General features: G+C 71.4%; 52 protein-coding genes and 1 tRNA gene (1 of these 53 only partly in view). 20 read left to right on the top strand and 33 right to left on the bottom strand.

Going from position 1 to position 57516, the window contains the following annotated elements:
* The first annotated feature begins 192 nt into the window (after nt 1-192).
* Nucleotides 193-867, top strand: coding sequence for a hypothetical protein (locus ASF23_RS05320; protein ID WP_055950253.1), 675 nt, complete (start codon nt 193-195; stop codon nt 865-867).
* A gap of 279 nt (nt 868-1146) precedes the next feature.
* Nucleotides 1147-1479: a hypothetical protein gene (locus ASF23_RS05325; RefSeq protein ID WP_055950256.1), complete on the top strand. Its 333-nt coding sequence runs from the start codon at nt 1147-1149 to the stop codon at nt 1477-1479.
* Nucleotides 1480-1586: 107 nt separating this feature from the next.
* Here the strand turns inward: ASF23_RS05325 and ASF23_RS05330 are convergent.
* The 4 genes from ASF23_RS05330 to galU form a co-directional block, all read right to left on the bottom strand.
* A tRNA-Ala gene (locus ASF23_RS05330) sits at nt 1587-1659 on the bottom strand.
* A 74-nt stretch (nt 1660-1733) separates the two neighbouring features.
* Entirely contained in the window at nt 1734-2954 is a 1221-nt protein-coding gene (locus ASF23_RS05335) for a hypothetical protein (RefSeq protein ID WP_055950259.1), read from the bottom strand.
* Nucleotides 2955-3183: 229 nt separating this feature from the next.
* Nucleotides 3184-3855, bottom strand: a complete 672-nt coding sequence (locus ASF23_RS05340; RefSeq protein ID WP_055950262.1) for a GNAT family N-acetyltransferase — start codon at nt 3853-3855, stop codon at nt 3184-3186.
* 56 nt (nt 3856-3911) lie between these two features.
* A complete protein-coding gene (gene galU / locus ASF23_RS05345) occupies nt 3912-4802 on the bottom strand; it encodes a UTP--glucose-1-phosphate uridylyltransferase GalU (RefSeq protein WP_055950267.1) in 891 nt (296 codons plus the stop codon).
* A 121-nt stretch (nt 4803-4923) separates the two neighbouring features.
* Between galU and ASF23_RS05350 the strand changes: the two genes are divergently transcribed.
* From ASF23_RS05350 to mscL, 3 genes are all read left to right on the top strand, one after another.
* Complete coding sequence (locus ASF23_RS05350) at nt 4924-5508, top strand: 5-formyltetrahydrofolate cyclo-ligase (RefSeq protein ID WP_055950270.1); 585 nt, start codon at nt 4924-4926, stop codon at nt 5506-5508.
* Nucleotides 5509-5510: 2 nt separating this feature from the next.
* The gene (locus tag ASF23_RS17770; RefSeq protein WP_082473863.1) at nt 5511-5927 is read left to right on the top strand and encodes an FmdB family zinc ribbon protein; all 417 of its coding nucleotides are present in this window, start codon (nt 5511-5513) and stop codon (nt 5925-5927) included.
* Between the two features lie 71 nt (nt 5928-5998).
* Nucleotides 5999-6499 carry a large conductance mechanosensitive channel protein MscL gene (gene mscL / locus ASF23_RS05360; protein WP_055950277.1) on the top strand — a complete coding sequence of 167 codons (501 nt, stop codon included), beginning with the start codon at nt 5999-6001 and terminating at the stop codon, nt 6497-6499.
* A gap of 97 nt (nt 6500-6596) precedes the next feature.
* Here the strand turns inward: mscL and ASF23_RS05365 are convergent, their stop codons facing one another.
* Both ASF23_RS05365 and ASF23_RS05370 read right to left on the bottom strand, forming a co-directional pair.
* Nucleotides 6597-7208 (bottom strand): CDP-alcohol phosphatidyltransferase family protein, encoded by a 612-nt coding sequence (locus ASF23_RS05365; protein WP_055950281.1) that lies wholly within the window; start codon nt 7206-7208, stop codon nt 6597-6599.
* Nucleotides 7209-7700: 492 nt separating this feature from the next.
* Nucleotides 7701-11417: an ATP-binding protein gene (locus ASF23_RS05370; protein WP_055951480.1), complete on the bottom strand. Its 3717-nt coding sequence runs from the start codon at nt 11415-11417 to the stop codon at nt 7701-7703.
* Between the two features lie 314 nt (nt 11418-11731).
* On the opposite strand from ASF23_RS05370, the gene ASF23_RS05375 reads away from it, so the two are divergent.
* The 5 genes from ASF23_RS05375 (at nt 11732) to ASF23_RS05395 (ending at nt 16780) form a co-directional block, all read left to right on the top strand.
* Nucleotides 11732-12598 (top strand): HpcH/HpaI aldolase/citrate lyase family protein, encoded by an 867-nt coding sequence (locus tag ASF23_RS05375; protein WP_055950284.1) that lies wholly within the window; start codon nt 11732-11734, stop codon nt 12596-12598.
* Nucleotides 12595-13146, top strand: coding sequence for a DUF6264 family protein (locus ASF23_RS05380; protein ID WP_055950286.1), 552 nt, complete (start codon nt 12595-12597; stop codon nt 13144-13146). The genes ASF23_RS05375 and ASF23_RS05380 overlap by 4 nt, the downstream gene beginning before the upstream one ends.
* Before the next feature lie 4 nt (nt 13147-13150).
* Entirely contained in the window at nt 13151-13648 is a 498-nt protein-coding gene (soxR, locus tag ASF23_RS05385; RefSeq protein WP_055950289.1) for a redox-sensitive transcriptional activator SoxR, read from the top strand.
* Nucleotides 13649-13761: 113 nt separating this feature from the next.
* Entirely contained in the window at nt 13762-15678 is a 1917-nt protein-coding gene (locus ASF23_RS05390) for a gamma-glutamyltransferase family protein (protein ID WP_055950290.1), read from the top strand.
* A gap of 223 nt (nt 15679-15901) precedes the next feature.
* Nucleotides 15902-16780, top strand: coding sequence for an aldo/keto reductase (locus tag ASF23_RS05395; RefSeq protein ID WP_055950292.1), 879 nt, complete (start codon nt 15902-15904; stop codon nt 16778-16780).
* A 134-nt stretch (nt 16781-16914) separates the two neighbouring features.
* Here the strand turns inward: ASF23_RS05395 and ASF23_RS05400 are convergent, their stop codons facing one another.
* Complete coding sequence (locus tag ASF23_RS05400; protein ID WP_055950294.1) at nt 16915-17343, bottom strand: hypothetical protein; 429 nt, start codon at nt 17341-17343, stop codon at nt 16915-16917.
* A 121-nt stretch (nt 17344-17464) separates the two neighbouring features.
* Here ASF23_RS05400 and ASF23_RS05405 point away from each other — a divergent pair, with 121 nt between their 5' ends.
* A complete protein-coding gene (locus ASF23_RS05405) occupies nt 17465-18445 on the top strand; it encodes an NAD(P)H-quinone oxidoreductase (RefSeq protein ID WP_055950297.1) in 981 nt (326 codons plus the stop codon).
* A gap of 48 nt (nt 18446-18493) precedes the next feature.
* On the opposite strand, the gene ASF23_RS05410 is transcribed toward ASF23_RS05405, so the two are convergent.
* A complete protein-coding gene (locus tag ASF23_RS05410) occupies nt 18494-19144 on the bottom strand; it encodes a TetR/AcrR family transcriptional regulator (protein ID WP_055950300.1) in 651 nt (216 codons plus the stop codon).
* A gap of 67 nt (nt 19145-19211) precedes the next feature.
* On the opposite strand from ASF23_RS05410, the gene ASF23_RS05415 reads away from it, so the two are divergent.
* Nucleotides 19212-20660 (top strand): MFS transporter, encoded by a 1449-nt coding sequence (locus ASF23_RS05415; protein WP_055950303.1) that lies wholly within the window; start codon nt 19212-19214, stop codon nt 20658-20660.
* Between the two features lie 114 nt (nt 20661-20774).
* Here ASF23_RS05415 and ASF23_RS18215 read toward each other — a convergent pair whose 3' ends face one another.
* The 16 genes from ASF23_RS18215 to ASF23_RS05490 all read right to left on the bottom strand — a co-directional run bounded on the left by ASF23_RS18215 (nt 20775) and on the right by ASF23_RS05490 (nt 37044).
* Nucleotides 20775-21275 (bottom strand): hypothetical protein, encoded by a 501-nt coding sequence (locus ASF23_RS18215; protein ID WP_156364265.1) that lies wholly within the window; start codon nt 21273-21275, stop codon nt 20775-20777.
* Between the two features lie 139 nt (nt 21276-21414).
* The gene (locus ASF23_RS05420) at nt 21415-21885 is read right to left on the bottom strand and encodes a hypothetical protein (RefSeq protein WP_055950306.1); all 471 of its coding nucleotides are present in this window, start codon (nt 21883-21885) and stop codon (nt 21415-21417) included.
* A 185-nt stretch (nt 21886-22070) separates the two neighbouring features.
* Nucleotides 22071-22670 carry a hypothetical protein gene (locus tag ASF23_RS05425; protein ID WP_156364267.1) on the bottom strand — a complete coding sequence of 200 codons (600 nt, stop codon included), beginning with the start codon at nt 22668-22670 and terminating at the stop codon, nt 22071-22073.
* Nucleotides 22671-22829: 159 nt separating this feature from the next.
* Complete coding sequence (locus tag ASF23_RS05430) at nt 22830-23306, bottom strand: hypothetical protein (RefSeq protein ID WP_162236721.1); 477 nt, start codon at nt 23304-23306, stop codon at nt 22830-22832.
* A gap of 173 nt (nt 23307-23479) precedes the next feature.
* Nucleotides 23480-24079 carry a hypothetical protein gene (locus tag ASF23_RS18220; RefSeq protein ID WP_156364269.1) on the bottom strand — a complete coding sequence of 200 codons (600 nt, stop codon included), beginning with the start codon at nt 24077-24079 and terminating at the stop codon, nt 23480-23482.
* Entirely contained in the window at nt 24079-25983 is a 1905-nt protein-coding gene (locus ASF23_RS05440; protein ID WP_055950318.1) for an alpha/beta hydrolase, read from the bottom strand. Before ASF23_RS05440 ends, ASF23_RS18220 begins: the two co-directional genes overlap by 1 nt.
* Nucleotides 25976-26299 carry a DUF6507 family protein gene (locus ASF23_RS05445; RefSeq protein ID WP_055950321.1) on the bottom strand — a complete coding sequence of 108 codons (324 nt, stop codon included), beginning with the start codon at nt 26297-26299 and terminating at the stop codon, nt 25976-25978. Before ASF23_RS05445 ends, ASF23_RS05440 begins: the two co-directional genes overlap by 8 nt.
* A gap of 64 nt (nt 26300-26363) precedes the next feature.
* Nucleotides 26364-27125, bottom strand: a complete 762-nt coding sequence (locus ASF23_RS05450) for an amino acid ABC transporter ATP-binding protein (protein WP_055951483.1) — start codon at nt 27123-27125, stop codon at nt 26364-26366.
* Nucleotides 27126-27220: 95 nt separating this feature from the next.
* Nucleotides 27221-28108, bottom strand: a complete 888-nt coding sequence (locus ASF23_RS05455; RefSeq protein ID WP_055950323.1) for an amino acid ABC transporter permease — start codon at nt 28106-28108, stop codon at nt 27221-27223.
* A 12-nt stretch (nt 28109-28120) separates the two neighbouring features.
* Nucleotides 28121-28945 (bottom strand): ABC transporter substrate-binding protein, encoded by an 825-nt coding sequence (locus ASF23_RS05460; protein WP_055950326.1) that lies wholly within the window; start codon nt 28943-28945, stop codon nt 28121-28123.
* A gap of 255 nt (nt 28946-29200) precedes the next feature.
* A complete protein-coding gene (locus tag ASF23_RS05465) occupies nt 29201-29701 on the bottom strand; it encodes a cupin domain-containing protein (RefSeq protein WP_235510793.1) in 501 nt (166 codons plus the stop codon).
* Nucleotides 29698-31158, bottom strand: a complete 1461-nt coding sequence (locus ASF23_RS05470; protein WP_326998993.1) for an amidohydrolase family protein — start codon at nt 31156-31158, stop codon at nt 29698-29700. Before ASF23_RS05470 ends, ASF23_RS05465 begins: the two co-directional genes overlap by 4 nt.
* Nucleotides 31155-32954 (bottom strand): adenosylhomocysteinase, encoded by a 1800-nt coding sequence (locus ASF23_RS05475; RefSeq protein ID WP_156364271.1) that lies wholly within the window; start codon nt 32952-32954, stop codon nt 31155-31157. The genes ASF23_RS05470 and ASF23_RS05475 overlap by 4 nt, the downstream gene beginning before the upstream one ends.
* A gap of 44 nt (nt 32955-32998) precedes the next feature.
* Nucleotides 32999-34075 carry a PrsW family intramembrane metalloprotease gene (locus tag ASF23_RS05480; protein WP_235510794.1) on the bottom strand — a complete coding sequence of 359 codons (1077 nt, stop codon included), beginning with the start codon at nt 34073-34075 and terminating at the stop codon, nt 32999-33001.
* A gap of 65 nt (nt 34076-34140) precedes the next feature.
* A complete protein-coding gene (locus ASF23_RS05485) occupies nt 34141-35433 on the bottom strand; it encodes a DedA family protein (RefSeq protein WP_055950332.1) in 1293 nt (430 codons plus the stop codon).
* Nucleotides 35434-35460: 27 nt separating this feature from the next.
* Nucleotides 35461-37044, bottom strand: coding sequence for a carboxylesterase/lipase family protein (locus ASF23_RS05490; RefSeq protein ID WP_055950335.1), 1584 nt, complete (start codon nt 37042-37044; stop codon nt 35461-35463).
* Nucleotides 37045-37322: 278 nt separating this feature from the next.
* On the opposite strand from ASF23_RS05490, the gene ASF23_RS05495 reads away from it, so the two are divergent.
* From ASF23_RS05495 to ASF23_RS05505, 3 genes are read left to right on the top strand one after another with little or no spacing between them, the layout of a single operon-like run.
* On the top strand, nt 37323-38294 hold the full coding sequence (locus ASF23_RS05495) for a glycoside hydrolase family 16 protein (protein ID WP_055950338.1): 972 nt from the start codon (nt 37323-37325) through the stop codon (nt 38292-38294).
* A 26-nt stretch (nt 38295-38320) separates the two neighbouring features.
* On the top strand, nt 38321-38596 hold the full coding sequence (locus tag ASF23_RS05500; protein ID WP_055950342.1) for a glutaredoxin family protein: 276 nt from the start codon (nt 38321-38323) through the stop codon (nt 38594-38596).
* A gap of 10 nt (nt 38597-38606) precedes the next feature.
* Nucleotides 38607-39167, top strand: a complete 561-nt coding sequence (locus ASF23_RS05505; protein WP_055950344.1) for a dihydrofolate reductase family protein — start codon at nt 38607-38609, stop codon at nt 39165-39167.
* Between the two features lie 55 nt (nt 39168-39222).
* Here ASF23_RS05505 and ASF23_RS05510 read toward each other — a convergent pair whose 3' ends face one another.
* The 7 genes from ASF23_RS05510 to ASF23_RS05540 all read right to left on the bottom strand — a co-directional run bounded on the left by ASF23_RS05510 (nt 39223) and on the right by ASF23_RS05540 (nt 45927).
* Nucleotides 39223-40113, bottom strand: coding sequence for an anti-sigma factor (locus ASF23_RS05510; RefSeq protein WP_055950347.1), 891 nt, complete (start codon nt 40111-40113; stop codon nt 39223-39225).
* Nucleotides 40110-40661, bottom strand: a complete 552-nt coding sequence (locus tag ASF23_RS05515; protein ID WP_055950349.1) for an RNA polymerase sigma factor — start codon at nt 40659-40661, stop codon at nt 40110-40112. The genes ASF23_RS05510 and ASF23_RS05515 overlap by 4 nt, the downstream gene beginning before the upstream one ends.
* A 95-nt stretch (nt 40662-40756) precedes the next feature.
* Nucleotides 40757-41404 carry a class F sortase gene (locus ASF23_RS05520; protein ID WP_055950354.1) on the bottom strand — a complete coding sequence of 216 codons (648 nt, stop codon included), beginning with the start codon at nt 41402-41404 and terminating at the stop codon, nt 40757-40759.
* Nucleotides 41405-41406: 2 nt separating this feature from the next.
* The gene (locus tag ASF23_RS05525; RefSeq protein ID WP_055950356.1) at nt 41407-42267 is read right to left on the bottom strand and encodes a DUF4397 domain-containing protein; all 861 of its coding nucleotides are present in this window, start codon (nt 42265-42267) and stop codon (nt 41407-41409) included.
* A gap of 191 nt (nt 42268-42458) precedes the next feature.
* The gene (locus ASF23_RS05530; RefSeq protein ID WP_055950358.1) at nt 42459-44348 is read right to left on the bottom strand and encodes a glycoside hydrolase family 35 protein; all 1890 of its coding nucleotides are present in this window, start codon (nt 44346-44348) and stop codon (nt 42459-42461) included.
* 32 nt (nt 44349-44380) lie between these two features.
* Nucleotides 44381-45238 carry a 3-hydroxyacyl-CoA dehydrogenase gene (locus tag ASF23_RS05535; protein WP_055950360.1) on the bottom strand — a complete coding sequence of 286 codons (858 nt, stop codon included), beginning with the start codon at nt 45236-45238 and terminating at the stop codon, nt 44381-44383.
* Between the two features lie 47 nt (nt 45239-45285).
* The gene (locus ASF23_RS05540) at nt 45286-45927 is read right to left on the bottom strand and encodes a TetR/AcrR family transcriptional regulator (protein WP_055950364.1); all 642 of its coding nucleotides are present in this window, start codon (nt 45925-45927) and stop codon (nt 45286-45288) included.
* An 88-nt stretch (nt 45928-46015) separates the two neighbouring features.
* On the opposite strand from ASF23_RS05540, the gene ASF23_RS18940 reads away from it, so the two are divergent.
* The 5 genes from ASF23_RS18940 (at nt 46016) to ASF23_RS05565 (ending at nt 53824) form a co-directional block, all read left to right on the top strand.
* Nucleotides 46016-48409 (top strand): alpha/beta fold hydrolase, encoded by a 2394-nt coding sequence (locus ASF23_RS18940; protein ID WP_162236722.1) that lies wholly within the window; start codon nt 46016-46018, stop codon nt 48407-48409.
* An 85-nt stretch (nt 48410-48494) separates the two neighbouring features.
* Nucleotides 48495-49274 carry an aquaporin Z gene (gene aqpZ, locus ASF23_RS05550; protein ID WP_082473864.1) on the top strand — a complete coding sequence of 260 codons (780 nt, stop codon included), beginning with the start codon at nt 48495-48497 and terminating at the stop codon, nt 49272-49274.
* Between the two features lie 142 nt (nt 49275-49416).
* Nucleotides 49417-50496, top strand: a complete 1080-nt coding sequence (locus ASF23_RS05555; protein WP_055950367.1) for an NADH:flavin oxidoreductase/NADH oxidase — start codon at nt 49417-49419, stop codon at nt 50494-50496.
* A gap of 165 nt (nt 50497-50661) precedes the next feature.
* Nucleotides 50662-52410, top strand: coding sequence for a ParB-like protein (locus ASF23_RS17775; RefSeq protein ID WP_200919311.1), 1749 nt, complete (start codon nt 50662-50664; stop codon nt 52408-52410).
* A gap of 268 nt (nt 52411-52678) precedes the next feature.
* Nucleotides 52679-53824, top strand: coding sequence for an AI-2E family transporter (locus ASF23_RS05565; RefSeq protein ID WP_055950369.1), 1146 nt, complete (start codon nt 52679-52681; stop codon nt 53822-53824).
* Nucleotides 53825-54009: 185 nt separating this feature from the next.
* On the opposite strand, the gene ASF23_RS05570 is transcribed toward ASF23_RS05565, so the two are convergent.
* Nucleotides 54010-57222: a glycoside hydrolase family 38 C-terminal domain-containing protein gene (locus ASF23_RS05570; RefSeq protein ID WP_055950372.1), complete on the bottom strand. Its 3213-nt coding sequence runs from the start codon at nt 57220-57222 to the stop codon at nt 54010-54012.
* A gap of 115 nt (nt 57223-57337) precedes the next feature.
* On the bottom strand, nt 57338-57516 hold the end of the coding sequence (locus ASF23_RS05575) for a carbohydrate ABC transporter permease (protein ID WP_055950376.1). The gene runs 640 nt beyond the window's last position; 179 of the gene's 819 nt are visible here — the last part of the coding sequence; its start codon lies off the right edge, out of view — the gene reads right to left on this strand; it ends in the stop codon at nt 57338-57340.

Here is a 57516-nt window from a genome sequence, read left to right on the forward strand (position 1 = left end):
GTCACGGTCGGGTAACGGGGTGAAGTCCCTCCAAACCATTCCGGAGGGGGTGCCGAATGACTTGTACATCGGGCAAACACCCCGAACACCCACCAGGAACGTCCCGCCCATCAGCAGGCGACACGGAACTGGTTCTCCACCTGACCTCAGGCGGTATTCGGGGTGTCCACAGCAACGGAAAGAGTCCACATCATGCGCAAGCTCACCAAGACCACCGTCAGCATCGCCGCCGCAGCAGCGATCATCGCCGGCGGCGCCGGGTTCGGCCTCACCGCCGCCAACGCCGCYCCCGCCCACAACGTCGCAGCGTCCTCGTCGAAGATCCCCGGCCCCGTCGCCGCGGTCCCCGAGGTCAAGGGCGGCGACACCTCCGTCGCACTCGACTCCGGCTTCACCGACGCCCTCACCAGCCTCGGCCTGACCCCGGGCGTGTCCGGCAACGCCAAGCTCGCCGACGGCGCCGTGTCCTTCCCGATCACCTCCGGCGCGGTCACCTACTGGAACCCCAGCGGCTCCTACCGCCCCTACGTCCAGGGCCTGCTCAACCACGACGACTCCGGCCTGACCCTCACCGCCGGCAGCACCACCGTCACCCTCGAGAACTTCGTCGTCAACCCCGGCTCCTCCAAGCTCTACGGCGACGTCCTCGTCAACGGCCAGGTCGCAGCCCCGAACGCCTACCTGTTCTCCCTCCACGGCGGATCCCTCAAGCCCCTCCAGCTCGAGGGCRACAACGCCATCCTCACCGGCACCACCGTCCACGTCTCCGCCGACGCCGCAGGCCTCCTGAACAAGACCTTCAGCACCGACGCCGTCAAGGCCGGCCTCCTCGTCGGAACCGCCACCATCACCGCCCAGATCAAGTAACNCACCACCGTCCACGTCTCCGCCGACGCCGCAGGCCTCCTGAACAAGACCTTCAGCACCGACGCCGTCAAGGCCGGCCTCCTCGTCGGAACCGCCACCATCACCGCCCAGATCAAGTAACGAAACCCCGTCTCGACACGGATCAGGCACCTCAGGACACGCCGTCTCCCCCTCGGAGGCGGCGTGTTCTGCGTCCCCCGTGGGACAGTGCGTGACCCGGCTACTCACACCGCATCACCTGCCGTACAGGTGTTGCGTGGAAGGCATGGACGTGACCGCATGAAGCACATCGTGTACAGCGAGAACCGCGTACTGACGGGCGACGACGTCGCCGCGGCCGTCATGCGGTACGCAGCGACGCTCGCGCAGCGGAACACCGCGGACATCGTCGACGTCCCGACGACCGGGCAGGACGGGTTCGCCGCGTCGGTCGAGGTCCTCCTCGGGCCGGCCAGCCACATCATGGTCGAGGACGCCGAGGACGACGAACTCGAGACCGCGGCCGTGGACTTCGTGGCCGACCTGGATCGTCGAGCAGCTGCGGTCCGCGGCGGCCACGTCCCCGAGCCTCCACGACCGTCGGCGACGTCCTTCGGCTCGGACATCGGCTGACGCCCACCGCACTGCAGACTTCCGCGCGGCGCTCACACCCGCAGCAGACATCCGCACGGCGGACATGCAAGAGGCCCGGATCCTGATGGATCCGGGCCTCTTCTCGGTGGAGCTAAGGGGATTCGAACCCCTGACCTTCTCATTGCGAACGAGACGCGCTACCAACTGCGCCATAGCCCCGAGTGCCCAGCAAGCCTAGCATCGCTCCGGCCGTGATCCGAAATCGACGCTACCCCGTCAGGCGTGCGACGCCGTCAGACCGCACGACGGCGGCGCAGCACGGCGTCGAGGTCGGTGCGCTCGTACGAGTCCGTGTCGAGCATGCCCATCCCCGCGTACCGGCTCGGAGGCTGCGGAGCCTCCACCGGCGCATCGGCCTGGGAGCGGTCTCCGACATCGACCCCAGAGCGGTGTCCGGCCCGGGCATCGGCCACCGCCTCGGCAGCGAGACTCCTGGCGATCGGTCCGGCCGTCGGCGTCGGCGCGCGGAGCCCCATGCGCTCGGCGAGCGACGCTGCCGGAGCGTCGTCGTGCTCGGCGAGGGCAGCGGCAGCCGCCTCGACGTCCGAGCGCATCCGCGTGACGCGGGCACCGGACGGATCAGCGTTCGCGGACGCGATCCGAGCGGCCTCGGCACGACGTGCCTCGGCCTCCGCATCGGCGTCTGCCGCAGCTGCTGCGACACGCTCGCGGAGCCGGGCCGCCAGGGCACTCGACGACTCCGCCGCGGCGCGACGGGCGTCCTCGCGGGCGCGCTCAACATCCGGTCGCGACACGTAGAGCGGACGGGGGACCTCCACCGGGGTCCAGGTCCGGTCCTCCTCTGCGGCGATGGACTCGGTCGGTACGGCGGGTGGGACGGCAGCGCTGGTGGCACTGCGCTGCGCCGGCCGGGAGGCACGGGTGCGGACCGGCGCGCTCGTCGCGCCGCGCAGACTCCGCGCCCGACCGACCGCCGCGAGCTGGACGAGGACGGCGACGGACCCGACGACCGCGAGGCCGCCGGCGAGGGCGACGAGCCACATCGCGGGGGCGGCGACGAGCGTGACGAGTGCGACGACGATCCCGAGCAGGCCGAACAGCGTCGCGCCGAGCCGTGAACGCCGCATGCGCATGGCGGTCAGCGCCGGGGAGCTCGCGACCCGCTCCAGCTCGGGAGCCTGCTCCGCGAGCCGGCGGGTGATCTCGCGCTGACGGGCGGCCTCGTGGGCGCGGACGATGGCACGGCGACGGGCCTCCTCGCTCGCGGCGACGCGCTGGGCCTCCGCCAGGGACTTCGCGTTCATCTCCACGCGGATCTCCTCCGGGAGTTCGGCAGTCTGGGCCAGGATGCGGAGCGTCTGCTGCAACCGGATGGCGTTCCGCTCGGTCGCGAGGTACTGACGACGGGCGTGCCACGACGGCATGAGGTAGGCGAGCCAGAGCACCGCGGCGACGAGCAGGACGATGCCGCCGCTCCAGTTCGTGATGCTCATGCGAACACGGTAGGGGCGGCGCGGAGCCGAGGAGCCCATTGAGCGGTGCGTGTTGGGCGAATCCCGCGCGAACTCGCTGGCGGGCGCGGGGCACGGTTCTGTCGCAGGGAGCGTCAGACGCGCGAGGGAGTCCCTGGCACAGATGACGCTCTCTGGCACAGGACCTGGGCGACGGACGTGGCGGGGCCGCGCCGAGCCTCCAGACCGGCAGCGTGGGTCCGGACCGGCGTCAGATGACGGTGCCGCCGCGCCGCTTCGTCGGCAGCGGCATCGCCGCGTCCTGCCGGGCCGTGTCCGGGACGGACCCCGAGCCCACCGGGACGTTCCCCTGGACCCAGCGGTCGAGGACGCCCTCACGCACCTCCTCCGCGACGAGCGCGAAGCAGAAGTGGTCGCGCCAGTCGCCGTTGATGTGGATGTACCGGCGTCGGAGCCCCTCGAACCGGAAGCCGAGCTTCTCGACCACGCGGAGCGACGGCGCGTTCTCGGGCCGGATGCAGATCTCGATCCGGTGGACGCCGACCTGCCGGAAGCAGTGGTCCACGGCGAGGGCGACGGAGATCGGCGTGACGTTGTGGCCCGCCGCGGACTCGACGACCCAGTAGCCGATCGACGCGCTCGCGAGCGACCCGTAGGTGATGCCGGACACGTTCAGCTGCCCGACGAAGCGACCGTCGAGCTCCATCGCGAACGGCAGTCCGAGCCCTGCGCGCGCATTCGCCTGCAGGGCCCGGATGCTGCCTCGGACGTCGGTGGACACGTGTCCGGACGGGTTCGTCGCCTCCCACGTCCGCAACCAGTGGCGGTTGCTCGACAGTGCGACGTCGAGATCACGCGTGTCGCGGAGGCGCAACGGACGGATGGACACCCGGCCGTGCGTCAGGGTGGGGATGGTCGTCATCGAGGATCACGTTTCCTGGTTCCGTGTCCCCGGAGGGACGGTCCCCGAGGGGACGGCTACTCGCCCGCGTTGAACTCCTTCAGCCACTCCTTGAGCTCTGGTCCGAGGTCCGCGCGGTCTGAGGCGAGCTGAACGATCGCCTTGATGTAGTCGAGTTTGTCACCGGTGTCGTACCGGCGTCCACGGAACACGACGCCGTACACGCCGCCGGTCCACTCCTCAGCGCTCGCCATCTTCATGAGGGCGTCGGTCAGCTGGATCTCGCCACCCTTGCCGGGCTCCTGCTTCTCGAGGACGTCGAAGACCTCGGGGCGGATGACGTAGCGGCCGATGATCGCCAGGTTGGAGGGTGCCTCGCCCTGCGCCGGCTTCTCGACGAGGCCGGTGATCTTGACGACGTCGTCCTCGTCGGTCGGCTCGACCGTCGCGATGCCGTAGAGGTGCGTCTGCGACTCGGGGACCTCGAGGAGTGCGATGACGCTCGCCTTCTTCTCGCCCTGGACCTCGATCATGCGCTTGAGGAGCGGGTCGCGCGCGTCGATGATGTCGTCACCGAGGAGCACGGCGAACGGCTCGCGGCCGACGTGCATCTTGGCGCGGAGCACCGCGTGGCCGAGGCCGAGCGGGTCGCCCTGGCGGACGTAGTGCATGTCGGCGAGGTCCGTCGACTGGTTCACCTTGGCGAGCTTGTCGTGGTCGCCCTTCTTCCTGAGCGTCTCCTCGAGCTCCGACACGTGGTCGAAGTGGTTCTCGAGTGCGTTCTTGTTGCGCCCGGTGATCATCAGGACGTCGGTGAGGCCGGCCTCGACGGCCTCCTCGACGACGTACTGGATCGCCGGCTTGTCGACGACCGGGAGCATCTCCTTCGGCATCGCCTTGGTTGCGGGGAGGAAGCGCGTGCCCAGCCCTGCCGCTGGGATCACCGCCTTGGAAATCTGGAAGCCCATGCGTGTGAGCGTATCGGGTCACCCTGTCGAGGTGTGGCGCCTTCCGTTTCGGTGCGGTAAACGAACTGCGGACACCGAGGAGGACACGCCGATCCGTCGCTCCCCCGGTTAAGCTCGCGGGATGGAACCCGACACCGGGAACGACAAGCGAGCGCTCCGCGCCGAGCTCCGACAGCGACGCCGAGGCCGGACGGCGACCGAGCGCGACGAGGACACCGTCGCCCTCACCGCCACCCTGCAGCGGTTCGTGGAGGAGCGCGAGATCGCCTCGCTCACCGCCTACCTGTCCTCGGTCGACGAACCGAACGTGCGCCCGTTCCTCAACTGGGCGATCGACTCCGGGATCCGGACCCTGTTCCCGATCACGCGTGAGGACGGCCTGCTCGACTGGGCGGTCGGGGACGGCGAGACCGAGCGCGAGGGGCTCTTCGGCATGCCGGAGGTCGTCGGCGAGGTGCTGTCACCGCTCGCGATCGACGACGTCGATGTGATCCTCACCCCGGCGGCGGCAGTGGATCGCCACGGCATGCGGATGGGCTGGGGCCGCGGCTACTACGACAAGACGCTCGGGTCCATGGCGAAGCGCCCGCCGGTTTATGCTGTTGTCTTCGATGCGGAGTTCCTCGACGAGGTCCCGAGCGAGCGCCACGACCAGCCCGTCGACGGCATCATCACCCCCTCTCGCATCCTCACGTTCCGGAGCTAGCGTTGCCCACCTATTCCTACCGCTGCACCGAGTGCGGCACCGCCTTCGACATCAAGCAGGCGTTCACCGACTCCACCCTGACCGAGTGCCCGACGTGCGGCGGCGTGCTCCGCAAGGTGTTCAGCCCCGTCGGCGTGACGTTCAACGGGTCCGGGTTCTACCGCACGGACTCCCGATCGGGTGGGAGCGGCAAGGGCGACGGCGGTGGGAGCGGCTCGTCGTCGGACTCCGGGTCGAGCACGTCTGGCGGGTCGAGCACGTCCGGCGGGTCGAGCACGTCTGGCGGGTCCGAGTCGAAGTCGGCGTCGGGGTCCGGCTCGAAGCCGTCAGCGCCCACGACGTCAGCCCCCTCGACGTCCGCCCCGGCCTCGAAGCCGTCGTCGGGCAGCTCGTCGTCGGGCAGCTCGTCCGCGGCCTGACGGCGCACCCCGCGGGCGGAGTGCACGTACCCCGGTAGGTTGGAGGCTCCAACCCGACCGGAAGGGGTCCCGTGAAGGGCTTCAAAGAATTCCTCCTGCGCGGCAACGTGATCGACCTCGCGGTCGCCGTGGTCATCGGTGCCGCGTTCACTGCGATCGTCACGGCCATCGTGACGAACATCATCAACCCGCTCATCGGCGCGGCGTTCAACGCCGGCATGCTCGACAAGACGCTCATCGTGTCGATCCCGACCGCGTCGGGTGGCCACGCGAAGCTGCTCTTCGGTGCAGTGATCGGCGCGCTCATCAACTTCCTCATCATCGCCGCGGTGGTCTACTTCGCGCTCGTCCTGCCGGTGAACCACCTGATGAAGGCCACGTTCGCCAAGCTCAAGAACGACGAGGAGAAGCCCCCGGCCGACGTTCCCCCGTCGGACGTCGAGGTGCTCCTGGAGATCCGGGACCTGCTCCGCAGCGCGACCGGCCGGACCGAGCTCGGCGCCGAGGGCGCGCACGCCGCGACGTCCGGTGCCCCCGAGGGCCCGGGCCTCGGCGGCACGACGAAGCTCTAGCCCGCCAGCCCCTCGCTCGGCACCGACGGCCCGTTCTGGCCAGTCGAGAAGTGCCCATCTGTCGAATGGCAACCGCCTGCCGACAGATGGGCACTTCTCATGAGGACCGCGCTGAGGTCGGACGACCGCGCTCCGCCCCGCGTGCCTTCCGGACCATGCCGGATGCGTACTGGATGCCGGCGAGGACGTGCCCGAGGGTGCCGAGGTACACGAACACGAGCGCCACGACGCGGACCCACGGGGCGTTGTCCTCGATCGTCTGGATGGACGAGAAGAGCAGGACCGGGAGCCCGACGAACAGCAGCGCCGAGCGGATCTTGCCCGTCCAGGTGACGTCGAGGTCCGGCGATCCGCGGAACAGCGTGCTCGAGATCACCAGGAGCACGAGGTCGACGAGCACGACGATCGCCACGACCCACCACGGCAGCAGGCCGACGAGCACGAGCGCGAGCACGATCGCGATGATCGACAGCCGGTCGGCGAGCGGATCGAGCGCCTTGCCGAGCTTGGACTCCTGGTGGAACTTCCGGGCGATGAACCCGTCCGCCCAGTCCGTCACGCCCAGAGCGACGAGCGAGACGATCGCCCACGCCGGGTGCTCCTGCACGACGAGGACCACGAACACCGGGATGAGCAGGAACCGGACCAGCGTCAACAGGTTCGGCCAGGTCTGCCAGTCCGGACGCGTCCGAGAGGTGATGTCCGCCATGCCACCATTGTGCCAGGTCGGACCGACGCGACGACCGGCCGTGCCCCTCAGCCCCAGTGCGGCGGGACGTCCCCACGGAGCCTGGCGTCGTTCTCGCCGTCGCCGTGCCGCTCCGGTTCGGGTGCGGGATGCGGGTCGGATCCCGGCACCGGGGCGGTGGTGACGCGCCTGCTGCGGCGGGCGGTCGCGCCAGACCGACGGACGGGAGGCGCGGCACGTGTCGCGTCGTCATCCTGCGTCCGCGACGGGGTCGCGTCCGGCGCCTGGTCCGCCGGAGCCGCCCACGTCCCGAGGAGGTGATCCGTGCCGGGCGTGACGGGTCCTCGGGGGCGTGAGGCGCGCCTCCCGGCCATCAGCGACTCCGCTCCTGCATCAGCACACCACTTCGGGACAACCGGCCCACGAACGAACCCGCCCCGATGTCCCGAACCCGTCTGCGGAGCACGGTGGGCACACGGAGCATGGTGGGCACACGGAGCATCAGCGACCGGCTCAGCGACGGGCTGGGACCGGCGGGATCGCGATCTCCTGCGTCGCACCGCGGTCCACACCGAGCACCTGCGCCACCGTCGTCGCGACCCGGTCGGGGTCGGAGAACAGCTGGAAGGCGTGCACGCGGACGTAGTGCCACCCGAGTCGGCGGAGGACCTCGGGACGGAGCCGGAGCGATTCGCGGAGGGATCCTCGCGCGAGCGTCGCATCGGTCTCGATCGTCACGCAGACCCCGCCGTGCGCAGCGACCAGGCCGAGCTTGCCGCGGTGTCCGAGCGCGACCGGGATGCCGCGCATCTCGAGCCGCCTCGCGAGGTCGACGAGCAGCGGGTCACTGTCGTCGGGCACGTACTCGGCGGTCGTCCTGGCACGGACCTCGGCGAGGATCTCGGCGAGCGCGACGGTGCCGTGGCCCATCCGCTCGGCCTCGATGTCCGACGGCTGGAAGCACGTGACGATGACCATCGACCGGCGCGCACGGGTCATCGCGATCGCCAGGAGACGCTCGCCACCCGGCTTGCCGAGCGGCCCGAAGTCGCGGAGCACCCGGCCGTGCGGCGTCCGCCCGTACCCGATCGAGAACACGACGCGGTCGCGGCTCTGCGCGACGGACTGCTCGAGCGTCGCGACCATGAACGGCTCGGCGCGGTCGCCGATCACGAAGTCGGTGAGGTCCTTGTGGCCCTGGACCGCGGTGAGCACTGCCTGCTCGACGCGGACCGCGTGCTTGGCCGACGCGGTGATGACCATGAGCGACTCGGTGGGCCGGGTCTTCGCGTGGTCGAGGACGAGGCGGACGACGCGGTCGACCTCGGCATCGACGCTCTCGACGGCACCAGACTCCGGGTCGGGGACGGCCTTGCCCTCGGAGACGTAGTCGAGTGCGATCGAGCCGTGACCGAGGAACGAGCCGGCCCACGGCAACGACTCGATGCGGCCGCCGTAGAAGCGACGGTTGACGAGTTCCGCGAGGTCCTCGCCACCGGCGCGGTACGAGCGGGTGAGCGACAGGGTCGGCAGGAGCGTGGACAGCTTCGCGAGCGCCGAGTCGGCGTGCAGCGAGTCGAGGATCTGCTCGTCGACACGGAGTGCCCGGTGGTCCGGGTCGACGGCGATGCGGAACGGCGACGGGGTCTGCGTCACCGGGTCGCCGAACACGACGGTCTGCTTCGCCCGGCGGATCGCACCGACGGTCTCGGCGATCGTCACCGCACCGGCGTCGACGACGATCACCGTGTCGAACGGCATGGTGTCCGCGATCTGCGGGACCTCGTACGGCGACGCGAGCCACACGGGCGCGATCGCACGGGACAGGTGCGGGGCCGAGTCGTGCAGCAGTCGCGAGGTGATCGCGGGCTGGCGGAGCTGGGCCTTGAGCTGCGCCGACTCCTCGGGCCAGTCGACGAGTCCGAGCGTCCAGTTCTCCGCGAGCTGCCAGGCGAGGCCCTGCGAGACACCGGCAGCGTGCGCGTCGTCCACCAGGCGGAAGTCGGCCTCGACCCGGTCGAGCATGTCGGTGTTCGCGCCGAGCAGTGCCCGGTCGCCCTCGAGCATCGACTCGAGCGCGGACTGCCACCAGGCGAGCTCGAGCTCGGCGGGGACCTGTGACTCGGGGACGTGCCGGTTCGACAGGTCGGTGATGAGGGGTTCGAGCTGGAGGTCCCGGAGCGTCGTCATGAGCTCGGTGCGCTCCTGCAGGTTGTGCAGGACGTCGCTCTCCGCCGCGAGCTCCTCGACGTAGGCGCGCAGCGTGTCGATCGGCAGGTTCGCGAGCTGGTCCTCGCGAGTCGTGTTGCCGAGCGGCTCGTCGAGCTTCTGCAGGTCCTCGGCGACATTGGAGTAGAGCACCTGCACGTCGGCGATGCCCGTCGGGATCTCCGGGTTCACACCGGCGGAGACGTACCGCTGCCAGAGCACGCGCTGCTGCTGCACGCGGGTGAGCGCCTCGTGCAGGTCGGACACGTGCACCCCGGGGCGGACGTACTCGCGCGCGAGCTTCTTGAGCCGACGACGGTTCGTCGAGGACATCGGCGAGCCCTCGCCGCGAGGTGCCGTCGCGGCGACGAGTTCGGACACCGACCGGTCGAAGACCACCGGCAGGAACCGGTCGAGCGTGTCGCGGATCTCGGTGAGCAGCCGGAGGTACACGCCGAGCTCGCCGACGGTGGCGAACGGACGCATCCTGGTCGAGCCGATGAGGTCGTTGCCGCGCTGCAGGAGCGCGGGGAGCCCGTTCGCGTGCAGCTCCTTGGCGGTCTGGTGCGCCCGGGTCGCGGCGGCACTGGAGCCGAACTTCGCGCCGTACCAGGGCGAGTCGCCCGGACCGTACTTGAACTCGCCGAGGTTCGCGGCGCTCACCATCGTCTCGGCGACCCGGGCACGGCCGTCGACCATGCTCGACACGGACTGCTGCGAGAGGCGAGCGGTCGTGGCGGGCGGGACGGGGAGCAGCGACAGGCGGGACAGCTCGACGAGGCAGTCGAGGACGGACACCCCGAGGGTCGGGTCCTGGCGGCCGAGTGCGCCCCGGTAGTCGAGGAGCACCTTGCGGAGGCGGACGAGGGCGTCGTCGACCTCGCGGAGGTTCGGCTTGGCGGCCTTCTCGTTCCGCGCGATCGCACGGATGACGTCGCGGCGGAGCGTGGCCGGGGTCACGGCGACACCGGGGAGCTGCACCTCGCCGAACCGGCTCGCGATCCCGCGGAGGGTCGCGCGGCGCGGGCTGACCACGAGGACGCGCTTGTTCGCGGCGACGAGACCGGCGAGCGCGTTGACGATGGTCTGCGTCCCGCCCGTGCCGGGGAGCGTCTTGACGACGATGGAGTTGCCGGCCGCGATCTGCGCGATCACGTTCTCCTGCTCGTCGTCGGCATCGAGCAGCAGCGTGTCGGTCTCCGGGCTGCGCTCGTCCGACGGGGTCTGCTCGACGGGGTGGTAGGACTGCTCCACTTGCCACTTGGCGCTCGGGTTGCCGGCGAGGGCGTCGAGCACCGGATGCGTCAGGTCCCGGGTGTCCTCGACCATGCCCGTCGCGACCTCGGCGAACGTCGAGACGACGAGCCGCGGGTGCACGCTGAAGTGCTCGATGTGCGCCGTCAGCCCACGGAGTCGGTCGATCACCGGGTTCGGCGTGAAGGAACCGTCCTGCTGGGCGAGGGCCACGAACCCCTCGGCGTCGAGGGTGACGCCGAACTGGTCGCGGAGTGCGTCGGCCAGTCCCGGGTTGAGCACGGGCTGACCGAGCAGCCGGACCTCGAAGTCCCGACCGTGTCGCCGGATCGCGAGCGGACGGAGGAGCACGGGGCCGCGGAAGTCGACGTCCTGGTGCTTCCAGTCGACCATGCCGATGCCGAGCTTGACGGCGTCGATGCCCCGGACGGTCGCGAGCTCCATGCCGCGTTCCTCGACGAAGCCCGCGGCGATCCTGGCGGCCCGGAAGGCCACCTCGTCGCGGATGAGGCTCGACAGCAGCGTGGTCTTGCCGGTGATGAACTGGGCGAGGCCGCCGGGGTGGGTGGTGCTCAGCTCGATGCGGGAGCGGGGGTGGTCGGCGAAGTGCACGAGGGGTGAGGTCCCGCCGACACCGGTGAGCTGTTCGCGCCATGCGTCCCACACCGGCTCGGCAGAGTTCCCGGCGGTCAACCGCGGGTCGCCGAGGCTGATCTGCTGCGGGCTCGTCAGCTGCTGTTCGGGGATGGTCGCCTGCTCTTCGGGAATGGTCGCCTGCTCGCGGGGTTCGGTCGACGCCGCGGCACCGGGCTGTGCGGCACCGGGCTGTGCGGCGCCGGGCCGGTCCTCGGGCTGCCGATCGGGTCCCCCGGGCGCGCGCTGGTCGTCGCCGGAAGCGTCGTCGCTCACGTCGTCCTCACGCTCGGTACTCCTGTCGGCACGCCACACACCGCTACTGTAGGCGGCTTCCGGTGCGGGGTCTGGCAATGAACCGAGGTTTCTGCCGATCGGGATGGGTTCGTCGCGGGCACCGCACGGTCGGCCGTGTCGTCCGAGCAGGTCGGGTGTGGTACCAACGGTGCATGGCCATCGACGACCGACCCACCACTCCGACCCCGAGCCGGCACCGCGACGTGCCCGCCGAGATCAGTCGATCGTGGCTCCTGGTGTCCGGCACCGCCGAGGACCGCTTCGATCGTGCAGCGAGGTCGCGGGCAGACCAGGTGATCCTCGACATCGAGGACGCCGTCGACCCGAAGGCCAAGCCCGCGGCGCGCTCGACGGTCGCGGCGTGGCTCTCCGGCGGTGGTGAGGCATGGGTGCGGGTCAACGACGTCACGACACCGTTCTGGACCGACGACCTCGAGGAGCTCCGGGGCCTCCCCGGGCTGAAGGGCGTGATGCTCGCGAAGACCGAGGCCGCCGACCAGGTCACCGACACGTTCCACCGACTGGGCGGCACGACCCCCGTGATCGCCCTCGTGGAGTCCGCGCTCGGCATCGAGGACGCGAGCCTCATCGCCCGCGCGAAGGGCGCGTTCCGCCTGGCGTTCGGCAGCGGCGACTACCGACGGGACACCGGAACGAGCGCCGACACCCTCGCGATGGCCTACCCGCGGTCCCGACTGGTCGTCGCGTCGCGTGTCGGGAACCTCCCCGGCCCGATCGACGGGCCGACCGTCGGCTCCTCGCACCCGATCCTCCGCGAGCAGTCCCAGGTCGCGGTGTCGCTCGGACTCACCGGCAAGCTGTGCCTCGACACGGAGCAGCTCCCGGTCATCAACGAGGTGATCTCGCCCACCCCGACGGACGTCGCGTGGGCGCAGGACTTCCTCGACGACTTCGACGCCCGCGGGCAGGTCATCCGCGACGGCTCCGACCTGCCGCGGCTCGGTCGGGCGCAGAAGATCCAGCGCCTCGCCGAGGCCTTCGGCGTGGTCGCCCGATGACCGGACCGCAGCAGCCCGGGCAGGGACCGCACCAGCCCGGCCAGGGGCCGGACCAGTCCGGGCGGCATCCTGGGAGCGGTCCCCTCCGGCCCGCCAGCTGGGAGACGGCGACCGACCGGGAGGCGCGGGTCGCCTGGGAGCAGGGTGGCACCTCGCTCCTGCCCTCCGGACGCAGGTTCGCCGACCGGGTGATCACCGTCGTCCTGCTCGCCGCCGGTGCACTGCTGACGATCATCGTCGGCATCATCACCGTCATCGCGCTCCTCGTCCAGGTCGCCGCGTGCGACAGCTCGATCGGATGCTCACCCGGCGGCATGCTCGGCGGCGCCGCGATCATCGTCGGCGGCTCGTTCGTGGTCGGCGTCGCGACGATCGTGACGGTCATCGGCGTGTGGATCCGTCGGCGGCCGACGTGGTGGATCGCGACCCTCGGCCTCGTGCTGACGCTCGCATGCATCGTCGGCGGCGGCATCGTGTACTCCGCGGCGTCCGAGACCGCCCGCAGCGGCCAGGTGACGATCCAGCCGTACCCGCTGCCCGGCTCCTGACCCCGTGCCGCACGCGTCGACATCGCTGACCATCGGCGAGCTGTCCCGTCGATCGGGCACGAGCGCGTCGGCGATCCGCTTCTACGAGGAGCGAGGACTCATCGTCTCCGAGCGCACCGCGGGCAACCAGCGGCTCTTCGCCCGGCACACGCTCCGTCGCCTCGCGGTCCTCGCGGCCGGGCGCCGCGTGGGCATGACCCTCGCCGAGATCGGTGCCGCGTTCGCCACCCTGCCCGCGGACCGTGCGCCGTCGCAGACCGAGTGGACGGCGCTGTCGAGCAGCTGGGCCGCGATGGTCGACGCCCGGATCCGTGAGCTCGAGGCACTCCGCGGCGACCTCGACACGTGCATCGGGTGCGGGTGCCTGTCGCTCACGCGCTGCGGGCTCCTCAACCCCGATGACGCGGAGGCGACCGCCGGTCCGGGATCCCGCTGGGTCCGACGGGCGGACGCGGCCCGTGCGGAGGACGGCATCCGCGCGACCGGGACGACCGGGGGCTGACCGTCCGCCCACCGGGCGCGTGCCGTCCCACCTGGCCGGACCGTGCCTCCAGTCCGTATCGTGCCCATCGTCACCATCCGCGCACCCGCAGCATCCATCGTCGAAGAGGACCCATGACCTACACCGCGCCGTCCGCGTTCCAGTCCCGCCCCGACCTCCGCGGCACGTTCGGCATGTCCGCGTCGACGCACTGGCTGGCGACGGCCAGTGCGCAGTCGGTGCTCGAGCGCGGCGGCAACGCGTTCGACGCCGCGACCGCGGGGGCCTTCGTGCTGCACGTCGTCGAGCCGCACCTGAACGGACCGGGCGGCGACATGGTGGGGGTCTTCGCCACCGCCGAGGACCCGACGCCGCGGGTGCTCATGGGGCAGGGACCCGCTCCGGCCGGGGCCACCGTCGAGCACTACCGGGCCGAGGGGCTCGAGCTCGTCCCGGGGTCGGGGGCCCTGGCCGCGGCGGTCCCCGGTGCGGTCGACGCCTGGCTGCTGCTGCTCCGCGACCACGGCACGTGGGAGCTCGCCGACGTCCTGGCGTACGCCATCGGGTACGCGCGTGACGGCCACCCCGTCGTCGGCCGGGTCGCTGCGACGATCGCCGCCGTCGCCGACCTGTTCCGCGACCACTGGCCGTCCTCCGCCGAGCGCTGGATGCCGGACGGTCGGGTCCCCGAGGCCGACGAGGTGATCCGGAACGAGGCGTACGCGGCCGTCCTCGACCGGCTCGTCGCGGCGGGTGCGGGTGCGGGTGACGGCACCGGGGACGACGGCACCGGGGGTGACGGCACCGGGGACGACGTGTCGCGCGAGGAGCGGATCGACGCCGCGCGGGCCGCGTGGAGCACCGGCTTCGTCGCCGAGGCCGTCGACCGCTTCGTCCGGACCCCGCACCGGCACTCCTCCGGCACCGACCACGCGGGCGTCATCACCGCCGACGACATGGCGGCCTTCTCCGCCTCCGTCGAGCCAGCCACGACCATCGAGTTCCGCGGGCACACGATCGCCAAGACCGGCGCGTGGGGGCAGGGTCCGGCGCTGCTGCAGACCCTCGCGATCCTGGAGCCGATGGACGACGACCTGCTCGACCCCTCGACGGTCGCGGGCGCGCACACGATCCTCGAGGCGCAGAAGCTCGCGCTGGCCGACCGTGAGGCGTACTACGGCGACCGGTCGGTGCCGCTCGACCACCTGCTGTCGACGGAGTACGCGGCCGAGCGGCGGGCACTCATCGGTGACCGGGCATCCCGCGACCTCCGCCCCGGCACCGTCGGGAGCCCCGGTGCGATGCCGCCGCTCCGCGAGTCGTACACGCCACCGGCCGCCGACGGGACCGGGGCGACGGCCCCCGCGGGGGTCGGGGAGCCGACGGTCGGGAGCTTCCCGCGTGCGGAGGGCGCGCCCGTCGAGGACGCCGGCGAACCAGCCGTCGAGCCCACCGGCGAGATGCGCGGCGACACGTGCCACATCGACGTCGTGGACCGCTGGGGCAACATCGTCTCGGCGACGCCGTCCGGCGGGTGGCTGCAGTCCTCGCCGACGATCCCCGAGCTCGGGTTCTGCCTCGGGAGCCGGCTGCAGATGACATGGCTCGAGGAGGGCACCGCCTCGACCCTGACCCCCGGCGAGCGCCCGCGGACGACGCTGACCCCGACGCTGGTGCTCCACGACGGACAGCCCGTCGTCGCACTCGGCTCCCCGGGCGGCGACCAGCAGGACCAGTGGCAGCTGCTGTACCTGCTCCGGACGATCGTCGGCGGGTACTCCCCGCAGCAGGCGATCGACGCTCCCGCGCTGCACTCGACGTCGTTCCCGGGGTCGTTCTGGCCGCGGACCTGGGAGCCGGGTGGTGCGGTGGTCGAGGACCGGCTCGGCGCGGACGTCATCGCCGGACTGGAGGCACGGGGCCACGTCGTCACGAGGGCTGGCGACTGGTCGTTGGGTCGCCTCTCGAGCGTCTCCCGTGACCCCGCCACGGGCGTCCTGTCCGCCGCCGCGAACCCGAGGGGCGCCCAGGCGTACGCCGCCGGCCGGTAGCCGCCCGGGCCGGGCTGGGGCCGGGGCCGGGGCCGGGGCGGGCGGGGGCGGGCCGGAGCGCCGGTGAGAAGTGCCGAACTGTCGAGTCGTCGCCGCCACCCGACACTTGGGCACGTCTCGAGGCGCTCCTCCGCGGCGTGTCCACGGGGCTGCTCGTGGTGGACGAGCCGGGCCGGCGTGCTCCCCTGAACGCTCCCGGCGGGTGCAGGGCCATGCTGGGGCGATGAAGCAGCGAATGATCGGTGACATCGACGTCAGTGCCATCGGACTGGGCGGCATGCCCATGTCCATCGAGGGCCGCCCGGACGAGCGGCAGGCCATCGCAACCATCCACGCCGCGCTCGAGGCAGGGGTCACCCTGATCGACACCGCGGACGCCTACCACCTCGCGGCCCACGACGAGGTCGGGCACAACGAGTCGCTCATCGCCAAGGCGATCAAGGACTACGGCAGCGACACCGAGCACGTGCTCGTCGCGACGAAGGGCGGGCATCTCCGTCCCGAGGCCGGATCATGGGCGCAGAACGGGGATCCGAAGTACCTCAAGGAGGCTGCGAAGGCCTCCGCGAAGCGCCTCGGGGTCGACGCGATCGGGCTCTACCAGTTCCACCGCCCCGACCCGGCCGTGCCCTACGCGGACTCGATCGGAGCACTCGTGGAGCTCCTCGACGAGGGCGTCATCCTGATGGCCGGCATCTCGAACGCGGACGTGGACCAGATCCGCCAGGCGAACGAGGTCCTCGACGGTCGTCTGGTGTCCGTGCAGAACCAGTTCTCCCCGGGCTTCCGGTCGAGCGAGGTCGAACTCGCCCTCTGCGACGAGCTCGGGATCGCCTTCCTGCCGTGGAGCCCGCTCGGCGGGATCACCGGTGCGGCCGACCTCGGCAGCAGCTTCGACGCGTTCGCCACCGTCGCCCGTGACCACGGCGTGACCCCGCAGGTCGTCGCGCTCGCATGGGAGCTCGGCAAGAGCGACGTCGTCGTACCGATCCCCGGCGCCTCCCGGGCGCAGTCCATCCTCAACTCGGTCACGGCGCCGACGATCAAGCTCCGCCCGGAAGAGGTCGAGCGACTCGACGCCGCGGAGCCCACGGCCGCCTGACCCACCCGGGGCGCTCCGGGGCCCTCGAGCATGCACAGAACCGCAGTGCGACCGACGTCGCACTGCGGTTCTCGGCATTCTCGGCCCGGATCCGGACCCGGATCCGGCACCCGGCGCGCGGGACGCGGGACGCGTCAGCCGTTGCAGGTCTTGCTGAGCGTTCCCATGCGCTTCTGCAGGGTCGTCAGGTTCGACTGGAGCTTCGACACGTCGGCGGACTCCGGGTCCTTCGCGAACGCGGTGATCTGCGTGGCCATCGTGTGGAAGGACTTCTCGGCGGCCGTGGCCTGCTTCTTGACCGTCGGCTCGGTGACCTTGTCGACGCCGTCGGAGAACTTGTCGTCGAACTTCTGCAGCGCCTTCGCCGCGGCGTCCGGATCGGAGGAGATCTTCGACACCTGGCTCTGCAGCTGGTTGGAGACGCCCTTGACCTCGGACTCGATCTGCTTGCACGCGGCGGCCTTGGACTGGGATCCCCCGCCGCCACCCGAGCACCCGGCGAGCATGGTCAGCGCGAGTGCAGCGGCTGCGACCGCGGTGACGGTCCTGGACGTGGTCTTCATGGTTCCCCCTCGGTGTCGCCGTCGCGGGTCGACAGCGGATCGACCCTACATCGGTGACACACAGGCGGACCGGGTCCCGCGTCCCCAGGCCGACTGCATGCCCAGGCGTACGGTCGGTCACATGCGTGCCATCACCTTCGACCAGCCAGGCGACGAGGACGTCCTCGCCTGGACCGAGATCCCCGACCCGTCCGCCGGCCCCGGCGAGGTCGTCGTCCAGGTCGCCGCCGCCGGCGTCAACAACGCCGATCTCATGCAGCGCAGGGGCGGCTACCCGGTCCCGCCCGGTGCGTCCCCCGTCCTCGGCCTGGAGGCATCGGGCACCGTCATCGAGATCGGTGACGGCGTCACGGACTGGAGCGTCGGCGACCGGGTGGCCGCACTGCTGAGCGGCGGCGGGTACGCCGAGCGCGTCGCGGTGCCCGCTGCCCAACTGTTGGCGGTACCGGCTGGACTCGACCTGGTCGCCGCCGCGGGCCTCCCGGAAGCTGCCTGCACCGTCTTCTCCAACGTGGGCATGATTGCCGGGCTCCGGCCCGGGCAGTCGCTCCTCGTGCACGGCGGCACGAGCGGCATGGGCTCGCACGCGATCCAGTGGGCGCACGCGCTCGGGGCCCGGGTGTTCGCGACCGCGGGGAGCGACGCCAAGCTCGAGGCGGCCCGGGGGTTCGGGGCCGACGTCGCGATCAACCACCGGTCCGAGGACTTCGTCGCCGTGATCCACGACGCCACGGACGGTGTCGGGGTCGACGTCGTGCTCGACATCGTCGGGCCGTCGTACCTCCAGCGGAACATCGAGGTCCTCGCACCGAACGGCCACGTCGTCGTGATCGGCTCCGTCGGCAGCGAGCCCGATGCCCCGCTCGACCTCGGCCTGCTCATGCGGAAGCGCGGCAGCGTGTCCGCCACCACGCTCCGCGCGCGGCCGGCCGAGGAGAAGGCGGCGATCGTGGACCGGGTGCGGCAGGACGTGTGGCCGTTCGTGACGGACGGGAGGATCGTGCCGGTCATCGACACCGTCCTGCCCATGCAGCGGGCCGGGGACGCACACCGCCTGGTCACCGCTGGTGGGACGATCGGCAAGGTGCTGCTGACGCCGTAGCCCCTTCCGGCCTCCAGGTCGGTCCCGCTGGACCGACCTGGAGGCCGCTCAGGCGTGCTCGGCGGCGCGTCGGGCCCGCTCGGCCTCGACGATCGGGGCGCACTTCGAGCCGAACGTCGCCTCCATCAGCGCCGCGGCGTCGGTGTCCGTGTCGAAGAGGGTCGGCATCTCGATGCCGAGCAGGATGCTGAAGAGCATGCCGCCGCCGAGGAACTCACTGACCCGAGGCCCGTCGAACCCGGCCTCGTGGGTGAGGAAGCGGTAGACGTCGAGGAAGCCTGCGCGGGCCGCAGCACCGATCGCGGGCTCGGCTCCGGACACGAACCCCTGTAGGAGGAGCGTGTGGAACCCGCGGTTCTCGGAGAGGTCGAGGTAGGCCGCACCGATCGCCGCACCCCGCGCCTGGTCGTCGTCTCCGCGCTCGACCGAGGCCGCGTGGGCGGAGCGGAAGGCCTCGAGGAGGGTCTCGAGCGTGTCGTGGAGCACCTCGAGGAAGAGCTGTTCCTTCGTGCCGAACATCCGGACGACGTAGGGCTGGCTGATGCCCGCGGCCTTGGCGACCTGGTCGGTGGTCGTGCCGTGGTAGCCGCGACGGCCGAACACGCCGCGCGCCGCCTCGAGGATCTGCGCCCGGCGTTCTGCGGCGGGCATGCGCGAGCTGACGGCGGTGTCGGCGGTGCGCGCTGTCTCAGAACTCACGGTTGACAGGTTATCAGTCGATTACTACAGTCCAGGTAATCATCCGATTACAACTGGAAGGCGCCTCATGAGCACCTCGCTCGGCTCTCGCCGCATCCCCGTCTGGCTGGCGATCACGGCCGCCTCGTTGCCGATGTTCATGGCGACGCTCGACAATCTCGTCGTCACGAGCGCGCTGCCCGTCATCCACGAGGACCTCGGCGCCTCCGTCGAGAACCTGCAGTGGATCACGAACGCGTACACGCTGTCGTTCGCGGCGTTCATGCTCCTCGCGGTCGGACTCGGCGACCGCTTCGGCCGACGCCACGTGTTCATCGCCGGCATCGGCATCTTCACCGTCGCCTCCGCACTGTGCGCCGTGAGCGGGGACCCGACCGCCCTCATCGCTGCCCGGGCGTTCGAGGGACTCGGGGCGGCAGCCGTGATGCCGCTCTCCCTGACCCTGCTCGTCGGCAGCGTCCCCGACCGGTTCCGCTCCCTGGCGATCGGCATCTGGGGCGGCGTCTCCGGGCTCGGCGTCGCGGTCGGGCCGCTCATCGGTGGCGCCGTCGTCGAGGGCTGGAACTGGCAGGCGATCTTCTGGATCAACGTGCCGGTCGGCGTCATCGCCGTCCCGCTCGCGCTGATGGCCCTGCCGAACACGCTCGGCGCCCGCCTCCGCGCCGACGTCCTCGGGGTGCTGCTCGCCGGCCTGGGGGTGCTCGGACTCGTGTTCGGGATCGTCCGCGGGAACGACGCCGGGTGGGGCAGCCTGCAGGTCGTCGGTTCGCTCACCCTCGGGGCAGCACTGCTCGTCGCGTTCGTCATCCGGGAGTCGAGGACCACGGCCCCGCTCCTACCGCTCCGGCTCTTCCGCGACAGGAGCTTCTCGCTCGCGAACATCGTCGCGATGACGTTCACCTTCGGGGCGTTCGGTGCCGTGTTCATCCTGATCCAGTTCCTGCAGGTGGTGCAGGGCAAGACCCCCCTCGAGGCCGGTGTCGCGACGATGCCGTGGACGCTCGCACCGATGGTCATCGCGCCACTGACCGGACTGTTCGCGCCGCGGGTCGGCACCCGCGTGCTGATCGTCGCCGGGATGGTCTTCCTGTCGGCAGGGCTGTTCGAGATCGCCCTGACGATGACGGCCGACGTGTCGTACCTGACGATGCTGCCCGGGTTCGTCCTCGCGGGCATCGGCATGGGCCTGGCGTTCGCCCCGCTCTCCACGGCGGTGCTCTCGAACATGGCGCCGGACGACCACGCGAAGGCCTCCGGCACGAACTCGACGCTCCGCGAGATCGGTGTCGCGCTCGGCATCGCCGTCCTGACGGCGGTGTTCACCGGGGCGGGCGGGCAGCTCACCCCGACGGGCTACGTCGGCGCGGCGGTCCCCTCGGTCCTCGTCGGGGCGAGTGTCGTGCTCTTCGCCGCGGTCGTCGCGCTGTTCCTGCCCGCCGGCCGTGCCTCACGGACGGTGCCGGTGGACCTCGCCGAGCTCGGGACCCCGCAGCCGGAGCCCGTCCCCGCTGCGTGAGCCCCTCCCCCGGCGGGCCGGGCCGCACTTCGAGCGGGCTCGACCTTGACGGCGAGCGGGCACGACTTGCCGCTGTCTCATCCTGAGGCGCGGCAAGTCGTGCCCGTTCGATGCTCACGGCGTGCGTGGTGTCGGCGTCAGGGCCGTGGGCGAGGACGCGGGTGTCGGCGTGTAGACAGGGGTGTTGTTGAAGGCGAACTGCTCATGGTTCAGCTCGTCGACATCGCCGACCGCGCAGGGAGTCTGTGCGCCGATCGTCGTTCCATGCACGGTCGAGCCAAGCTCCACGAAGAAGCCGTCGTCCAGGGCGCCGCCCGTGGGATACCGCAGCTGCAACCCCGGCGGCTCTCCCCCGATTCGCGTTCGGACGGCGTGCCAGCCAAACGCTTTCCACGCCACCTCGACTCTGTCGAACAGCGCAGCCCTGTCTGCGGTCGCAACACCCGGTCCAAGACGAGTGACACACCAATTCACACTTCCATCGGCGCATTTCCGGGAGTTCGTGTCTGACACCTCCCAATCTCCGCCCACGATCTGCTGGGTCGCCTCCACCCGTGTTGTGAGTTCGAGCCACGATTGCTCAGCGGCTGAGCTGTCGATCGATGTCGCGCGCATGTCGGGGTCTCGTCTCGTTGCGGTTTGGGCACATCCGCCGAGCAGGGCCCCAGCGGCGATGATCGACACACTCACGCGCAGAACGCGAGGCAAGAACGTCACGAGATGTTCCGTGCGCCCGACGTGTGACCGAGGTTGCTCAGGGCGTCGGTGTGGCCGATGGCGTGCGTCCGGGGGTGTTGTTGTCGGCAAACTGCTCCTTCGCGAGTTGATCACCATCGCCGGCTGCGCAGGGAGTCTGAGCGCCCATCGTGGTGGCGTGGACGGTCGAGTCGAACTCGACGTAGAAGCCGTCGTCCATCACACCGCTGGCGGGATAGCGGAGCATCTCGCCCGGCGCGTCTCCGCCAAAGTGGGTGCGGACCGGATCCCAGCCGTTGGCTTTCCACGCCGCCTCGACTTCGTCGAACAGCGCACGTCGCTCGGCGGCCGGAACACCGGGTCCAATCCGGCCGATGACCCACTGCACGCCCCCGTCTCCACAATCACGTGCATTGCTGTCGATGAACTCCCAATCCCCGCCGATGAAGTTCTGAGTCGCCTCGATCCGTTTGCTCAAATGAAGCCATTCCGACTTCGCCGCGGAGCTGTCGATCGATGTGCGGTCCATGCTGATCTCCCTGCGTGCATCGCGTTGGGCGCATCCTGTGAGGGCCACCGCCACCGCCACAGCGAGGACGGTCGCAGCGGCGCGAACGACACGGGCCGTGCGTGCCCCTCGCGCCCGCATGGCGGGGTGCGCACGAGGTGCGCCAGCCACGGCTCGAGGCGCACCGAGTCGCGCGCGACGGATGCTCACGGCGCGGGCGGCGTCGGCGCCAGTGCCGTGGGCGAGGCCGCGGGTGTCGGCGTGTAGCCGGGCGTGTTGTTGAATGCGAACTGCTCGCGGTTCAGTTGGTCGACATCGCCAGCCGCGCACGCCGTCTGAGCGCCGATGGTAGTGCCGTGGACGGTCGACTCGAGCTCGACGTAGAACCCATCGCCCAGAACTCCGCTTGCAGGGTACCGGAGCCGCAAGCCAGGCGCGTCCCCGCCAGTTGCCCTCCGGACAGGCTCCCACCCGTTCTTCTTCCAGGCCACCTCAACGCTGTCGAACAGCTCCTCCCTCTCAGCCGTGCGCACGCCTGGCCCAATTCGGGTGATGGTCCAATTCACTGCCCCCTCGTTGCAGGGGCGCGCATTCGAGTCGACGACCTCCCAATCCCCGCCCACGAGCTGCTGTGTTGCTTCGATCCGCGTGGTGAGGTCGAACCACTGGGCCTTGGCCGCCGAGTTGCCGATTGGTGATGCGTTCATTTTCCTGTTCTCGTTCTTTCCGTGAGAGCACCCCACGGTGAGCGCTACAACGGCGGTAGCAGTCACGGTCGCGAAGAGCAGCCGAGGGGTGCGCGTCACGGGATCTTCTTCCCGTCCGGGGTGTAGCCGAGACTGGTGTACGCAGTGTTTCGCAACGACGAGGTGCCGGAGTCGAGGTATCCGCGCTCCCTCACCGACTCGGGATGAGGCAAGAACGTCACGAAATGTTCCGTCCGCCCGACGTGTGACCGAGATTGCTCAGGGCGTCGGTGTAGCCGATGGCGTGCGTCCGGGGGTGTTGTTGTAGGCGAACTGCTCCTTCGCGAGTTGATCGACATCTCCGGCAGCACAGGAAGTTTGTGCGCCGATAGTGGTGCCGTGGACGGTCGAGTCGAATTCAATGTAGAAGCCGTCCTCCCTGACACCGCTTGCGGGATAGCGGAGCTGCAGACCTGGTGCGTCTCCGCCGAGCTTCGTTCGAGCAGCATCCCAGCCGAAGGCCTTCCAGGCGGTCTGGACCCGGTCGAAGAGGTCGTTGCGCTCGGCCTCCGGGACGCCCGGTCCGAGACGGGTGATCCCCCAGTGAGCACCCCCGTCACCACAGTCATCCGCGTTGCTGTCCACGTACTCCCAATCACCGCCGACGATGTTCTGCGTTGCCGCTGCCTTCTCGCTCAGATCGAGCCATTCCGACTTCGCCGCCGAGCCGTTGGTCGATGCCACATTCGTGCGCACGTCCCTTCGTACGTCGGGTTGGGCACATGCCGAGAGCGCCACCACAACTGCGAGGACGGTACCGACTGCGTGAACGACACGGCCCGCACGTTCGCCGAGCGCCCGCTTGGTGGGGTCCGCATGAGGTGCTACAGCCTCAGCCCGAGGCAGGCCGAGTCGTGCGCGATCGTTGCTCACGGCGTGCGGGGCGTAGGCGTCAGAGCCGTGGGCGAGGACGCGGGTGTTGGCGTGTACCCAGGCGTGTTGTTGAAGGCGAATTGCTCGCGGTTCAGCTGGTCGACATCGCCAGCTGCGCAGGGAGTCTGTGCGCCGATCGTCGAGGCATATCTATTCGAGTTGAACTCGATGTAGAAGCCATTGGGCAAGACGCCACTCGCCGGATACCGGAGGCGGAGCCCTGGCGCGTCGACACCGAACGGAGCGCGAACCGGGGACCAGCCGTACGCCTTCCACGCCGCCTCAACTTCGTCAGCCAGTGCTCTTCGGTCGGCGGCCGGCACACCGGGTCCGATACGAGCGACGACCCAGCTCGCTCCTCCGTCACCGCAAGCCCGAGAATTCGTGTCCAGGACCTCCCATTCGCCACCGACCATCTGTTGGGTCGCTGCGATCTGGGTAGTCAGATCGATCCAGGCGGCCTTGGCCGCGGAACTGTTCGTCGGCGGCGCAACCATGCGATCGTCTTTCTGTATGTTGATCGGAGAACATCCTGTAAGCAGCACGACGCACGTCGAGAGTGATGCAACGCTGAGCAGCACACGAACCACGCTCATCACGGGATCTTCTTTCCATCCGGGCTGTATCCGAGACTCGTGTAGGCAGCGTTCCGCACGGACGAGGTCCCCGCGTCGAGGTACCCGTGCTCTGTCACTGGTTGGTGCCGATCGACGGCGTCAGTGGCCGGGGTGGCCGAATGTCCGTCCGACCCCAGGTACTCGGCCCCGTTGATGGTCTCCGCATCCGACGGAAACGTCCGAGCGCCCCATTTGTCGTCCACGGGGTTCAGCGGATGCTCGCTCCAGAACTTCAACGTCTGCGACCGGGTGCCTGTTGCGACGTTGGGCTGACCATGGCCAGCTCGGACACCGGCGTTCTCTACGGAGCCCCTTCCTACGTTCGCGATGTAGTCGTTCGACGCTTGACTGGCCCACACGTGACCCCGGGGCACATTGACCGCATCCGCATCCGCGATACTCCTGTCTACGCCGGCCGAGGCGAGGAGCGTGAGGTTCGACACCGGCGTCGTCGACGTCGCGAGCGTCGCCGTGGTAGTGCCGTAGGAATGGGCCACCACCGACACATGCCGACCGCCGGACCATCCCCGAGTACCGGAAACACCGTCCAGGAACGCGCTGAGGTTCGTCGCACCCGCCCGCGCCTTCGTCGAGAGAAGGACCTCGCCGCTCGGCGGCATGTCCGGGGTGTCGTAGCCGATCCACGCGACGACGGCGACGCGATCATCGATGTGAAGCGCTGACGCTGCTTGCTGCTCCTCGATCCAGAGATTTTCCGCACCTCCGACCCAACCGCGCGTGCTCTGCGCAACCGTGTTTCCCATGCCCGGGACGTTGACGGTCACCTGAGACGCCGCGTCCAGGTCACCGACTGCGATCGCGGCGAGCGGTGGGTGCCCCAAGGTCAGCGAGACGACGGTACGAGGACGGTCAGCGCGCGTATCCGCCAACGTCGCCTTAATCGCCGCCAGCGCCGCGATCCGCTCCGCCAACAACGCGTAGGCGGCGCGCTCAACGGCCGTGAACGGCAAGCCCACCCCGATCCTGGCCGACATCACCTCGTACTGCCTGCGGTACTTCGGGAGCATCACGTCGAGCCTGTGCTGGTTGGCGCGTCCCCGATCGGAGTACGCGACACCGTTCAGGCTGCCGATCCAACCGGACGCGCCCATGACGAGGGCGGTCCGCTGGTCCGCGTCGAGCCCACCCCACCACCTCGCGACGTCCGACGCCGACATCGTCGCCGCGATGTGTCGGTCCCACTCCGCCCGGTGGTGCCTCCGCCAGGCCGAGACAGCCCGCGCACCGCCCCTGGACAGCTCCGCGAGCAACGGGAGGAACGACGCGCTCGTGAACCGCTCGACGACCGCCGCGAAGTCGACCGGCGCGACGAGGAGGGACGGGACACTCGCGGCCGCACCGACCCCGGGCAGCAACGAACTCCCGCCCGCGGCCGTCTGCAGCGCGGCGGTCAGCGTTGCCTGCGCCGCCGTCCACCCCCGCCGCGCAGCGCTCGCCTGGTCGTGGAGGTCCGCGTTGAGCTCGCGACACTCCGGTGGGACATCGCCGCCGCCGTCGCCGTCACCCTCCAGCCTCCGGACACGGGCATGGAGCTCCGCGATGTCCTCGAGCAGGCGTTTCCGGGACCGCTTGAGGGTCGCCACGGCCTCCGCGAATGCGTCGAGTGCCGACGCGACAGACTCACCGACGTCCGCGAGTGCGGCCGCCCTCCGCGGCACCGACTGCAGCGCCGACGCGAGGGCATCGGTGACACCCGGGACCTCGAACGCCCGGCCGATGCCGGCCCAGGCGGACGACGCCGAGTCCCCTGCCCGCTGGAGTTCGCCCGTGGAGGTCCGGAGATCACGCACGACGTCGGTGACGGCTCCCGGATCGACGCGGACGACGGGCAGGTCAGCCTCGACGACCAGCCGCTCAGTCATCGATCCCGGCCGTCCGAGCCGCGGCCGATGCGCGGTCGGCCATCTCGGCGTCGCCGTCCACGATCACGGTCATGGCCTCGGCCGCCGCGGTGATCGCACCCGACACCGTCCGCACGATCGCCGGAGGATCACCCCGTCGTGCGGCGGCGAACGCGCCCGCCGCACTCGAACAGTCCGTCGTGACGAGTGTCCGCTGCAGCGAGTCCAGTGCCGCCCCCACGGCACTCGCCGCGGTCTGCAGATGCTCACCAGCGCCCGCGGTCCGTCGCACCACGTCCCCAGCGCCGACCACGTCGACGCGCCACCCCTCGGTCACGGCTCCCCCTCTTGTTCCGGAGGAGCCTACCGACCTACTGGTACATCAAACAAACATACGATGTCTAATGACCGACCCGCGCGAGGAACGCGCGGAGCGCCGGGTGCTGCGGGTCGTCCAGCACGGCGGCGGGAGCACCCTGCTCGACGACCGCACCCTCGTGCAGGAACACCACGCGGTCGGCCACGTTCCGCGCGAAGTGCATCTCGTGCGTCGTCATGAGGATCGTCGACCCGGACTCCTTGAGCTCCCGGACGAGGTCGAGCACCTCCCCCACGAGCTGCGGGTCGAGCGCGGAGGTCACCTCGTCGAGCAGGATCAGCTCCGGCTCCGTCACGATCGCGCGGACGATCGCCACGCGCTGCTGCTGCCCGCCGGACAACCGGTCCGGGTAGGCCGACGCGAACGCGCCGAGCCCGACCCGCTCGAGCAACGTGCGGGCGGCCGCCGAGGCAGCGTCGGGCGCGACCCCGTGCACCTTGCGCGCAGCGAGTGTCACGTTGTCGAGCACCGTCATGTGCGGGAACAGGTTGAACTGCTGGAACACGACGCCGATCCGGGCCCGGGTCGCGTCGACGTCCACCCGGGGGTCGGAGATGTCCGCGCCCTGCAGGAAGATCTGTCCGTCGTCGATGCCCTCGAGCAGGTTCACCGTCTTGAGGAGCGTCGACTTGCCGGACCCGGAGGCCCCGATGACCGCGATGACCTCGTGCTGGTGCACCGCGAGGTCGATGCCCCGCAGCACCTGGGCTTCGCCGAAGGCCTTGCGGACCGCGCGCAGCTCGAGGACCGGGTCCTGTGCTCCGGGGCCGTCCCGTCCCTCCAGTCCGGTGCTCGTGTCGGAACCCGTCCTGCGGGAGCCGGACGACAGGATGATCGGTCGCGACTCGCGACCGGGGTCGTTCAGCCCTCCGATCGCACTCACACCGCACCACCGATCTGCTCGCGCCGCTGCTGCCGCCGCGCCAGCGCGTCGGTGACCCGGATGAGCGGCAGGCTGATGAGGACGAAGAGCAGTCCCGCGACGAAGTACGGGGTGAAGTTGTACGTCTCTGCCTGCGCGATGTTGGCCGCGCGCACGGCGTCGACGGCACCGAGGATCGAGACGAGCCCGACGTCCTTCTGCATTGACACGAAGTCGTTCATGAGCGCCGGCGTCACCTTCCGGATGCCCTGCGGGAGCACGACGAGCCGGAGCGTCTGCCCGTGCGACAGCCCGAGCGACCTGGCGGCGAGCCGCTGCGACGGGTGCACCGCCTCCATGCCCGCGCGGAGGACCTCGGCCACGTAGGACGTGTAGGTCAGGATGATCGCGACGGTGCCCCAGACCTCGGCCGGGAACCGCGGGAACACCCCGAGCGCCGGGATCCCGAAGCCGACCAGGTAGAGCACGATGATGAGCGGCAGCCCGCGGAACAGGTCCGTGTAGCCCGTGGCGAGCATCCGCAGCGGGAAGAACACCGGGCTCCGGAGGCCCCGCACGACGGCCAGGATCGTCGCGAACACCGCGACCCCGATCGACGCGAAGAACAGGATCCGGACGTTCAGCCAGAGCCCGAGGAGGATCTTCGGGAACGTCTGGGCAGCCGTCGCCGGGTCGAAGAACGACTGCTGCACCGAGGCCCAGCCGGGGGTGTTCACGACCCCGAGCCAGAGCAGCACCACGACGACGAGCGTCGAGACGATGCTCACGGCGAGCGACCTCCGACCGCGCTGCCGCCGCCAGAGCCGACGTTCGAGCTCGACGTCGCTCGGTGGCGCGAGCGGCGCGACCACCGTGGTGCCCGCGGAACCCGCTGGTCCGGTCATCGTGGGGTCCCGCTACTTGAGGACGGGCGCATCGACCTCGGTCGACAGCCACTTCGTGGTCAGCGACTTCAGGGTGCCGTCGGACTGCAGGGCGTTCACGGCCTTCGTGACCTTCGGCGTCAGCGCGGAGTCCTTCGGGAGCACGATGCCGAACCGGTCGCCCTTGCCGTCGTCGGGGAACTGCGCGGACACCTCGCCGCCCTTGACCTGGGAGGCGGAGATGTAGAACGCGGTCGGCAGGTCCGTGACGAGCGCGTCGATCTGGCCGCTGTTCAGGGCGAGCACCGCGTCGTCGTTGGAGTTGAACACCTGCGGCTGCCCGATCTCCGCGTTCACCACGTCGTAGCTCGTGCTCCCGGTGGCGACCCCGATCTTGAGCGCCTTGAGCCCGGCGATGGTCGTGACGCCGTTCGCCTTCGACTTCTTCGTCGTGACGACCGCCTGCGTGGTCGTGTAGTACGCCGGCGAGAAGTCGACGGCCTTCTCACGCTTGCTCGTGATCGAGAACTGCTGGAGGTTCAGGTCCCAGTCCTTGGCCCCGGGCGCGATCGCGCTGTCGAAGGTGCTCCTGGTCCACACGACGTCGGCCTTGCTGTAGCCCATCTTCTTCGCGACGGCGTACGCGACGGCCGACTCGAACCCCTTGCCCGAGCGGGGGTTGTCGTTCTGCACCCACGGCGAGTACGCCGGCTGGCCGGTCGCGATGGTGAGCTTGCCGTCGGTCACGGTGTCGCCGCTCGAGCCGCCGGCCGAGCACGCGACGAGCGACAGGGCGGCCGCCGCCGCCGTCGCGACGACGAGCAGGGAGCGGATGGTGCGGGAGCGGCGAGGAGACATGGGGTGCCTTCTGTCGGTCGAGCGCTCGGGTCGCGCTGCGGGGATGGCGATGATCGTACGACGGACTGGAGGCGCGGTGCGAGTCGATGACGCTCCGTCACGACGAGCGCGCACTCGCGCCCGGTTGCGCGCGGGTGGCGCTCCTCGCGCGGCGCCGTCACGAGCGGGGTGTTCTGAACACGGCCGTCCGCCTGGAACACCTGGATGCGGGTGTTCCGCGTGGACGGGGGTGTTCGGAACACGCGCGCGGGCGGGTCAGTCGGCGAGCGTGAAGTCCTCGAACGAGAACCCGGGCGACACCAGGCAGCTGAGGAGCACCTCGCCGTCGCCCGGCAGGGTCCGCTGCCAGACGCCCCCGCGGACGAACCCCTGCGCGTCGTTCACCCGGTCGCGGCCGGCATCCGGCCCGAGCGTGATCTGCGCCGCGGGGACGGGCTGCTCCCCGGAACCGCCGAGCTCGAGCACGACGCTGTCCGGACCGTGCCACATCCAGATCTCGTCGCTCGTCACCCGGTGCCACGCGGAGGCCTCGCCCGGCGGGAGCAGGAAGTGGATCAGGGTCGCTGCCGGACGTTCGCCGGCGGCGGTCTGCACGACGGCGGGCGAGGTCCACGTCCGGACGTACCAGCCGCCCTCGGGGTGCGGCTCCATGCCGAGCGCTGCGGCCCGACGGGGCACGGACAGCCACTCGATCACCTGTCCGGCGACGTTCCGCCTGGGGACCGTGGTCGGGTGCGGCTGGATGGGTTCGTTCACGCGGACTCCTTCTGCGGGGTGGTGCGGGTTGCGCCGGTGGTGCTCGTGGGGCTCGTGGGGCCAGTGCCTGCGTCGTCGGTGCCGGCCGTCGTGCCCGCGCTCGTGAGCCGGCCGTCCTGCGCCCGGAGCCGACCCCGGACCACGGTGGCGATCGCCCGGCCGGCACCGTCCTCGACGAGCTCGGCGAACGCGTCCGGCACGGTGCGGGCGTCGACGTCGAACACCGCCAGGTCCGCACGGGCACCGACGGCGAGGTGCCCGACGCGGTCCGGGCCGACCGCGAGCCCCATGGCGTGGGCGCCTCCGAGCGTCGCCGCCGCGAGGAGCCGGGCGTGCAGGTCATGTGCGGCGTACCCCTGCGCGCGGGCGATCCGGTGCAGGGCGGTCACGTCGGCCATCGGGTCGAGCGAGGGCGACGACGACAGCGAGTCCGTGCCGACCGCGATGGGACTCCCCTCGCGGAGGTAGTCGCCGACGGGCGGTGGATCGAGCCCGATGACCGCGTTCGACCTCGGGCAGAGCGCGACGGCGGTGCCCCGTGCGCGGAGGAGTGCCCGGTCGGCCGCCGTCATGTAGACACCGTGCGCGACGTGGCAGTCCGGGCCGAGCACCCCGAGCCGGTCCACGAACGTCGTCGCACTCGCCCCGAAGCCGAGGGCTCGGAGCGCCCGGAACGATGGCACGTTCGCCAGGTGCCAGTCCGCACCGTGTCCGATGCCGACGACGCCCTCGAGGCCCGGGATCGGCTCGAGGGCCAGCCGCTCACCCTCGACCGCGGACTCCCCGAGGTGCAGGTGGAGCCGGAGTCCCTGCTGACGGACGATGTCCGGGAGCTCGAGCAGGGGCGCGACGTCGAGCGAGTACGGCGCGTGCGGAGAGAGCCCCGCGCCAGGTGTGGTCGGGATCCGTGCGAGCTCGGCCAGCACCTGGTCACGCCCGCCGGCCTGCCACGCCGCGTTCTCCCAGTCCATCACCTCCCAGTACGCGATGCCCCCGAGTCCGGCGTCGGCGAGGACGTCCGCCGCCTCGATGTCCGTGATGACGTCGGCGATGCTCGTCACCCCGGCGACGATGGACCGCTCGGCGCCGAGCGCCGCGTCGTGCGCCCAGTCGTGGCCCTCGTCGTACGAGGTCGTGAACGAGCGGGCCCAGTCCTCGAACCCGTCGTACGAGCCACTGCCGACACTGGCCATGCCGGTGTACTGCAGGTGCGAGTGCGCGTTGACGAGCCCCGGCAGGATCGCCCCGCGCCAGTGCCGCTCGGTGAACCCCTGCCCGCGGGCGCCGAGCTGGTCGACCACCCACGAGCGCTCGCCGACGTGCAGGATCCGCCCGGCCTGCACGGCGACCGCTCCGTCGAGGATCGGCGGCGCGGTCATCGGCACGACGATCCTCGCGGAGTGCACCGTCACCGAGTCGTCGCGATGGTGCCGGCTGCCCCGGTTCTCCGTCGTCACGGGTGCACCGGACCGAACCGGCTCGACCGGACGTCGTCCTCGGGGTGGTCCAGGGCGTCCGCGGGCCGACCGGCCGGGTCGGTGACGAGTCCGAGGTGCGCGAGGGCGGCTGCGGCGATCCGGTCGTCGATCGCGGGGTCGATGGGGTGCACGCCGACGTCGAGCTCCGCACCGTGCTCGAGCAGTGTCCGGATCGCGCCGAGCTGCACCGCGAAGGACATGTCCATGATCTCGATCGGGTTGCCCTCGCCCGCCGTGATGTTGATGCACCCGCCGTCGTCGAGCACGAGGACGGCGGACCCAGACCCAGACCCAGAACCGGACCCACACCCAGAACCGGACCCGGACTCGGGACGCGCGTCCGCGCCGGGCACGACGAACCGCTCGACCTTCCGCCCGACCACGGATCGCGTCGCTCCGGCGGCCAGGGCGTCCTCGATCGCGATCTCCTGGTCGACCCCGCCCGCCACCGCCACGACGACACCGGGCGCACACGCCCGCAGCACGTCGAGCGAGATCGTGTCCCGGACACCGGTCGCCGAGACGACGAGGTCCGCCGTGCCGACCGCGATGCCGAGCGGCGCCACGGCGTACCCGGCGAAGACGGCCTGCAGCGCGCGCACGGGGTCCGTCTCCGCGACGACGACCCGCATCCCGAGCGCGGCGAGCACCAGCGCGACCCCCTCGCCGACGTGACCGAACCCGACGACCACAGCCGTGCCTCCAGGCCGGACCCGGTGCGGAGCACCGTCGACACCGGTCACGCCGGACACCCCGGACACCCCGGTCCCGCCCGCCACGCCGTCGAGCAGGTCGAGGATCGCGAACACGCACGACTGCCCGGTGCCGTACCGGTTGTCGAAGAGGGTCTTCGCACGAGCGTCGTTCACCGCGATGACCGGGATCGCGAGCACACCGCGCTCGGCCATGATCCGCAGGGGCCGGAGCCCGCTCGTGGTCTCCTCCGCCGCTCCGATGATCTCGGGGAGGAGCTCGGGCCGGGCCTCGTGCGCGAGCCGGATGACGTGCGCACCGTCGTCGACGAGCAGGTGCGGCTCACGGTCGAGCATCTCGAGCGCGAGCGCCCGCTGCTCCGCCATGGACGCCCGACTCGATGCGAACACCACGAGCCCGGCGTTCCGGAGCGCCTCCGCGACGGCGTCGTCGGTCTCGTCGGCGTGCGCGTACACGACGACGTCGGCACCGGCGTCGAGCAGCAGGAGGGAGAGCACGGCGGTCTTCGGCTCGAGCACCATGCTGACCCCGATGCGCATGCCTCGGAGGATGCCGTCCTCGCGGAGGGTCGCCGCGAGGGCTCGCGAGACGGGCATGAACCGGCCCGCCCAGCGGATGCGCTCCTCGGCCGCGGCAGTGGTCTCGAGGTCGCGGCCGGTGCTCACGAGGAACACGTCGTCGGAGAGCATCGGCACACCGAGCACGCCGGGACGCACGAAGCGTGCCGGACCGAAGGCGTCCTCGTCGACCGCGGGGACGTGCCGGCCCGCGTCGACCACGACGAGGGAGGAGCCGCGCGGCCGGTCGGCGAGCGCCTCGATCGCGGCGGTGCTCACCGTCATGTCGCCGATGCACCACAGCTGGTCGACGGTGTCGCCGTCGGTCGCCGCACGCGCGCCGAGCCCGGTGAGCACGGCCGCGAGGACCCGGGCGTCCGGACCGTCACCCACGATCCGGAAGCGCCGCCCCGCGACGAGGAGGTTCGTGGCGGCGGCGAACCTGCGGACGGCGGCCGAGGCCCACGCGACCGCAGCGGGGTCGTGGGCGATCGAGGCTGCCATGCCGCAAGTGTAGAGCGGGGTGGCGGCCTCGGCGTCGGCGCGGCTCAGCGCACGGCGTGCGGGGGCGGCGTACCGCCCCACCCGCTCCCGGCGGTCGCCCACCGGGTGCTCGGATCGGACTGGAGGCCCGGACCGGCCGGCCAGGACGGCCCACCGCCGGCGGACCCGCCGCCCGACGCCGCCAGCCGCTTCGTCTTCCGGGCGTGGTGCACGAGGACCCAGATGAGCACGACGACCCCGATCGCCGACACGAGCGCGATGCCGACGACGTAGAGGACCGTCGTCAGGGACTCGATGTCGCGGATCGTCGCAGGCGGCAGGGTGTGGACGTCCGACGACACGGTGCCGGTGAACACCCGCGCCAGGAGCTCCGCGATGCCGCTCGTGGAGTCCCACAGCCCGTGCAGGAGTGCGACCCCGACGTACGCGACGACCGCGATCCACGACCAGCGGAAGCGCGCGCGGCCGTGTGCGACGCCGAAGACGACCGCGCCGATGATCGCCGTCCAGAGCACGTGCCCGACCGGGGAGAGCACCGCACGGATGACCTCGGTCTGCAGCAGCGAGTACAGGTCGATGCCCCTGGTCGTGATCGCGGCGTTGAACGCGTACCCCGCGGACTCGAAGGCCGCGAACCCCGCACCGACCGTCGCACCGAGGAGCGCACCCTGCCTGGCGGTCTTCGGACGGACGCGCCAGCCGATGAACAGCAGGAGGACCACCTTGACGAACTCCTCGACGAAGCCGACGAGCAGGTACAGGAACACGGTGTTGCCGAGGTTCGCCTCGAGCAGGGACGCGCCGAGGACCCCGAGGATGCCGCCGACGAAGAACGCGACGATGAGCTGCAGGGTGCTGACGGTGCCGGTGACCCGCTCGATGACGAACAGCACGACCGTGAACGGCACCAGGAAGCTGCCGATGAGGATGATCGTCGGCACGAGGTTCACGTTGAGCGTGACGACGGTCACGACGATGGTGACGATCCACAGCGCGAGACCGAGCAGGAGCGTCTTCCACCACCAGCCGTGCCGGTGGTGCGCGTGTGGTCGAGGGACGTCCTCGGGGTCGGGGTCGATGGGCGCGTCGAATGCGACGCGTGCCGGGTCCGTCATGGCCATTCCCCCATCGTGCTCGCGAACCAGTGGACGCGCTCGGAGCCCGCCGGAGATCGGTGGCGTCCCGGTCAGTCGACGGTGTCCATCTGGGCGAACTGCCAGCGCGCCACGAACGTCCGCGCGACCTGCGCCGCGACGATCGCCGTCAGCACGATGCCCGCGAACACGAGCAGCGTGCCCACCGTCCCGATCCCGCGCACGGGACCCACGGCCAGCAGCACGAACGCCGGCGCCGCGAGCAGGCAGAGGTCGCGGAGGCGGTCGAGCACCGAGAACGCCGGACGGATGCCCCGGCCGAGCGTCACGACGGCGAACAGCGCGAGCAGCGCGTCCGGGACGACGAGCGCCACGACGAGGGAGACCGGCAGGAGATGCCCGACGGCGAGTCCGACCGCGAACCCGATCGTGGTGAGCCGCAGGACGGTCGGCTCGATCGCGGTGCCGGTGTAGCCCGCGATCCGGCCCCACGTCGCGAGTCGGACGAACTCCGCCACGAGGACGATCAGCGGGAGCACTCCGGCGACGGTCCGGAGCACGGTGTCGTCTCGGCCGACGACGAGCAGGACGACGAACGCCACGACGAGGACGGCGCGGCCGAGCACGACGGTCGTCGCCCGCCGACCGGCCCGGATGTCGTCCGCGGTCCGGAGCGGAGCCGGAGCGACCAGGGCGTCGTCGAGCGCGATGCCCGTCACCGCGTCCACGACCGGGCCGGTACCACCGGCAGCGCTGGCCACTTCGTCCTCCCGACGCCGACGGAGGACCTTCCGGACCACCACGACGACGATCGCGGCCACGACGGCGACGGCGATGAGGACCCACGCGGCCTGGCCGATGGTGCGCTGCACGGCGTCGATCGAGCCGCGGAGGAGCGCGCCGCAGCCGACGTAGACGAGCGCCCAGGTGACGGCGCCGCCGAGGGACGCCGCGAGGAACGCCGGGTACCGCAGGTTCGCGACCCCGGCCGCCGCGGGCATCAGCGTGCGGATCACGGGGACGAGCCGCGTCAGGAAGACCGCCCACGCGCCACGTTTCTCGAGGACGCCGACGGCACGGTCCCAGTTCGCCTGCCCGAGCTTCCGGACGATCTTGCCGTCGCGGATCCCGCTGCCGAGCTTCCGGCCGAGCAGGTACCCGACGTGGTCACCGGCGGAGGCGAACAGCGCCACCACGATGCCCATCACGACGATCGCGAACGGGTCGTCGAGCGCCGCGGAGAGGATCAGCACGATCGTCTCGCCGGGCATCACGAACCCGAGACCGAGGCCGGACTCGAGGAACGAGAACAGGCCGCCGAGCACCCACACCAGCGGATCCGGGAGCGACGACGCCGAGTCGGTGATCCAGGTGAGGACGTCCATGAGGCCATACTAATACATCAGTGCCGCTCAGAACTCGTAGTGCGTGCCGCTCCATGCCCGGCGGACCTCGGCGTCCGGGTCGTGCTCGACGTGGCTGACCGTGTCGATGCACAGCGTCGCCCGAGCACCCGGCGCTCCGTCCTCCACCTCGTACCGGGGCCACGTCCACCCGGCGTGCGACGGGACACCGTCGCGGACGAACGCCACCCACGAACCCGCGAGCACCCGGTGGACCCGACGGCGGACGCGCGGTGTGTCGGTGCCGGTGACGATCCTCCCGAGCGGTGTGCCGTAGGCGGCGAACAGGTAGGGCAGCTCGGTGCCGTGCGTGGCACCGAGCCCGACGAGCCGCATCAGCGGCGACGCGTGGTCGAAGCGGTACATCCACGTCGGGTGCCCGTTCGCGGCGTGCGCCTGGGCGACGTCGATCGACGGGACCGTGAAGACCCCGTCACCGCCGGCCGCGATCCAGTCGCGGCGGACGTCGTCGGCGCCTCGCTCGATCGAGTACAGGGCGCGGATGCGTTCCCATGCCTCGGGGTCGGTCCCCGCGACGAGCTGCTCGGCCCGCGCCTCCGTCGTCGGCAGGATCGCCGTCTTCGAGCGCTTGAACAGCGAGGACTCGTCGTGGTTGGTGCCGATCACGAGCGGCACGGGGTTCGCCCGACCGGCCCGGAAGGCCTCGAGCGGGTGCTCCGGCAGGAACTCGCCGTCGATGGTCGGCGAGAACACCGCCACGAGTGGCGTCGCGCGGGTCACGTCGTCGTCGAGCTCCTCGCCGACGGCCTGGAGGCGCGCTGCCGGCACCCGGAGCAGGTCGCGTCCGGCGTGGGCCGGGTCGAGACCGAGGCGCTCGACGAGCATGTGGGCGTGCTCGGCCTTGTTCGCCGGGGTGTGCGCCGTCATCGGGTGCGCACTCTGCGCGATCGCTCCGTGCACCAGGTCCCTGGCCGACGGGGTCGCCAGGAGCGTCGTGATCGAGTTGCCGCCGGCGGACTCCCCCGCGATCGTCACGCGGGCGGGGTCACCGCCGAAGGCCGCGATCTCGTCGCGGACCCAGGCGAGGGCGGCGACCTGGTCGCGGAGCGTGCAGTTCGCGTCGAACCGGATGCCGTCGGCGTCGTCGTTCAGCGCGGTGAGGTCCATCGACCCGAACGCACCGAGTCGGTAGGAGATCGTGACGACGACGATGCCCCGGGCCGCGAGCGGGGTGCTGTCGTAGTCCGGCGAACCACCGGTCCCCGAGCGGTAGGCACCGCCGTGGATGAAGACCAGCACGGGGAGCGGCTCCGGGCCCGCGTCGCTCGGGCTGAACACGTTGAGGAACAGGCAGTCCTCCGACTGCGCGAAGGTCTTCGAGATCCCGCCGGTGAACGGGCGGGCCTCCTGCGGGGCAGCGGCGCCGGGCTCGGTCGCAGGTCGGACGCCCTCCCACGGTTCGACGGGCTGCGGAGCGCGGAAGCGCAGCGGGCCGACCGGGGCGGCGGCGTACGGCACGCCCAGCCAGCGACGGACACCGCGGTGCTCGGAGCCGCGGAGGTCGCCGCTGCTCGTCCGGACGATCGGGCTCTTGCGGACGGCGAGGGGGTCCGTCGACGTGGTGGTGGTCATCGTCGGGCGACGCTACGCGCGGGTCCTCGGTGTCGCCCGCCCCAGTTCGGGAGTGCGTCGAGACTGTCGGGTGGCGGCATCGCGCAGGAAACCGGAGTTCTCGGCACACGTCGAGGATCTGGACGTATCCTCACGTCAACCCGAAGGTTCACCTGCTCGTGTCGTACCCGCGATGTCCGAGCGGAGTGGCCACCTCTCCTGGAGTTCCCGTGGACTCGAACCACAGGGCGTTCCCGACGCCCTGGGTCCGACGCGTACCCGCGCGCCGAGGCCCGACCATGCCCGAACGCAGCGCCGGAACGCGCAGCGGTGTCCCTGCGCGCCCCGGTGCCGCCCCGCCCCGCGGTGGTCCTGCGCGCCGCCGCGCCCTCGCACGTCGAGGCGGTGGTGCGATCGCCCTCGCGCTCGTCGCCGGCCTCGCCCTCGCCGGGTGCAGCGGCTACGCCGCCGGCTCGACCGTCCCCGCGTTCGACGCGGGCGCCAGCGCGAGCCCGGGTGTCACCGGGACCGCGTCCGGTACCCCCACGACACCCGCGCGCGGGTCGTTAGACGAGTTCGACGGTCCCGCGGGCTCCCAGCCCGACGCCGCTCGGTGGACCCAGCAGACCGGTGCCGGCGGCTGGGGCAACAGCGAGCTGCAGACCTACTCCGACACGAACGCCGTGCTCGACGGGCACGGGCACCTCGCGATCACGGCGACCGTCGGTCCGGGCGGCGGTGCACCCTACGAGTCGGGACGGATCACCACGAAGGGCAAGCAGTCGTTCGGGTACGGCACCGTGTCCGCGCGGATCAAGTTCCCCGACGGCGGGTCCCTCCTGCCGTCGTTCTGGATGCTCGGGTCCGACGTCGACACCGTCGGCTGGCCCCGGTGCGGCGAGATCGACGTCGTCGAGGCGCCGATCGACACGCACCGGACCACGCACTACGTCCACGGGCCGAGGGTCGGGTCCCCCGACACGAACGTGCAGGCCGGCAACGTCGTGATCCACGACGAGCCGGTCAGCGATGCGTTCCACATCTACTCGGTGACCCGCAGTCCCGGCCACGTCGTGATCAGCGTGGACGGCGTCGTGGCGACCGACCTGACCCCCGACACCTCGCCGGCCGACCTCAAGTGGGTCTTCGACGGGCAGTTCGACATCGTCCTCAGCATGGCGATCGGCGGCTCGACCCCCGCCCCGACGGCCTCGAGCCCGCGGACCTCGACCATGCTCGTCGACTGGATCCGGTCCGCACCGGCGTCCTGAGACGCGCGCGGGGTTACGGTGGAGCCATGGCTGAGACGACCTCCGAGACGGTGACCATGTTCGGCGCGGACTGGTGCCGCGACTGCCGACGCTCCAAGGCGCTCCTCGACCGACTCGGGGTCGAGTACGACTACGTCGACGTCGAGGCGGTCGAAGACGGCGCGTCCCGCGCGCAGGCGATCTCGGGACGTCAGAACATCCCCGTGGTCGTGCTCCCGAACGGCACGCACTTCGTCGAGCCCTCGGACGCCGAACTCCAGGCCGAGCTGGTGTCGTCCGGCATCGTCGCCGCGACGGACTAGCGGCCGGGCCGTGGGCCGCCTCCTCTACTCGAGCATCACCTCGCTCGACGGCTTCGTGGCCGATCGGGAGGGCCGGTTCGACTGGGCCGCACCCGACGAGGAGGTCCACGCGTTCGTCAACGCGCTCCAGCGGCCGATCGGGACCCACCTCTACGGGCGGCGGCTCTACGAGACCATGCAGGCGTGGGAGACCATGGACCTCCTCGGCGAGCCCGCCGTGATGGACGAGTTCGCCACGGCCTGGCGCACCGCGGACAAGGTCGTCTACTCGGCGACGCTCGACGCCGTGCCGACGAGACGCACCGAGCTCCGGCGGAGGTTCGACATCGACGAGGTGCGGCGCCTCCTCCGCGACGACGACCGGGACGTCCTGATCGGCGGTCCGACCCTCGCGGCCGTCGCGCTCCGCGCCGGCCTGGTCGACGACGTCCACCAGTTCGTCTGTCCGGTGGTCGTCGGCGGCGGCACGCCGTTCCTGCCCCTCGGCCTGGAGGCGCGGCTCGACCTGGTCTCGACGCATGCCTTCGCGAGCGGGGTCGTGCACCTGGCCTACCGGGTCCGGCACGCTTGACGCACGGCCCGGGCCCCGGGCCTCGGGCCTCAGGTCTCGGGCCTCGGGTCTCGGGTCAGGGCCTCCGCGGTTCGAGCGTCCCCCGCACGATCGAGTCCCCGGAGTGCTGCGGGTTCCCGTCGTCGGCCTCGGCGGAGACGTCGACGAGCGGGTAGTCGCCCGGGTCGACACCGCTCGGGACCACGAACCGGCCGCGGTCACCGTCGAGGAAGCCGACGCTCACGAGCCCCGAGAGGTCCGGACGCATCAGCCACACCTCGCGCAGCGGCGAACCCGCGCCGGAGCCGGCCTCGGAGCCGGGCCCGGAGCCGGACTCGGACCTCGTGTCGAGGTCGACGACGAGCGTCAACCGTCCGCCCGGCGTCCGCTCGAGCGTCGCCGTCCCGCGCGCACCGGTCCAGCCCGGGAACGCGTCGAGTGCCGCACGGGACACGACGACCTCGCTCCCGACCGCGGTGGACGACTGCGTGGGCGCGGGTGCCCGGAACGCACCGCCACCGAGGAGTCCCCCGGCTGCCCCGACCACCAGGGCGGCCGCGGCGACGGGGATCCACACCGCGCGTCCACGGGCCGGGCGGTCGGGACGGCCGGGCCGTCGCGGTCCTCGTCCGGGGGCGGCGAGGTCGATCGACAGCGGGCGCGCCGCACCGCTCGCCCGCGGTGCAGGATGCGCCGGTGCTGCCGCGTCGTGGTCGAGCCCGAGTTCCTCGGCGATCCGCTGCCACACCATCGGGTCCGGTCGCGAGAGCTCCAGTCCGTCGGAGGCCCGACCGAGTGCGACCACCCGGCGGATCGCGGCGAGCTCGGACCGGCAGTGCGCGCACGCGGCGAGGTGCGACGCCTCCTCCGGGGTCAGCACGCCGGCACCCCACGACCCGGTGTCCGGCGACGCCGCGCCGGACACGATCGCGAGCACGGAGAGCGTCTCGTCGTCGATGTGGGTCATTCGATCACCTCGAGACGTGTTCGGAGCCGAGCGAGACTTCGACGGATGTGGCTCTTCACGGTGCCGAGCGGCAGACCCGTGCGGTCGGCGATCTCGGTGTGCGTCAGCTCGCCGTAGAACGCGAGTCGCATGATGTTCCGGGGCACCTCGTCGAGCCGGTCGACCTCCTCCGCGACGAGCACCCGCTCGGCGACGTCGACGGCGTCGTCCGCCCTCGTCTCCCGCGTGACCTGCTCGGCCGCGACCGCGTGCTCGAGGCGGGACAGCCGCGTCCGCGATGCCCACGTGTCGGCGATGCAGTTCCGGGCGATGCCGACGAGCCAGGCGCCGAGCGGTCCCCGCGCCAGGTCGAACGTCGACCGACTCCGCCATGCGCGCACGAAGACCTTCTGCGTGACGTCCTCCGCCTCGGCGACGTCGGCCAGTGCCCGGAGCGCGAGGGAGTGGACGAGCGGCGACCACCGCTCGTAGGCGGCCGCGAGCGCGCGCTCGTCCCCGGCGCGGAACGCGTCGGAGATCGCACTGTCCTCTGGGGTGGTCGCGGTCACGTCGTCGTGATGCCTTCCGGGCGCCTGATCGTCGGAGCCCGCCGGGCGGCGGGCACGGACGGGCCGATCGTCAGATGGTACGGGGTCGGCGTTGCTCACGGGACCGCCGGGGTCGCGGTCACGACCAGGTTGCTCTCGTAGTGGTGCGTCGACGTGTCGAACACCCCGCCGCACGTGACGAGCACGAGCCGTCGGGGTCCGGTGCTGTCGAAGACGGATCCCCAGGGGACGGACGTCTTGGCGAGCATCTGGACCGAGTCGACGACGTAGTCGGAGACGTCCCCGTCGGCGTCGGTCACCGAGACGGCCGTCCCGTCGGGCACGTCGATGAGGTGCGCGAACGGTCCGATCCCGTAGCCGACGGCGTCGACGTGCGCGGCGATCACCGTCGAGCCCGTCGCCGAGGCCGGTGTCGGCCCGAACCGGTACCAGCCCGCCGTCGCCGGGTCGTCCGGGAGCGTCATGGCCCCCGTCGGGTCGACGCCCTCCGGATGGACGGGGACGTCGACCCCCGCCCAGTCGACCGTGAGTCTGGTCGGCGGAGCGGGGGGCGCCGCGGTGGGCGGGAGTGCGGCGCCCTGGACCGGGACGGCGGTGGAGAACGCCGACGGGACCGGCGTGGGTGCGGCCGTCAGGTCGGACGCGTGTCCGTCGGGGACCCGATCCACCGACGAACACGCGGTCAGCAGGGCCAGGGCGACGACGACGGACGAGGTCGCCGTCACCGCGGCCCGGACCGACATGCTCAGCGCTGCCCGTCCTGGCGACGGACGGCGGTGACCGGCCGCCGAAGACGGGTCGTCACGATCGCCGTCCCCGCGAGCAGGACGACCAGCGCACCGGCGCCCGCGATCCAGCCGGTGTCCGTCGGTCGGTTCGTGGCGACGAGCCCCGCGTTCCCCGCCGGGACCCCGTTCGGGTCACCGCCGAGTCCGGTGATCGACTGCGTGGCGAGGGCCAGGTTCTTGTCGGCCAGACTGCCCCATGCGTAGACGATCGTGTCGGCACCGGCTGCCACGGTCACGTCCGCCGGACCGATCACCGGAGCGGTGGTCCCGGTCGCTGCGACCGTCGCCGACACCGTGCCGGCGGCGAGCGTCAGGGACTGCTCGGCGGGGTTCGACAGGTTCGAGACGACGGCCTTGCCGCCCGCGAGGACGTCCACCGCGGGGGCCGCGGCGACGTGTCGGACGATGAGCCGACCCTGGCCGGCCGGGACCGCCGAGGTGTCGTTCGTGAACAGGGTGGCGGTCGGCGAGCCGTCCGCCTTGTCGTGCGCGACCGCCGTGGAGTTCGCGCCGGCGTCGAGCGTGACGTCGACCGGGCCGATGACGGGCTTGGAGTCGTCGGTGGCGTCGCCGGCGGTGATCGCGAGGGTGTGGGCGCCGGCCGGGACCGTCATCGGGCCGGCGAGCGTCCCCGGGGTGAAGTCGTCGATCGCGCGCTTGCCGTCGAGGTAGACGTCGACGGTGAGCGACGGGACGGCATGCAGGACCGAGAGTGTCGCGTCACCGGTCGCCGCGGACGCCGCCGTGGCGGGCATGGCTCCGGCGAGTGCTGCGAGGAGTGCGCCGGCGCTCAGGCCGGCGGCGAGTGTCTTCCGCAAGGTGTGCCTCCTGGGTGGTCCTGTCGGACCGTTCGGGTGCGACCGGCGTCGTCGACGGTCACCTGCACTACCGACGGAGGCGCCCGACCGGATGCACCCGGACCGAGATCGTGCGGGACACGTCACCGCCGCCGGGACGGCGGGATCCGCACGGACGGACGGGAGGCACGGCTGGCGTCCGCGACGCCGGCTCAGCCCTCCGTGTGGCCGAGGTCCGCGATCCGGCGGAACTCGACGTCACGACCGACCGCGGCGTGCTGCTCGAACACGACGACGTCGTTCGACCCCGAGCGGAGCACCGGCGACGGCACGAAGAGGGTGTGCTGCGGACCTCGCGACCAGTACCGGCCGAGGCAGAAGCCGTTCACCCAGGCGACGCCCTTGCCGAACCCGTCGAGCGCGAGGTGCAGGTCGCGCGCCTCGTCGAGTTCGAGCACGCCGCGAACGACGGCCGGTCCGGCGATCGGCATCGCCGTGGCAGTCACAGAGGCAGAGGCAGGGGCAGGGGCAGGCCGATCGGGCACAGCGTCGACGACCGGCTGCAGGTCGACCGGTGTGACGCTCCAGCGTCCGACGTGGACGCCGTCGAGCCGCACCGGGCCGATGAGGCCCTTCGCCTCCCCGATCCGCGGCCCGTAGTCGACACGCCCCTGGTCCTCCACGAGCACGTCGAGGACCCCGTCGCGGACGGGCGGCAGGACGATCGCACGGTCGTGGTCCTCCCGTTCCAGGACCCCGACCGCGCGGCCGTCCAGGAACACCTGCGCGCGGTCGCGGACCTCGTCGACCGTGAGCACCGCGCCGTCCGGGACGTCGATCCCGGTCCGGTACAGCATGAAGCCCTCGGAGACACCGAGTGCGTCCATCGTCGGGACCTCGTCGTGGGCGGACCACGACGCGAGCTCGGGCAGCAGGGCCGCGAGCAGTCGGTCGTCCCCCATGTGGACGTGAGCGATCGTGGCGGGCGTGCCCCGGGCCTCCAGGCCGTCGGCGCCGGATGGTGACGCGGGTGCGGGCGCGGACGCTGGTGCGGGTGCTGGCTCTGGCGCTGGCGCTGGCGCAGCCAGCTCCAGGGGAAGGTCGGGCACGGGCTCGTACCGCGCGATCACCGAGCGGAACGCGTGGAACTTCGCGGTCGGCAGTCCCGCCTCGTCGAGCGGGGCGTCGTAGTCGTAGCTCGTCGTGATCGGCCGGTACACGCCCTTGTCGTTCGCGCCGTTCGTGAAGCCGAAGTTCGTGCCGCCGTGGAACATGTAGACGTTCACCGAGGCCCCGGCTGCGAGCAGGGTGTCGAGTTCCGCGGCACTCTCCTCGGCGGACGTCGTGTGGTGGTGCTCGCCCCAGCTGTCGAACCAACCGTCCCAGAACTCCGAGCACATGAGCGGTCCCGTCGGCTGCGCGACCCGGAGCCGTGCGAGCCGTTCGGTGACCCGCGAGCCGAACGACCCGGTGCGGTGGAGCTCCGGCAGGGACCCGTCCTCGAGCATCGTGCCGAGCGGCTGGTCGACGCTCGTGAACGGGACTGTGAGCCCGATCGCCCGGTGCATGTCGAGGAGCTTCCGCAGGTACGTGGCGTCTGAGCCGTACGCGCCGTACTCGTTCTCGACCTGCACCAGCACGATCGGTCCGCCCGCGTCGATCTGCCGCGGCACGAGGATCGGCGCGAGCGCATCGAGGTACCGGGACACCGCGGCGAGGTACTGCGGTTCGTCCCGGCGGACACCGACCGGAGCGCCCGCGCCGTCATCCGCGGCGAACAGCCACGAGGGCAGTCCGCCGTTCGCCCACTCGGCGCAGATGTACGGCCCGGGGCGGACGATGGCGTGCATCCCCTCGGCCGCGACGAGGTCGAGGAAGTGGCCGAGGTCGAGTCCGCCGTCGAACGTGAACGACCCCGGTCGGGTCTCGTGGGCGTTCCACGCGACGTACGTCTCGATGGTGTTGAGCCCCATCAGCCGCGCCTTGTGGATCCGGTCCGCCCAGAGCCCCGGGTGCACGCGGAAGTAGTGCAGGGCTCCGGACACGATCCGGTGCGGCGCACCGTCGAGCAGGAAGTCGTCGCTGCCGATCTCGAAACGCATGCGGATCCTTCTCGTGGGAGTGGTGGTGTCGATCAGTACCGGTAGAAGCCCTCGCCGGTCGCGATGCCGAGCTTGCCCTGGTCGATGTAGTGCTCCTTGAGGTACGCCGCGAACGCCTGCGACCCCGGGTCGGATGCCGACGCCGCGATCTCGTACGGGGTCCGGAGGCCGATGATGTCGAAGATCTGGAAGGGTCCGAGCGGCGCGCCGGTGCCGATCCGCCAGGTCTTGTCGACGGTCTCGGGGTCCGCGTACCCGCCGATGAGCAGCTCCGACGCCGCGTTCAGGAGCGGGACGAGGAGCGAGTTCAGCACGTAGCCGGCCTTCTCCTTCTTGAGCTCGATCGGCACCATGCCGGTCCCCGTGGCGAACTCGACGACCGCCTGGACCACCTCGGGGTCGGTGTCCGCCGTGCCCATGACCTCGGCGGTGTTCTGCCGCCAGACGTGGTTCGCGTAGTGGAGCGCGAGGAACCGGTCGGGGCGCCCGGTGAAGTCCTTGAGGTCGCTCGGCAGGAGCGTCGACGAGTTCGTCGCGAAGATCGTGCGCTCAGGTGCGGCGTCGGCGAGCGCGGTGTACACCTCGCGCTTCAGCTCGAGGCACTCCGGCACGGCCTCGATCACGAGGTCGGCGTCCGCGACGGCAGCGGCGAGGTCGGCGGAGTAGGAGAGCGACGCGAGGGCGGCCGGTGCACCACCCTCGATCCCGCCGGTGACCTGCTCGTGCGCGTAGACGTCGGCGAGTCCGGCGAACCGCTCGCGTGCCGCGTCGAGGACCTCGTCGCTGATGTCGTAGGCGGTGACGGCGTAGCCGTGGAACGCGGTCTGGAACGCGATCTGCGATCCGAGCACCCCGGTTCCGAGGACGGTGACGTTCCTGATGGTGTGCATGACGCTCCTGTCGATCGATGTGTGGGTTGGTTGACGGTCAGCGGCGATCAGCCGACGTCCGCGGCGTAGATCGCGCGGAGCCAGATGGTCGTCAGGACGTCGAGCGCGTGGTCGAGCTCGATCGCCGGCGACTCCCCGGTGAAGGCGGCACTGAGCACGCGTTCGTTCATGAGGTTGAGCGCGACGGCCAGCTCGTTCGCGTCGATGCCGTCCGGTGCGGCACCGCGGGCACGTTCCGCGCGGATGACCTCGGTCGCGTAGTCCGACCAGGTCCGCATCGACGCCGACCAGAGCGTCAGCACCTCGGCGTTCCGGAGTCGAGCGGTCGCGGTCGCGGCGGCCACCCCGCGATGCGTCGTGAAGACGTCGACGAACACCCCGATCGACCGACGCCATGCGCGCGCCGGATCCTCCGCGAAGTCCCGCGGGAGCGCGGCCACCCGGTGGCGGATCTCGGTGATCACCCGGTCGAGGAGCGCGAGCAGGACGTCGTCCTTGGACGAGAAGTAGAAATAGAACGTCGGCCGCGAGATCCCGGCTCCCACAGCGAGCTCCTCGATCGAGACGTCGTCGAACCCCCGGGCGTCGAGCAGTCGCTCGGCGGTCTCGAGGATCGCCTCCTGCCGGTCTTCCCCGGTCGGCCGCGACACGCGTCGGCCACGGTTCGCGGCCCGTGCTGTGTCGTCCATGCCGTCATCGTATCGACAGACCGTCGATGAGATCAACAGTGTGTCGACTTACTCGACAGCGTGTCGAACGAGGCGTACGGTGCTGACCATGACGGAACACGTGGACGTGCTCATCGTGGGTGGCGGGATGAGCGGGATCGGTGCGGCGGCGAGGATCACCAGGGAGCGACCGCGGGCGACCTTCGCGGTCCTCGAGTCACGCTCGGCGATCGGTGGCACGTGGGACCTGTTCCGGTACCCGGGCGTCCGGTCCGACTCGGACATGTACACGCTCGGCTACTCGTTCCGCCCGTGGACCGATGGCAAGGCCATCGCGGACGGCGCCGCCATCCGCGACTACATCCGGGACACCGCCCGCGACGAGGGGCTCGAACCGCACATCCGCCTGAACCACCGCGCGGTGTCGGCGGAGTGGTCGAGTGCGACGGCGCGCTGGACGGTCACGGTCGCCAGGACCCCCGTCGACGGCGGCGAGCACCGGGCGGACACCCCGACCGCCGACACGACGACGATCACGTGCTCCTTCCTGTCGGTGTGCTCCGGCTACTACCGCTACGACGAGGGCTTCTCCCCGGCGATCCCCGGCGCGGACGACTTCGCCGGCCGGATCGTGCACCCGCAGCACTGGCCGGCCGACCTCGACTGGACCGACCAGCGCGTCGTCGTCGTCGGCAGCGGGGCCACGGCCGTGACCCTGGTGCCCTCGCTCGCGAAGGACGCCGCCCACGTCACGATGCTCCAGCGGTCCCCCACGTACATCGCACCCGTGCCGGCTCGGGACCACCTCGCCGATCGGCTCCGGGGTCGGCTGCCGGAGCAGCTCGCCTACGACGTCGTCCGTGCGAAGAACATCGTTTCGTCGATGATCACCTACCAGACGGCGCGACGGCGTCCGCAGACCATGAAGGCGATCCTCCGCCGGGCCGCCGTCAGCAAGCTGCCCGCCGACTTCGACGTCGACACGCACCTCTCGCCGAACTACGAGCCATGGGACCAGCGCCTCTGCGCGATCCCGAACGGCGACCTGTTCCGCAGCATCTCGGCCGGGGACGCGGACATCGTGACCGACCGCATCGCGAGGATCACCGCGACGGGGATCGACCTGGCCTCCGGCGACCACCTGCCGGCCGACGTCATCGTGACGGCCACCGGCCTCAACCTCCTGATGATGGGCGGCATGCGCCTGGTGGTGGACGGCACGGACGTGAACGTGTCCGAGCGGCTCACCTACAAGGGGATGATGCTCGAGGGTGTCCCGAACTTCGCGCTGACGATCGGCTACACGAACGCGTCGTGGACGCTCAAGGCCGACCTGGTCGCCGGGTACGTGTGCCGGGTGCTCGAGCACATGGACCGGCACGGCTACCAGACCGTCGTCCCCGAACCGCCGCGGAGCGTCCGACACGGCGACACCGCGCCGCTCATCGACCTGCGCGCCGGCTACGTGCTGCGGAACCTCGGTGACCTGCCGCGTCAGGGTGCGAGGACCCCCTGGCGGCTGCACCAGAACTACCTGCGCGACTTCCGGCTGCTCCGGGTCGGACGCCTCACCGACGACGTCCGCTTCGGGCACCGCACGGCACCGGACCCGCTCGCACTCCCGGGAACGGGCTTCGTGACGGTGGACGGCACGCGGATCCGGTACCGGCGGACGGGCAGCGGCAGCCCGGTGCTCCTGCTCCACGGCATCGGCCAGAGCCTCGAGGACTGGACCGAGCAGCACGAGCGGCTCGGCGAGCGCCACGAGGTGCTCAGCCTCGACCTCCCCGGCTTCGCGTTCTCGGCCAGGCGCCCGGGCCGTGCCTCACTCGCGCGACTGGCGGCGATCCTCCCGGCCGTGCTCGACGCGCTCGGCGTGACCGGACCCGTCCCGGTGATCGGCAACTCGCTCGGTGGCGCGGTCGCCATGCGCTTCGCGGTCGACCACCCGGACCGGGTCGGTGCACTCGTCCTCGTCGACAGCGCCGGGTTCGGGTCCGAGGTGACGCTCGCCCTCCGCCTCCTCGCGATCCGACCGATCGCCGGCCGTCTGCTCCGGCCGTCGCTCCGCACATCGGGGCGGACGGTCCGCGCGCTGTTCTCCGACCGGCGGATGGTGAGCGACGACCGGGTCGCGCGCGCGTTCGCCCTGGCGAGACGGCGCCCGCACGCGGCGACGCTCGCCGAGCTGGCCGAGGAGCTCGGTACCTTCCGCGGCGTCCGGGCCGCCTGGCGGGACGAACTCCTGCCCGCCGTGCAAGCGCTCGACCTGCCGACGCTCGTGCTCTGGGGTGACGACGACCAGATCCTGCCGGTCTCCCACCTCGCCGCCGCGACGGACGCGTTCCCGGCAGCCGCGTCGCACGTGTTCCCGGGGACCGGACACATGCCGCAGATCGAACGTCCGGACGAGTTCGCCGAGCGGACACTGGCGTTCCTCGACGCAACACAGGGTCGCATCCGCCGAAACCCTGGACAAAGCGGGCAGCGACTGGTTCATTGAACCTGACGGGTGATCAGACTCGTCAGATCCGGGCGACGGCGACCGCCCAGTGGGTGCGCCGAGCCTCCTTCATCAGGGGAGAACCATGGCAAAGAACGACGACCTCCCGGTCAGTGCGTCCACGTCCGAACAGCTCGAACAGGACGCTCCGGACCGTCCAGGGGTGCAGCTCTACGCGGCCGAGGCGTTCGGAACGTTCCTCCTCGTGTTCGGCGGTCTCGGCACAGCACTCTTCGCCGCTGCGTTCCCGCAGGTCGGCGTCGGGTTCCTCGGCGTCGCGCTGGCGTTCGGGCTGACGCTCGTCGCGGGGATCAGCGCCGTCGGACACATCTCCGGCGGACACTTCAACCCCGCGGTCACGCTGGGGCTCTGGGTCGCCGGTCGCACCGATGCCAAGCACCTCGTCGGCTACTGGGTGTCGCAGATCATCGGTGGCGTCGTCGCGACGAGCATCCTCGCGGTGATCCTCGCCGGCAAGCCCGGGGCCTTCGCCGCCGCGCACAAGGGCGGGTTCGCGTCGAACGGTTTCGGGGACGCATCCCCCGGCGGGTTCGGGCTCGGCTCGGTGTTCGTGGCCGAGGTCGTGCTGACCGCGGTGTTCCTCGGCGTCATCCTCTCGGTGACGGCGAAGCCCGAGTACAAGGCCCTCGCCCCCATCGCGATCGGTCTGACACTGACCCTGATCCACCTCATCTCGATCCCGATCAGCAACACGTCGGTGAACCCGGCCCGCTCGATCGCCGCGGCGATCTACGGCGGCAGCACGCCGCTCGAGCAGCTCTGGGTGTTCATCGTCGCGCCGCTCGTCGGCGCCGCCATCGCCGGTCTGATCGTCCGCTACTCGACCCGCACCGAGGTGCGCTGACCCGGACTGGAGGGACGGTGCCAGCTGGGACCGTCCCTCCAGTCCGGTACGCGTCACCACCCACGCAGCCGCCGGTCGGGGGCCGTCAGTACGATGGTTGTCGTACTGCGACGTCCGTCGCTCCTCGACCGGAAGGACCCGCGTGACCCGCGCACTCTTCGACCCCATCACCCTCCGCGGCACCGAGATCCGGAACCGGATCTGGATCCCCCCGATGTGCCAGTACGCCGTCGACGCGCAGGACGGCGTGCCGACGGACTGGCACCTCGTGCACCTCGGCGGGCTCGCACGGGGTGGCGCCGGTGCCGTCGTCGTCGAGGCGACCGGCATCGTTCCCGAGGGTCGGATCAGCCCGCAGGACCTCGGGCTGTGGAACGACACGCAGCGTGACGCGTTCCGCCGGATCACCGCGATGATCCACTCGCAGGGCGCGAAGGCCGGCATCCAGCTCGCCCACGCGGGGCGCAAGGCGTCGACCTGGCGCGCATGGGGCGAGCACCCCGACGGCAACGTCCCCGCCGAGCAGGGCGGATGGCAGCCGGTCGGCCCGTCGGCGATCGCGTTCCCCGGGCTCGTGGAGCCCACCGAGCTCACGGCCGAGGACGTGCAGGGTGTCATCCGGGCGTTCGCCGCGGCTGCCCGCCGTGCCGTCGACGCCGGATTCGACCTGCTCGAGGTGCACGGCGCACACGGCTACCTGCTCCACGAGTTCCTGTCGCCGCTGTCGAACCAGCGCACGGACGCGTACGGCGGATCGCTCGAGAACCGTTCGCGGGCGCTGCTCGAGACCGTCGACGCGATGCGGGCCGAGGTCGGCGACAGCGTGCCGATCATCGTGCGCCTGTCCGCGACCGAGTGGACGGACGGCGGCTTCGGCCCCGAGGACGCCGTCGTCGTGTCCGGCTGGTTGCGCGAGCACGGCGTCGACCTCGTGTCGGTGTCGACCGGCGGCAACGTCGCGAACGCAGACATCCCCGTCGGGCCGGGCTACCAGCTCGCCGTCGCCTCGCAGATCAAGCACGGGGCGGGCGTTCCGGTCGCGGCCGTCGGCATGATCGACGAACCGTTCCAGGCCGAGCAGATCGTCGCGCTCGGGCAGGCGGACGTGGTGCTCGTCGGCCGCGAGGCGCTCCGCGACCCGAACTTCCCGATCCGCGCTGCGGCCGCACTCCGCTACGACATGCCGTACCGGCCGTCGCAGTACGAGCGCGCCTACCGCTGAGTCCGGCGGCACGGGGCGCCGGGTCCGCCCGCACCGGGTCGCCGCGCGCGGCGGCACCGGTGCGTCATCGGGGCGACACCTGTCGTTCACCGGACACCGGCAGGGTGTGAACGCTCACAGGGACCGCGATCCGGCGGTCCCTCGCCCCACACCGGAAGCGGACCCTTGCCTGTATCCCGATCCCTGCGCGCGACCGCGACGACCCTGACGTTCGCGGTCGCGCTCGGCACCGCCGTCCTCGCCGGACAGTCCGCCGTCGCCGCGACCGACCCGGCACCGACCGCGGCCGCGCAACCGACCGCGACCACGTCGCCGTCGGCCACCGCGCAACCGACCGCGGCCACGTCGCCGTCCGACACCGCTCCCGCGGCGAGCGCCGCCGACGTCACGGACACGAAGGACCCGAGCTGCACGACGGGTGACACTCGGCCGCTCTGCGTCGACCCCGACACGCTGCTCGACGTCCGCATCGGGGACGTGCACCCGACGCAGCCATCCCTCGGCTACGACGAGGTCTACTACAAGCTCGGCCGCTACTCCACGGCCATCGGCAAGGACGCGGTCGACAAGGAGTTCGGCGACTGGTGCGAGGCGAACGGCCAGACCGACGCCGTCAGTGCCCAGCCCGGCGCGACGCTCCGCGACCCGAGCACCTTCACGTGCGAGACGCCGGTCGGCTCCGAGACGGCGGACAGCATCGCCCCGATGAAGACCGTCGTGATCGGCCCCGGCGGCACGCTGTACCTCACCGACGGGCACCACACGCTGACCTCGTTCGCGGAAACCCCGGACGGCGGCCTCGACACGCACGTCCGTCTGCGCGTCCTCGGCAACCTCAGCGGACTCACCACCGCGGACTTCTGGACGACGATGCAGGAGCAGAAGTGGGTGTGGCTCCGCGACGTCGACGGGAAGACGATCACCCCGTCGCAGCTGCCGTCGACCGTCGGCCTCGCGAGCTTCGAGGACGACCGCGCCCGCAGCATCATGTACTTCGCCCGCGACATCGGGTACTCGGCCGACGGCGCCGTGCCGTTCCAGGAGTTCTACTGGGGCTCGTGGCTCCGCGCCCAGCCCGCGATCGACCTCGCCGGCTGGGACCAGGACGACTGGGACGCCTCCCTCGCGCTGGTCCGGCAGATCACCGAGGCGCAGGTCGCACTCCCCCGGGACGAGGTCGTCGACGCGGACAGCGGGTACACCGCGGCGGACCTCAGCACCTTCACCGCCTGGAACGACGGCAAGAAGGAGACCAAGGGCGAGTGGGCGAAGCTCGCCGTGCCCTACAGCGACGCCAAGCCGGGCAAGCTCGCGTACATGGTCGAGTACCGGAAGACGCTGGCCTCGACCCCGCCGACGGACCCGACGCCGACCGACCCGACGCCGACGCCGACGCCCACCGACCCGGTGCCGACGCCGACCAACCCGGTGCCGACGCCGACTGACCCGACGACCGTGCAGGGCACCGTCGTGGTCAGCGGCCGGATCGTCCCCGGTGGCACCGTCACCATCAGCGGCTCGGGCTTCGCGGCCTCGACGACCGGCTTCCGCGTCGAGCTGCGGTCCGACCCGGTCCTGCTCGGCACCGTCGGCACCGACGCCTCCGGGACGTTCTCGTTGACGACCACGGTCCCGGCCGGGACCTCGGCCGGCGCGCACTCGGTGGTCGTGCTCCTCGACGGGGTCCAGGTCGGCGCCACTGCGGTCACCGTCGCGATCGACCCCGGACAGAACGGGACCGGACAGAACGGGACCGGTCCGAACGGCGCCGGGAACGCCGGGTCCGGCAGCGCGACGGGCGCACTGGCGTTCACCGGGACCGAGGGCGTGGCCGCCCTCCTCGTGGCCGCCCTCGCCGCGATCGTCGCGGGCGCCACGATCCGCACCGCCCGCCGACGCGGCCGCGCCGACTGACGGACCGACGGACTGACGGACTGGGCCCACGCCGCCGGTTCCCGACCGACGCGCCAGCGGCGGGCGGGCCGTGTCGGTGGGGAGAGGGTCGGCGCACGTCTCGCGCCGACCCTCCAGTCCGTCTCATGCACCGTCCGTCGGAGGCGCACCCGCCTCGTTCCTGAGGGAACGCCCCACAGAACATGAACGTCCTCGGACACACTGGTCGGCGACGCTCCCACCGGGGTGGCTCGGCGCCGCTCCGGTTCGATGAACCCGAGGACCCCCGATGCCGCTCTTCCGAGGCCCTGCGCCCACCGACTCCCCGACCGACTCCCAGACCGGCGCACGACGCGCATGGTCCGACGCATTCGGCGGGTTCGCGACCCGGTGCCTGCAGGTCATCATCATCGTCGTCATCGGCGCGGGCCTCGTCTACGCCATCTCGACCCTCAGCGTCGTCACGATCCCGATCCTCCTCGCGCTCATCATCGCGTCCGCGATGCACCCGATCGTGGCCTGGCTCCGACGGCACCGCGTCCCGTCGGTGCTCGCGACGCTGGCCGTGCTCCTCGGCGTGCTCGTCGTCCTCGGACTGGTCGGCTGGCTCATCGTCGTCGCCGTGTCGAACCAGTGGGGCGATCTCCAGAAGTCCGCGGTCAAGGGCTTCGGCCAGCTCCAGGACTTCGCGCAGTCACTGCCCATCTCGATCTCGGACTCGCAGGTCGACAGCGTCGTGAAGACGGTGACGGACTTCGTCACGAGCGCCAAGTTCGGCTCCGGAGCGCTCGCGGGTGCCTCCGCGACGGCGAACTTCCTGACCGGGCTCGTGCTCATGGTGGTCGTGCTGTTCTTCTTCCTCAAGGACGGGCCCCGCATCTGGGAGTTCCTGCTCCGCCCGTTCACCGGCGAGCCCTACGCCCGCGCCCGCCGTGCCGGTGACCGTGTGGTCGCCACGCTCGGCGGCTACGTCCGCGGGACGGCGGCGGTCGCCGCGGTCGACGCGATCGGCATCGGTGTGGCCATCGCGATCCTCGGGGTCCCCCTGGCCCTGCCGCTCGCCGTCATCGTCTTCATCACGGCGTTCATCCCGATCGTGGGTGCGACCGCGGCGGGCATCCTCGCGGCCCTCGTCGCCCTCGTGGCGCTCGGCCCGGTGAAGGCCCTGATCGTCGTCGGCATCGTCGTCCTCGTGAACCAGCTCGAGGGCAACCTCCTCCAGCCGGTGCTCATGGGCAAGACGCCGCGGCTGCACGGGCTCGTCATCCTCCTCGGACTGACCGCCGGCACGGTGCTCGCCGGCATCACGGGGGCGATCATCTCGGTCCCGTTGATCGCGGCGGCCTGGGGCGTCATCCAGGTCTGGGACGGCGAGGACACCCCGGCGCGCGCGTGGCGGCAGAAGCGCTCCGAGGCCGTGCCGACGGGCGAGTGAGCGAGGGACCGGTCGTGACGCGGCGCTGACGCGCGCACCCGACGGGACGCGGCGCTGACGCGCGCACCTGACGGACTGGAGGCACGGGTCGGCCCCGCCCCGTGCCTCCAGTCCGTCACACCCCGCGCCCCGCGCGACCCGTCTTGCCTGCTGCCGCCGCCGCTGCGTCCGCGTCGGTCGCTGCGTCAGCGACGCAGGCGCACCCCGACCGCCTCGAACGGCGCGAGGGTGAGCCGGACGCGTCGGCCGTCGACCTCGACGTCACCGGTCCGGTCGCCGAGGTAGGTCGTCCGCTCGGCCGACACCACGTCGATCCCGACGCCGAGGGTGACCGTCGTCGGCTCGTCGGCGACGGACTGCAGCCGGACGATCGTCGACCCGTCGTCACCGTCACGGTCACCGTCACCGTCGCCGTCTGCGACGACCGACACCAGCCGGACCCGCTCGTCACTGATCGTCAGCAGGTCCGCCACCGCGCGGTCCGACCTCGGGCCGACCGTCGCCGGGACCGCCGAGAGCGGCCGGACGAGGTCGGACGTCGTGGTCAGCGCGACGGCCTCGAGGCGCTGCGCAGAGTGTTGGCGCACCCCGACGGCGTACTCGAACGTCGCCGTGAACCCCTGCTCGATCGGGAAGTTCGTGTCCCACACGTTGTTGTGCAGCCACGAGTAGATCGTCGCGGGCTGGAGCGGACTCGTGCTCTGCGGGAACGGCGCGTACGGCAGGCTGATCGCACCGGGCTGCACGAGGGGAGCGTCCTTCGTCACCCACGCGACGCCGTGCTGGCCGTCCTCGATCGTGACCCAGTTCCGGATCGCGCGCATGTGCTGCGGGGCTCCCGGGATGTGCTGGAGGCCGTCACCCGTGACGCCACCCGACACCTCGGAACGCACCGTCGGGTCCTCGGCAGCGAACGGGAATGCGAAGTACGCGCTCTCCTTGGTCCGGGTGACCGGCTTCGCCAGGCGATTCGCGATGCGCAGTCGGGGCTCGCCGTGCCGGAGGCGCAGGGTGACCCGGACCTCGTCGACTCCACCCGCGGCGAAGGCGTAGGTGAGCCGCTCCTCGACCGCGTCCGACACACGCTCGACGAGCACCGCCGGCCCGCCCGTGGTGCGCGATGCGAGCAGTTCGAGTCGGTCCGTGCTCCACAGCTTGTTCGCCAGGTGGTTCACACCCGCGCCGGACGAGCCGTACTCGTCGTACACGTAGGCGTTGAACCCCGTCGGCGCGTGCTGCTCGACGAGCTGCCGGCCGGTGGCGAGCTCCACGATGGAGCGGATGCTCGACGTGTGCGGGTCGACCTCGACCCGCAGGTACTCGTTCTCGAGACGGAAGAGCTCGCCGAGCGGGTTCGCCGTCGGGTCGTGCACCGTCGACGGCTCGGGCTCGACCTCGGTCGGGTGCACGTCGAGCCGGACGAAACCGAACCCGGGGACGTCCGTGACCTGCGCGCTGATCCACCGGCCGGACTCGCGGTGGAGCGAGTTCGACTGCGGCTCGACGACGTGCGGCAGCACCGCGCCGGTCCGACCGTCACGGAGCTCGACGTGCTGCGCGAACGGGACGGTGGACTCCTTGAGCAGGAGTCGCACCACGCCGGTCCGGGTGGAGCCCGAGGCGTTGGCGACGACGATCCCGGCCAGGGCCCCCGACGGCGCGTCGACCGTGTCGGCGAGCGACACGAGCGCGTACTCCTCGAGGTCGCGGGCGCGCTGCTGGGCGGTGATGGCCTGGCCGACCTTCCACTGCCACTGTCGCTCACCCGAGTCGTAGCCCTCGTCGCCGTGGGTCCACGAGTTGCTGGCACCCCACGTGTGCTCGTCGAACATCGTGATCGCGTCGTACGTGGCGTCGGCGTCCGCGCGCTCGGTCGGCACCGCGTCACCCCCGAGCCACGCGGTCGCCTGCGAGAAGGACCGTGCGTCGCTCACCGTGGCCTGCGCCTCGCGGTTCAGCGCCATCGGCACGGCCGCCGACCCGACGCCCTCGACCCACCAGTCACCCCAGTCGCCCTGCATGGTCTGGACGTCGTCGCCGTGGCGCTCCTCGATCTCGGCGAAGAAGTCCTCGTTCCGGGAGACCCGCAGCGTCGGTGACGTCCAGGTCTCGTTCCAGCGCCGGACGGTCTCGGCGAGGTGCAGACGCGCGGGACCGTTGTCACCCATGAACCCCTGCGTGCGGAGGTGCAGGACCTCCCACGGGTACCCGGGACGGCCCTCGGCCTCTTCGCCGTGGGCGCCGAACACCCCGGGCGGGAACGGGTAGCCCCGGGTGGCGAGTGCGGTGAGGTACGCGGGCAGGTAGGTCTCGGCCACCTCGTAGTCCTCGGTGAGCCCCACCATCGGACCCTCCATGTACGCGAGGCCGTGCGGGCTGTCCGTCATCCAGACCAGGACGGAGTTCCCGGCCGGGGTGGTCCAGCGGAACAGCCGCGGGAGGTCGAGCGCGCCGTTCGTGTGCGGCATCGACCGGCCGGCCCAGTTGTGCGCCACGGCGAGGTAGCGGACGCCGACCTCCTGCAGGGCGTCCGGCAGCCCGGCGACCTGCCCGGGGACGTCGGTCTGCATCGCGGTCGTGAAGTCGATCCCGTACTGCTCACGGATCCGCCGGGCCTCGCGGAGCAGCTCGTGCAGCTCCTCGGTCGAGCAGGTGTCGGTGTGCAGGTTGAACGGCATCGCGCTGAGGCCGATCGAGCCCTCCTGCACGAGCCGGACGAACTCAGCGACCTTCGCGGCGGGGCGGTGCCGCTCCCAGTCCGTGAACGCCCAGAGCGCCTCGACGTTCCAGCGGAACCGTGCGGCGTCCGGCCACTCCTCGGTCGCCGCGGCGAGCTCGACCGCTGAGTCCAGATAGGAGCGCTGCGACGCGATGACGGCGGCCTGCGGGTCGGTGTAGCCGAAGTCGAAGTGCGAGTGGTGCACGACGTGCACCGACCACGCGCGCTGCGGCAGGAGCGTGAAGGTCGCGGTCTCCGGTCCGACTGACGGGAGGCCCAGGGTCACGTCCGTCGGTCCGCTCACCTCGCGCACGAGGAGACGGATCGAGGTGTCGTCCGGTGCGGGTGCGCGACCGACGACGAGCTCGCCGTCCGGGCCGGTGAGCGAGGCACCGGTCGCGGCTGCGGCTGCGGCCGTGGCGCCGGCTGCGTCTGCGGCCTTGGCTCCGGCTGCGTTTGCGGCCGTGGCTCCGGGTCCGTCGGGTCCATCGAGGAGCAGGCGGACGCTCTGGACGGGGACGCCGTCGACCGTGGTGCGGAGCGGCTCGGGCAGGACCCGGACGGTCGTGCCGCCGATCGTCACGGTGGTCACGGTGGCCCGGTCGAGCAGCCCGGCTCTCGCCTCGAGGTGCGACCAGGGCTGGGCGGAGACGAGGGCGGGTTCGGTGCGGTCAGTCATCGGTGTTCGAGGGTTCCGTTCGGCAGTGCAGGGATGGGCTGAGTGGTGCTGGGTGTGGCCGGGCCGGGTGTGGCCGGGCCGTCGGGCTCAGGCCGTCGGGCTCAGGCCGTCGGGTTCAGGCCGTCGGGTTCAGGCCCCGGGCGAAGAACCGCTGGAACCCGAAGAACACCGCGATCGTCGGGAGCGAGGCGACCAGCGCACCGGCGAGCGCCACGGGGGGACCGTAGGTCGAGTAGTTCCCGGTGAGGTCGGCGAGGGTCGCCATCACCGGACGGATGTTCGCGCTCGAGGACA

It is taken from the genome of Curtobacterium sp. Leaf261, from assembly GCF_001422205.1.
Taxonomy (GTDB): domain Bacteria; phylum Actinomycetota; class Actinomycetes; order Actinomycetales; family Microbacteriaceae; genus Curtobacterium.

Bases quoted from the DNA above. Each gene is read 5' to 3' on its own strand.
- ASF23_RS05350 (WP_055950270.1), top strand. From the start codon at position 4,924: ATGGAACCCGACACCGGGAACGACAAGCGAGCGCTCCGCGCCGAGCTC.
- ASF23_RS05510 (WP_055950347.1), bottom strand. From the start codon at position 40,113: ATGACCCACATCGACGACGAGACGCTCTCCGTGCTCGCGATCGTGTCC.
- ASF23_RS05490 (WP_055950335.1), bottom strand. From the start codon at position 37,044: ATGACCACCACCACGTCGACGGACCCCCTCGCCGTCCGCAAGAGCCCG.
- ASF23_RS05520 (WP_055950354.1), bottom strand. From the start codon at position 41,404: ATGTCGGTCCGGGCCGCGGTGACGGCGACCTCGTCCGTCGTCGTCGCC.
- ASF23_RS05325 (WP_055950256.1), top strand. From the start codon at position 1,147: ATGAAGCACATCGTGTACAGCGAGAACCGCGTACTGACGGGCGACGAC.
- ASF23_RS05400 (WP_055950294.1), bottom strand. From the start codon at position 17,343: ATGAAGACCACGTCCAGGACCGTCACCGCGGTCGCAGCCGCTGCACTC.
- ASF23_RS05395 (WP_055950292.1), top strand. From the start codon at position 15,902: ATGAAGCAGCGAATGATCGGTGACATCGACGTCAGTGCCATCGGACTG.
- ASF23_RS05565 (WP_055950369.1), top strand. From the start codon at position 52,679: ATGCCGCTCTTCCGAGGCCCTGCGCCCACCGACTCCCCGACCGACTCC.
- ASF23_RS05335 (WP_055950259.1), bottom strand. From the start codon at position 2,954: ATGAGCATCACGAACTGGAGCGGCGGCATCGTCCTGCTCGTCGCCGCG.
- ASF23_RS05340 (WP_055950262.1), bottom strand. From the start codon at position 3,855: ATGACGACCATCCCCACCCTGACGCACGGCCGGGTGTCCATCCGTCCG.
- ASF23_RS05375 (WP_055950284.1), top strand. From the start codon at position 11,732: ATGGCCATCGACGACCGACCCACCACTCCGACCCCGAGCCGGCACCGC.
- ASF23_RS05570 (WP_055950372.1), bottom strand. From the start codon at position 57,222: ATGACTGACCGCACCGAACCCGCCCTCGTCTCCGCCCAGCCCTGGTCG.
- ASF23_RS05500 (WP_055950342.1), top strand. From the start codon at position 38,321: ATGGCTGAGACGACCTCCGAGACGGTGACCATGTTCGGCGCGGACTGG.
- ASF23_RS05455 (WP_055950323.1), bottom strand. From the start codon at position 28,108: ATGACCGGACCAGCGGGTTCCGCGGGCACCACGGTGGTCGCGCCGCTC.
- ASF23_RS18215 (WP_156364265.1), bottom strand. From the start codon at position 21,275: ATGCGCGCGACATCGATCGACAGCTCAGCCGCTGAGCAATCGTGGCTC.
- ASF23_RS05365 (WP_055950281.1), bottom strand. From the start codon at position 7,208: ATGGCGGACATCACCTCTCGGACGCGTCCGGACTGGCAGACCTGGCCG.
- ASF23_RS18220 (WP_156364269.1), bottom strand. From the start codon at position 24,079: ATGAGCGTGGTTCGTGTGCTGCTCAGCGTTGCATCACTCTCGACGTGC.
- galU (WP_055950267.1), bottom strand. From the start codon at position 4,802: ATGGGCTTCCAGATTTCCAAGGCGGTGATCCCAGCGGCAGGGCTGGGC.
- ASF23_RS05460 (WP_055950326.1), bottom strand. From the start codon at position 28,945: ATGTCTCCTCGCCGCTCCCGCACCATCCGCTCCCTGCTCGTCGTCGCG.
- ASF23_RS05485 (WP_055950332.1), bottom strand. From the start codon at position 35,433: ATGGACGTCCTCACCTGGATCACCGACTCGGCGTCGTCGCTCCCGGAT.
- ASF23_RS05405 (WP_055950297.1), top strand. From the start codon at position 17,465: ATGCGTGCCATCACCTTCGACCAGCCAGGCGACGAGGACGTCCTCGCC.
- ASF23_RS05495 (WP_055950338.1), top strand. From the start codon at position 37,323: ATGCCCGAACGCAGCGCCGGAACGCGCAGCGGTGTCCCTGCGCGCCCC.
- ASF23_RS05480 (WP_235510794.1), bottom strand. From the start codon at position 34,075: ATGGCCATGACGGACCCGGCACGCGTCGCATTCGACGCGCCCATCGAC.
- ASF23_RS05535 (WP_055950360.1), bottom strand. From the start codon at position 45,238: ATGCACACCATCAGGAACGTCACCGTCCTCGGAACCGGGGTGCTCGGA.
- ASF23_RS05420 (WP_055950306.1), bottom strand. From the start codon at position 21,885: ATGGACCGCACATCGATCGACAGCTCCGCGGCGAAGTCGGAATGGCTT.
- ASF23_RS05415 (WP_055950303.1), top strand. From the start codon at position 19,212: ATGAGCACCTCGCTCGGCTCTCGCCGCATCCCCGTCTGGCTGGCGATC.
- ASF23_RS18940 (WP_162236722.1), top strand. From the start codon at position 46,016: ATGACGGAACACGTGGACGTGCTCATCGTGGGTGGCGGGATGAGCGGG.
- ASF23_RS05530 (WP_055950358.1), bottom strand. From the start codon at position 44,348: ATGCGTTTCGAGATCGGCAGCGACGACTTCCTGCTCGACGGTGCGCCG.
- ASF23_RS05475 (WP_156364271.1), bottom strand. From the start codon at position 32,954: ATGGCAGCCTCGATCGCCCACGACCCCGCTGCGGTCGCGTGGGCCTCG.
- ASF23_RS05540 (WP_055950364.1), bottom strand. From the start codon at position 45,927: ATGGACGACACAGCACGGGCCGCGAACCGTGGCCGACGCGTGTCGCGG.
- aqpZ (WP_082473864.1), top strand. From the start codon at position 48,495: ATGGCAAAGAACGACGACCTCCCGGTCAGTGCGTCCACGTCCGAACAG.
- ASF23_RS05380 (WP_055950286.1), top strand. From the start codon at position 12,595: ATGACCGGACCGCAGCAGCCCGGGCAGGGACCGCACCAGCCCGGCCAG.
- ASF23_RS05440 (WP_055950318.1), bottom strand. From the start codon at position 25,983: ATGACTGAGCGGCTGGTCGTCGAGGCTGACCTGCCCGTCGTCCGCGTC.
- ASF23_RS05390 (WP_055950290.1), top strand. From the start codon at position 13,762: ATGACCTACACCGCGCCGTCCGCGTTCCAGTCCCGCCCCGACCTCCGC.